We start from the raw sequence: 56363 nt of genomic DNA on the forward strand, positions 1-56363 counted from the left end.
GAAGCGGCCGAAGAGACGGCTTAAAACACCTCGAATCGCAGGGCGGTCCCGAATCTTTCATTACCCTGCACTACTCAGGCACATCCATGGAGGTTAACGGACAGTTAGCACTGACGGTACTCATGGGGGTCTTCCTCATTGCCGTCGCCGCGTGGCTCGCGCGGGTCGAAGACTGGCGGTCGTACACCCCGCTCGCGGGCGGTGGAACCGTCGGTGGTACTGCAGAGCAGTACGTCTCGGAAGAGAAACCATCCGGGGTCATCCGTTGGTTGACAACGGTTGACCACAAGGACATCGGGATACTCTACGGCGCGTACGCGCTCGTCGCATTCGCCGTGGGTGGACTCATGGTCGTCGTGATGCGTATCGAACTCGCTGACCCGGCGTCAACGGTCATCTCGAACACGTTCTACAACTCGTTGCTCACCAGCCACGGGATTACGATGCTTTTCTTGTTCGGGACGCCGATAATCGCCGCGTTCTCGAACTACTTCATCCCGCTTCTCATCGGTGCCGACGACATGGCGTTCCCGCGTATCAACGCCATCGCCTTTTGGCTCCTGCCGCCGGCGGCGCTTCTCATCTGGGCCGGGTTCTTCCCGATTCCGGATGTCATCCCGGCGCAGACGGCATGGACGATGTACACGCCACTTTCCGCTGGTGCCGGCTCTGGAAACCAGATGAACGCCGGTGTGGACCTGATGCTCCTCGGCCTGCACCTCTCCGGTGTCTCGGCGACGATGGGTTCGATCAACTTCATCGCGACCATCTTCACGGAGCGTGACGAGAAGGTCTCGTGGGCCAACCTCGACATCTTCTCGTGGACGGTTCTCACTCAGTCTGGCCTCATCCTGTTCGCGTTCCCGCTCCTCGGGAGCGCGATTCTCATGTTGCTCCTCGACCGGAACTTCGGGACGATGTTCTTCTCGGTCGATGGCGGTGCGATTCTCTGGCAACACCTGTTTTGGTTCTTCGGTCACCCCGAAGTGTACATTCTCGTGTTACCCCCGATGGGTATCGTGAGCCTCGTGCTCCCCCGCTTTGCGGGGCGTCGCCTCTTCGGGTTCAAGTTCGTCGTGTACTCCACGCTCGCCATCGGCGTCCTCTCGTTCGGTGTCTGGGCGCACCACATGTTCGCAACGGGCATCGACCCGCGCCTTCGGGCGTCGTTCATGGCGGTCTCACTCGCCATTGCGATTCCGAGTGCGGTGAAGACGTTCAACTGGATTACGACGATGTGGAACGGGAAGATTCGCCTCACGACGCCGATGCTCTTCTGTATCGGCTTCGTGTCGAACTTCATTCTCGGTGGCGTGACGGGCGTCTTCCTCGCGTCGATTCCGGTGGACCTCATCCTCCACGACACGTACTACGTCGTCGGTCACTTCCACTACATCGTCATGGGTGCCATCGCCTTCGCTGGCTTCGCTGGCATCTACTACTGGTTCCCCATCTACACCGGCCGGATGTACCAGGTCACGCTCGGTAAGTGGCACTTCTGGCTCTCGATGATTGGGACCAACGTGACGTTCTTCGCAATGATTCTGCTGGGCTACGGCGGCATGCCGCGTCGCTACGCGACGTACCTGCCCCAGTTCGCAACGCTCCACCAGATTGCGACGGTCGGCGCACTCATCCTGCTCGCCGGTCAGATCATCTTCGTCTGGAACTTCGTCCAGTCGTGGCTCGAAGGCCGCAAGGTCGAAGACGGCGACCCGTGGGGTCTCGCTGAGGAAAACCTCGTTACCGCCGAGTGGACCTGGTTCGAACGGAAACTCCAGACCGCTGTCACCGACGGCGGCGAAGAAGAGGAACTCGCAACCGACGGTGGAAACCCGGTTGCCGACGCGGACGCTGAATCTGCGGCCGACGACGAGTAAGCGACTGTCACTCGTCAACGTCGGTTTCGCGCACTTCTTTCGACACTCGGTTCGAGAGCCAACGCGTTCGACGTGTCGTCTATTGTTGGCTGGACACGGGACGAGTGTGAGTACGACGAGAGACAGCGAAGCGACCGATAGCCCGGTATCGACCGACGACGCTCGAATATCAGACAGCGCACCCGCTCGTCGTGGCTAACGACTGCACTGGAGAAACAGACGCGTTCAGACGACGAGGAGGATACCCGTCACAAACATCAGTATTGCGATGCCCCCGAGGATGATGCCGAGGATATCGGTATCCGACATACCGACCGCTTGCAACCGTGCGGCAAAAGGTGCATCGGTGCGCGGATGGGAACGGAAACCCCTAACAGCGTGGAAGTCGGACCTGCGCCCGTGAGTTCGAACGTTCGCGGCCACCGATTCGTCCTCGGATTATACGTCATCCTCGTCGCCGCCGCCGGGACCGCCGGCTTCCTCGCAGGGACATTCGTCCGAGACCTCACCGCGCCGAGATTTCTCTTCGTCATTCCGTTTCCGGCGACGCCAGTCGGCTTCGCCGCCTACGGTGCATTGACGATCGCACTCGTCTTGGGACTGCCACTCGTGCTCGTCGTCTACGTCTCGTCCGAGCTTGACGACGACGCGGTGTAATCGTCCGACCCGTCACAAATACTAAGCGTGGTCGATGGGACGTGGTAGTATGTACCAGGTAGTGATTGGCGTTGACGACGACGCGGAACACGCGCTCGCCTGCGTCGAGGCGGTTGCGGAACTCCCTGGAGATGCTTCCGACAAGACGGTCACGCTGGTTCACAGTTTCACAGACAACCCAAGCGGCGCATCAGCGACGCAGATTCACTCGGTCCGAAAAGCGGGAGAGTCCCTCGACGACCACGGAATCGACTACAACGTGACCGAGTCATCTGGCGACCCGGCTGAGGTTATCGTCGAGTTCGCCGAAGACGAGAACGCGGACCTCATCGTTACCGCCGGGCGCAAACGGTCGCCCGCCGGGAAGGCACTTTTCGGAAGCGTCACACAATCGGTGATTCTGAACACCGACTTGCCGGTGATGGTTTCGGGGACGACGAAACGGGCCAGCGAGTAACGACCAAACAGGGCAGTCGCAACCGCAACTACGTAGCACTCTATTCTGACAATACCGCTCACAATCTCCCGCTAGCGACTATATTACTACCCAAACTATACAAGAAAATAACTTATCTGCGGAGTTCGTACCGTCGGTATGGCCCTTTCGGATTACACCGGCCGGTCACCGACGGGTGGGGACGACACCATCGTCCGTGTCGTACCGCACAGACTGTGGCGGCCCGGTGACGAGCGAATCGAACCCTGCACGTACAGCGGCGAAGAGATTCGTCTCTCGGAGAAACACCTGCTCGTCGTCCTCGAACGCGACGGCGTCCGCGAGCGGTTATATTTCCGTAACGAACGGTCGCTGTCTGCGTGGTTAGAAGAACTCGAACGGTGACGGTGCGGGTCGCTACTCGCGTTCTGCTTCTCGCTGAATCGCGCTGACGATTTCCGGGTTGCGGAGCGTCGTCGTGTCACCGAGTTCTTCGCCGTTCGCAATCTCTTCGAGAAGCCGTCGCATAATCTTCCCCGAGCGGGTCTTCGGGAGTTCCGGGGTGAAGACGACCTGTTCGGGACGTGCAATCGGACCGATTGCGTCTTCGACGCCCGCGATGATACGCTCGCGCATCTCCTCGTCTTCGGTTTGGCCCTCTTCGGTGATGACGTACGCGTAGACGGCTTCGCCTTTCACTTCGTGATTGCCACCGACGACGGCCGCCTCGGCGACGCCTTCGACGCCGACGATTGCGGATTCGATTTCCATCGTCCCGAGACGGTGGCCGGAGACGTTGATCACGTCGTCAACGCGGCCGAGGATGGTGATGTACTCGTCTTGGTCGATTTTCGCGCCGTCTTCGGGGAAGTAGACCCAGTCGTCGGGGTCGTCGCTGTCGGTGTCGGAGTACTCCTGCCAGTACTCTTGGACGAACCGCTCGTCGTTCTCGTAGAGCGTCCGGAGCATCCCCGGCCACGGCTTGCCGACCGTGAGGTAGCCCGCTCTGCCAGCATCGACCTCCGTTCCGCTCGTATCGACGATTTTCGCGTCGATACCCGGAAGCGCCGGCCCCGCGGACCCCGGTTTCATCCCCTTGATTCCCGGGAGCGTCGTAATCATCATTCCGCCCGTCTCCGTCTGCCACCACGTGTCCACGACCGGGCACTCCTCGTTGCCGATGTGTTTGTAGTACCACTTCCACGCGCGCGGGTTAATCGGCTCACCCACCGTTCCAAGCAGGCGAAGACTCGACAGGTCGTGTTGCTCGGGGTACCTGCTTCCCCATTTCATGAAGGCTCGAATCGCCGTCGGCGCGGTGTAGAAGATATCGACCGAGTACTTTTCGACGAGTTCCCACAGACGGTCGCGGTTGGGGAAGTCGGGCGTCCCTTCGTACATCACGGTTGACGTGCCGAGCGCCAGTGGGCCGTAGACGATGTACGAATGACCCGTAATCCAGCCGATATCCGCAGAACACCAGTAGGTGTCTTGCTTTTCGATGTCCAAGACGGCGTGTGAGGTCCACGCCGCGTAGGCGAGATACCCACCGGTCGTGTGTTTGACACCTTTGGGTTGGCCCGTCGTTCCCGAGGTATACATCAAAAAGAGCATGTCCTCGGCGTCGCGCTGGACGGGGTCGATGCGCTCGCCAGCGTGCTCGGCCAACAAGTCGTCCCAGTCGTGTTGGTTGCCGCGCAGGTCGTGGCCGAAGCCGTCGTCTCCGAGTCGGTCGACGACGACGGTCGAATCGACGCCGTGGGCAACGCTGTCGAGACCTTCGTTCGCTTTGTCGAGGTGGTCGAGTGCGTCGCCGCGGCGGTAGTACCCATCACAGGTAACGAGATACTGAGAGTCGGCGGCGTTCATCCGTGTCGCAAGTGCCTCGGCGGAGAACCCGGCGAAAACGACCGAGTGCGGCGCGCCGATTCGGGCGCAAGCCAGCATCGCAATCGGCAACTCGGGAACCATCGGCATGTAGAGCGTAACGACGTCGTCTTCTTCGACGCCGAGGTCCGAGAGCGCGGCCGCGAACTCGTTTACCTCGCGGTAGAGGTCTTGGTACGTGTACGTTCGTGTGTCACCGTGTTCGCCTTCCCATTTGATGGCGACGCGGTTCTTATCGCCGTTTTCGACGTGTCTATCGACGCAGTTGTACGAAACGTTCAGTTTGCCGCCGGTAAACCACTTGTAGAACGGCGGGTTCGAATCGTCGAGGACCGTATCGTAATCAACGTCCCAATCGAGCATCTCCGCGGCCCGCTCCCAACACTCGGGCCAGTTTTCGTCGAATTCGTCGTAAATCGCCGGGTCAGAAACGTTCGCCTGTTCGACGAACTCCGCAGAGGGTTCGAACTCCTCTTGTTCCACTAACCGTGCCTCTAGTTCACTGTCACCGTCTGCCATAGTACATTCTAACTACATTAATCCTCCATGATAAATCTATGTAGTGACGCAGTATGGACGGGCGATTTTTGCCTCATCACGAACTGATGAATCGAAAGAATAGTCGGCTGGCTGAGTTTCACATCACCCCGATAGTTTCACGGTAGGTACCGTACTCTTCTGCGAACACGTCCATAATCTCGCCCATCGTCGCGTACTCTTTCACAGCGTCAACGAGGATGGGCATCACGTTCTCACCGCGTTGGACGGTCTCTCTGAGTTCGTCGAGTGCCGCTTCGACCGCCTCGTCGTCGCGTTCGTTCTTGACCGATTCGAGTCGTTCGAGCTGGCGGTCTTGGACTTCGTCTTCGACGTGCAGGAGGTCGGGGCGGCTGTCGTCGTCGCTCGCGTACTTGTTGACGCCGACGACTATTTCTTCTCCCTCTTCGACCCGCGATTGGTACTCGTAGGATGCCTCGCTAATCTCCTTGTGGTAGTAGCCCTCGTCGATACCGGCGAGCACGCCGTCGCGGACCGAGCCATCGCCCATCTCTCGAATCTCTTCGATGTAGGCCATCGCCTCGGTCTCGACTTCGTCGGTGAGTTTTTCGATGAAGAAACTGCCACCGAGCGGGTCGATAACGTCGGCCGCGCCGGACTCCTCGGCGATAATCTGCTGGGTCCGCAGGGCAACCGTCACGGCCTCTTCGGACGGAAGCGCAAGCGCCTCGTCGAAACTGTTGGTGTGGAGCGACTGGGTGCCGCCGAGGACGCCGGCGAGCGCCTGAATCGTCACGCGGACGATGTTGTTGAGCGGTTGCTGAGCAGTCAGCGACTGTCCCGCAGTCTGCGTGTGGAACTTCAGTTGCTTCGAGCGCTCGTCTTCGGCATCGTACCACTCGGACATGACGTGGTGGTAGATGCGGCGAGCGGCGCGGAACTTGGCAACCTCTTCGAAGATAGAGTTGTGCGAGTTGAAAAAGAATGACAGTTGCGGGGCGAACTCGTCGATGTCGAGACCGCGGTCCATCGCGTCTTCGACGTATGCGAAGCCGTCGGCGAGCGTGAACGCGAGTTCCTGAATCGCCGTCGAACCGGCTTCACGGATGTGGTAGCCCGAAACCGAAATCGGGCGGATTCGCGGAGTCTCGTCGGCCGCGAACTCGACCGTGTCGGTGACGAGTTTGAGCGACGGTTCGGGCGGGATGACCCACTCTTTCTGCGCGATGAACTCCTTGAGCATGTCGTTTTGGAAGGTGCCACCGATTTGGTCGCGGGGGACGCCGCGGTTGTCCGCGAGCGCGACGTACATGGCGAAGACGACCGGCGCGGACGGGTTGATAGTAAACGACGTGGTTACCTCGCCGATGTCGATGCCGTCGAAAAGCACCTCCATGTCGCGGAGCGTGTCCACGGCGACGCCTTCTTTTCCGACCTCCCCGTCAGAAAGCGGGTCGTCGGAATCTTTGCCCATCAGCGAAGGCATGTCGAACGCCGTCGAGAGACCGGTCTGGCCATTCTCGATGAGGTAGTGGAACCGCTCGTTGGTCTCCGTTGCGGTTCCGAAACCGGCGAACTGGCGCATCGTCCACGTCCGGCCGCGGTACATGGTCGGATAGACCCCGCGCGTGTACGGCGACTCACCGGGGAACCCGAGGTCCTCCTCGTAATCGAGGTCCGCGATATCGTCTGGCGTGTAGATGTCTTCGACTTCGTGGTTCGAGACGGTCGCAAACCGATTCTTTCGCTCGCCACCCTTTTCGAGGAACGGGTCGCGTGTCTCGGACTCCCACTCCTCGCGGGCCTCTCGAATCGACGCCAAGTCCTCGTCGTCGTACATGCTCGTGAATCAGTATGGACAATGATTAATTATTCGGGTGGTCTGCACACCGTGGCGCTTCGACGGACAGACCACCGTGCATATCACCCCTCGAAGACCTACCACCGGGCATGTACGACTTCGAGAACGACACGGGCCACCCGAGGGACGCGACTCAACCGGTCGAAGCGGCTGAGTTCGCCCCGTTCGGATTCTAAACTCGATGGCACTCGTCACACCCGCGACGACCCGGTGGGCCGCCGTCGCCGTCGCGCTCGTGTTCGTTCTCGCAAGCGTCTCGTTCGTCGTTCCCGCCGCAGGCACCGTCTCGCCGGTCCCGTTCGACGACACGGTGAAAACCGGCGGCACGTCGGTTGACGTTCGACTCTCCGAAGTCGAGGGCTTCGAAGTCCCCGTCGCGCAGGCGCACTTTTCGCGGTATCGCTACGTTATCGGCTACTACGACGTGGCGACCGCCGCCGCCGACGTTTCGACCAAAGAGAGCGCCCGGCAGTTCGGCGACCCGCTCGCGGTGTTCGTCACCGACTACGCGACGGTCGCACCCACAATCGACGAAGACGGCTATCTCCGCACGAAACACAATCGCCACCCCGGGTGGGTCAAAGCGACAGACGCCGCGTTCGTCGTCGATTCGGGCGCTCGCGTCCCGTCCGGACCCATCGCCGTTCCGTTTTCAGATGCCGACGCCGCACGGTCGTTCGCCGACGAACACGGCGGCGACGTCGTCGATTGGCGTCGTCTCAAGGACCGAACCGACAGTCCGCTCTCGTCTCGAATCGACGCGTTCGAATCGTCCGTCGCGTCCCACCACGACTGGGCCAACCAGACCGTCACTGCGAGTGATGCACTGTTCGACCGCCCGGTTTCGACCGTCGTCGGCGAAGATGTACCCACCGTCGAGGCGGCCGTCGAGGCGGCACCGAACGACACCGCCGTCTACGTCCCTGCGGGCACCTATGCGGTCGAGTCCGTCGATGTGAACCGCTCGATTACGCTCGTCGGCGACGGCAACGAGACGACACTCGTCGGCGACGGCAACGATACCGTCGTCCACGTCCGCGCCGACCACGCCGCCGTGGCAGACCTCTCGATTGCCGGCGTCGGCGATGTCGGAACCCGCAGGATTCGGGCGACGAACGAGTCAGTCGATTGGGACACCCGCGTCGAACTCGCATACGGCCGCGGTGACGCCGGTATCGTCCTCGACGGCGCGAACGAATCGGCGGTCCGAAACGTCCGCATCGACACGCCCGCAAGCGGCGTCATCGTCCGCGAGAGCGCGAACAGCGTCCTGAAGAACCTGACCGTTCAGGGCGCTTCGGAACCCTCCGACGGATTCATGGGCGTCGTGCTCATCGGTGAGCGCTCGGTCGTCGAAGACTCCACGTTTCTCGACGGCCGTGACGGCGTCTACACCCACCGCGCCGACGGGAGCGTCATCAGAGACAACCACATGGAAAGCGGCCGCTACGGCGTCCACGAGATGTACACCTCGAACGTCCTCATCGCCGACAACGTCGTCCGCGACAACCGTATCGGGGTTATCATCATGACTCGCCCCGTCGGCAATCTCGTGGTCGGAAACGACGTTCGGAACTCGAATTTCGGCTTCATTCCCGCCGGAAGCGACACCTACGTCGCCGACAACGTCTTCGCAGACGGCGAGTACGGCATGGACGTCAGCGGCGACAGGCAAGTGTACGTTCGGAACGTCGTCGTCGGAAACGACATCGGCGTCCGCGGAAGTTCGACGTTCCCGACGAACGTCGTCGTCCGCAACGATATCGTCGGAAACGACGTCCAGGTAGAATCCTCGCTCGGTCCCATGCGGACGTGGACCCGCGAGGGCGACGGCAACTACTGGGGCGACTTACCGCTCGAAGACGCCAACGACGACGGCGTGTACGACAGAGCATACCAGCCGACCGGCCCGGTCGATTCCGCGCTCGGTCGGGACCCCGCGGCGCTCGCTCTCTCTCGGTCGCCTGTGATGGGCGCGCTCCGGCGCGCCCGCGACGACGTGTCCGGCCTTCGTGGGTCCGGTGTCGTCGATGCCGCGGCCCGAACGAAACCGGTGCAACCGGACGTACTCGCAGACCGCAACGCGACGGAGACCGAAGATGTCTGAAGGAGATACCGCAGTTCGAGACGCGACAGAGGACGAATCGACGACCGAGAGCACCGGGGCCGCGCGGCCGGCTATCGAAGCGACCGACCTCTCGCACGCGTTTGGCGACATTCACGTGCTCGAAGGCGTCTCGCTCTCGGTCGAACCCGGTGAAATCGTCGCGCTCGTCGGGCCGAACGGCTCGGGTAAATCGACGCTCCTCCGATTTTTGGCGCGGGTGCGAACCCCCGACGAAGGAACCGTGTCTGTCGGCGCGAGCGGACAAGGAGAAGACGACAGACGCGAGGGCCAAGGCGGCCACAACCGCGTCGGCTATCTCCCCCAGCAACCCGGCTTCAGAGACGGCTTTTCGGCGGCCGACACGCTCCGATTCTACGCACAGTTCGCCGACGGCGACGTGGACGTCTCGGAGATACTGACCCACGTCGGTCTCGTCGAGGCGTCGGACCGCCGCGTCGATGCGCTCTCCGGGGGGATGACGCGCCTGCTTGGACTCGGCCGTGCGCTCATCGGCGACCCGGCGGTCCTCGTCCTCGACGAACCCGCGAGCGGACTCGACCCCGGAATGGTCGAACGACTGTTCGATATCGTCTCGGAACTCGCCGATTCGGGCGTCGCGGTCGTCCTCTCGTCGCATAACCTCGGTCCCGTCGAGCGTACCGCAGACCGCGTCGCCGTCCTCGACGGCGGCCGGTTCGTCGCCGACGGTCCACCAGGTGAGTTGGTCGAAGCAGTCAGTGCGGCCGACCTCCAGACGGCATTCGGCGAGTTCGTCTCGACCGAGGAGGTCGAAGGGAGATGAGCGACGTCGAAGACCTGTTCGCCATCGCGGCGCGCGAACTCCGGACGGTCGTCCGAACGCCCGCCGTCGTCGCGCTCGCGGTCGTCTTTGGTCTCACCGTCGTCGCCGTCGCGGCCGCGGGAACCGGCGCTCGCGGCGGGTATGTCCCGCTCGTTCTCGACCTCGTGCCGTTTGTCGAGGCGCTCGTGCCGCTTCTCGCGTTCGCGCTCTGTTATCGGGCCGTCCTTTCGGACCGACAAACCGGCGAGTTGGACGTGCTCCGGACGTTCGACGTGTCTCGTCTCTCGTACGTCGGCGGCGTCTACCTCGGGCGGAGCATCGCGCTCGTCGTGGTCGTCTTCGGTTCGCTTCTCGTCGCGGCCGCGACCGTGCCGGTGTTGTCACCGGCGAAACCGACGTTTCTCGCGCTGAACGCGGCCGCCGATTCGCCCGTCGCGTTCGTCCGCTTTGCCGTGCTCGCGGTGGTGTTCGCGCTCGCGGTTGCCGCCGTCGCGCTCGCCGTCTCTGCCGCGGCGCGGACCGCCCGGCAGGCTATCGCGCTCGCCGTCGGCTTACTCGTCGCCTTCGTCGTCGGGGTCGATGCCACGGCAGTTGCCGGTCTCGCTTCGGGTACGTTCGGCATCGACGCGGTGCCGCTGGTGCTCGCGCTCAGCCCGAACGGGGCGTTTCGCTCGCTCGTCTTCGGCGTCGCCGTCGAGACTGGGAGCCAAAGGCCGCCGCTTGCGGCGCTCGTCGGACTCGTCGGGTGGGTCGCCGCGGCGCTCGTCGTCGCGGTACTGACTGCGTGGAAACCGGTCGAATAGACTGCGACGAAACGCAGGGTCGGGTCAGCCGAAGTTCTCGACTTTCGCCGCGTCAGCGTCGCCGTCGGCGGTCTCGATGGCGTCGGTGGCGGCTTCGACGAATCCCGCGAAGCCGTAGACGAACACCTGCTCTCCCTCGACACCAGTCAGTGCATCGGCGACTGCATCTGCGAGGGCCGCGTCGTCGTCGGTGACGACCACACTCGCGCCACCGTCGCGGAGCGCGTCGAGTCGGTCTTCGTGCGCGGGCGCGTCGTCGAGATAGACGACCGCGGCGTCGTTGTCGTCGGCGACGGCCGCTTCTGCGATGCCGACCGCCGGGCCGATTCCGGGACCGCCAGCGAGGACGACCACGCGGGCGTCGCCATCGTAGTAGCTGTCTCCGAACGGGCCGGAGAGGTCGATGGTGTCACCGTCGGCCAACGATTCGAGATGCTGGCTGAACGGGCCGGCCTCGTCGGGGTCGATGCCGACGGTTACCTCGAAGGTGTCGCCGACGCCGGGCGACGACAGCGTGTAGAAGCGAGCGTACGATTCGCCGTCCACTTCGGCGGCGAGTTTTACGAACTGTCCCGGCTCGGCTTCGAAGCCAGTCGGCGTCTCGAACTCGATAGCGACCGTTCCGGGGCCGACACTGCGGGCCGCAGAGACGGTGACGGTTGCGTCCATGTGTGGCGGTTCGTCGTAGGCTCACAAGGGCCTTGCCTTCCCGGATGCCGTGGCCGGTGCGACCGCGACTCGAAACCGGATGTGATTGCCGCGAGCGGCCGAATTCGGAAACAATTGGACATTTGTCCACCACATTCGAAAACAGTGACTAATCGAATCGAATGAGTCGGTGAAAAATACACTCTCGCGGCTTGTATGCCGAGGTTTCGTTTATGACCGACAGCGGAGTTTTACACAAATTTTCAGAAGGCTTTTGACCCGCCTATGGGTAGATTTCACTCAGCATGCCTGCGGACTTCAACTGGGCCATCGGCGGCGAGGCTGGCGATGGCATCGACTCCACGGGGAAGATTTTCGCTCAGGCGCTCTCCCGGGCTGGACGGCACGTGTTCACTTCCAAGGATTTCGCTTCGCGGATCCGCGGTGGCTACACTGCTTACAAAGTTCGGACGGCAATCGACCCCGTACAGAGCGTCGTCGATAGACTCGACGTCCTCATCGCACTCACACCACGAACCATCGAGGAGAATCTCGACGAACTCCACGACGGTTCCGTCATCATCTACGACGGCGACCGCTCGACGATGGCAGACGTGGAGATTCCCGACGGGATGGTCGGGCTTGACGTTCCGCTTCAGGCGCTCGCCGAGGAAGCCGGTGGCGCAATCATGCGCAACGTCGTCGCACTCGGCGCGGCGTGTGCCGTCACCGACTTCCCCATCGAGAGCCTCGACAGCGCGCTCCAGAAGCGCTTCGGCGGGAAGGGCGAGGCAATCGTCGAGAACAACAAGGAAGCCGCCCGCGCGGGACGCGACTACGTTCACGAAGAGTACGACCACGAGTTCGAGTACGAACTCGAAACGACCGACGAAGATTACGTGCTTCTCAACGGCGACGAGGCCATCGGCATGGGCGCAATCGCCGCCGGTTGTCGGTTCTACGCCGGCTATCCAATCACGCCGGCCACGAACGTCATGGAGTACCTTACCGGGCGAATCGAACGCTACGGTGGACACGTCGTGCAGGCAGAAGACGAACTCGCCGCCATCAACCTCGCACTCGGTGCCGCACGCGCCGGCGCGCGCTCGATGACGGCGACCTCCGGTCCGGGTATCGACCTCATGGCGGAGACGTTCGGTCTCGTCGCCACCTCCGAGACGCCGCTCGTCATCGTTGACGTGATGCGCTCGGGTCCCTCGACAGGGATGCCGACAAAACAAGAACAGGGTGACCTGAACATGATGCTTCAGGGCGGCCACGGCGAGATTCCGCGCTTCGTCGTCGCGCCGACGACCATCTCCGAGTGCTTCTGGAAGACGGTGGAGGCGTTCAACCTCGCCGAGAAATACCAGCTTCCGGTCTACGTCGCCGCCGACCTCGCAATGGCGGTCACAGAACAGACCTTCTCGCCCGACGCGTTCGACATGGACGCCGTCGAAATCGACCGCGGCAAGGTCGTTGACGACGACACCATCGACGAATGGCTCGACGAGAAGGATCGCTTCCAGCCCCACGCGCTCACCGACGACGGAATCAGTCCGCGGGCGTTCCCCGGCACGGAACGGGGCGCACACATGTCTACCGGTCTCGAACACGACGAACTCGGTCGCCGGACCGAAGACACCTCGATGCGTGTCGAACAGGTCGAAAAGCGTGACCGGAAGGTCGAGACGGCGGAGGAAACCGAAGACTTCGAGCCGCGCGAGTTCGGCAACTCCGACTCCGATGTACTTGTCGTCTCGTGGGGGTCCAACGAGGGTGCCCTCGTCGAAGCGATGGACTTCCTCGAAGCGGACGGCATCGACATCCGCTTCCTCTCGGTCCCGTATATGTTCCCGCGCCCGGACCTCACCGAGGATATCGAGGCGGCGGACGAAGTTATCGTGGTCGAGTGTAACGCCACCGGACAGTTCGCAAACGTCGTCGAGCACGACACATTGACCCGTGTCAAGCGCATCAACAAATACGACGGCGTCCGCTTCAAGGCGGACGAACTCGCAGACGAAATCAAAGCCACCCTCGACACAGAGGAGGTTTCAGCATGAGCTCAGACGTCCGCTTCACCGACTTCAAATCAGACAAGCAACCGACCTGGTGTCCCGGCTGTGGGGACTTCGGGACGATGAACGGTATTATGAAAGCACTCGCCAACTCCGGCAACGACCCGGACAACACGTTCCTCGTCGCCGGTATCGGCTGTTCCGGCAAAATCGGGACGTACATGCACTCGTACGCCATCCACGGCGTCCACGGGCGCTCGCTCCCCGTCGCCGCCGGTGCCAAACTGGCGAACCCCAACCTGACCGTCGTCGCCGCTGGTGGCGACGGTGACGGGTACTCCATCGGTGCGGGTCACTTCATCCACGCCGTTCGCCGCAACGTCGATATGGCCTACGTCGTCATGGACAACCGCATCTACGGGCTGACGAAGGGACAGGCGTCCCCGACCTCGCGCGAGGACTTCGAGACCTCGACGACGCCAGAAGGGCCGAAACAGCCCCCGGTCAACCCGCTCGCGCTCTCGCTGGCCGCCGGTGGGACGTTCATCGCGCAGTCCTTTGCGACCGACCACAAGCGCCACGCCGAAATCGTTCAAGAAGCTATCGAGCACGACGGCTTCGGCTTCGTGAACGTGTTCAGCCCGTGTGTGACGTTCAACGACGTGGACACCTACGACTACTTCCGCGACAACCTCGTTGACCTCGCAGACACGGACCACGACCCGACCGACTACGACGACGCCAAAGACAAGATTCTCGACTCCTCGAAGGAGTACGAGGGCGTCATCTACAAAGACGAGGATTCGGTCTCCTACGAGCAGAAGTTCGGCGTCACGGAGAACATGTCCGACATCCCGTCGGGCGCGCCCGACGACGCGATGGACCTCGTCCGCGAGTTCTACTGAACCGCGTTCGACTCGTTCGCACCGACCGTTTTTTCGACCGTTCCCGGATGTTCGACAGCCGCCGCGAGCGCCGCGACCGCGTCTGTTTCGTCCATCCCGGCCCCGTGAACCGCGATGACGACGACGATATCGCTCTCGTGTTCGACGGTTGCGACGTGGATTCGAACGTCAGCGGTGCCGCCGTCGGAGGCGAGAGGCTCACCATCGACAGTCATCTCACCTGGTTCGACTTCGACCGTTCCGGCGTAGGTGACGAGTTCCGTCTCCGCGCCGAGCATCGTCACGTTTCGAGCGCCGACCTCGCGGACACCGTTGACCTCCGAGACGTTACCGAGAGCTTGTGCGTCCGCGAGAAGGTCGAGCCCGGTTCTGACGAGTTCGCGGTTCCCCACGTTCGAAAGCGGGTTCACCGACTGTCCCGCGACGGTTGCGTCAGGCGACGAAACAACGGCGAGCGCCGAGATGTCGCCGTCTGCGGTCGTCTTCGAGTACCCCGACACCCACGTTTCGACGCCGACCGTCCGGGTGGCAGGGCCGACGCCGACCTCGTAGGAAAGCGGGATGACGGTGCTGTTGCCGTAGACGTAGCCGTGTGACTCGTAGGCTGTCGGCGGGATAGTAGCCGGGTCGGCGGAGAACGTCGTTCCCCCGCCGAGACAGCCAGCGAAGACGACGACGAGTACGACCGCGAGAGTCGGTGAGAGCGTCGAACGAACAGAGCGCATGACGTCTCTAGAGGCGCGCTACGAACATGTAGTCTCGCTAGTCGCGGTAGTCGTGGACAGTCCGGCTTGGAAGAGTTGTGGACCTTGGAATCGGAGTCCGAAACGATAACAGACGTTACTCGACCGTCTCGATGTGGAGTCGGTACCGAGTCCCGCAGTCGAGACACCGGGCATCGTCGGACTCGATGAGTTCGGTGACAAGTACCTCTCCGAACTCGCAGTGTGGACACTCGTAGACGAGCGAGTCACCCGCGATGCGGTGTGCGAATGCGTTCGTGTTCTCTTCTGTCAACGGCTCCGAGGCAGACGACATTCATGACCACCAATATAGATATGCTACCACATGTCATATAAATATGTACCCCTGACCGGCGCGTCAAAGCCGGAAAATCCCTACCCTTCCGGAACGGCTTTTCAACTCGCGGCCGTCGCATTCCCTATGACAGAGCACCTACCCTCGGCAGACGACGTGCCAGTGACGAACGGGATGCCGATGCTCGGCCTCGGAACGTGGGAGAACACGGACCCCGACGAGTGTACGAACGCCGTGAAGACGGCGCTGGAGATGGGATACCGACACATCGACACCGCCCAAATCTACGGGAACGAAGCCGAGGTCGGTGAGGGAATCGCCGCCGCCGACGTTGACCGCGACGATATCTTCCTCGCCACCAAGGTCTGGATCGACGAACTCTCTCACGACGACGTTATCGAGAGCACACGGGAGAGTCTCGACAAACTCGGCGTCGAGTACGTAGACCTGCTGTACGTCCACTGGCCGGCCGGCGAGTACGACGCCGAAGCGACGCTCAGCGCCTTCGACGAACTCGTCGAAGACGGCCTGACGAAGCGCGTCGGCGTCTCGAACTTCGAGCCCGAACAACTCCGCGAAGCGGTCGAACTGTCCGAATCGGGGATTTTTGCCAACCAAGTCGAGCTTCACCCGCTCCTCCAGCAGGACGAACTGCGCGACGTCTGTGCCGACGAAGGCGTCGAAATCGTCGCGTACTCGCCGCTCGCCCGGGGAACGGTGTTCGATGTGGACGTGCTCTCCGACATCGCCGAGAAACACGACGTGAGCGAGGCGCAAGTCTCCCTCGCGTGGCTTCGTGAAAACGGTGTGACGGCGATTCCGAAGGCGACGAGCGAGGGCCACATCCGGGACAACTGGGAGTCGCTCGAACTGACACTCGACGACGAAGACATCGCGGCCATCGACGCTATCGAAACGACCGACCGGCGTGTTGACCCCGGCTTCGCGCCATGGTAACGACGCAGTAGCAACCGAGCACCTCGAAGAGACGATTCAACGCGCCTCTTTTATTCGCTTTTTGCGCGTTCTTGTGCGGCATCCGTCGTTCCGTCCGCCGTATCCTGGTTTGAAGTCGCAACCGATTTGTCGATTCGGTCCCGACAGAAGAACATGGAGTTCGACCTGACCAAGACAGTCGCGTTGCTCGTCGCGCTCGTCGCCCTCGGAACCGCGGGACTCATCGGCGGCAGGATGATGAGAACGAATATCGTCTTGATGATGGTGACGCCGTCGATGCTCGTCTTCGGAGCCATCTGTCTCGCACTCGGCGTCAAACACGGTGAATACCGAGCCGCAAACTAAGCGTCTCGCGCTCTCACGGCGTCTCGGAAACGTCCAGCGACCTAACTCTCGTTTTGCCGCCGGCTCTCGACGACATCTTCGAGCGTCTCGTCCGAAACGGTCGCCGAGATGCGCGCCCCGACGAGGCTGATAACGATGCCCGCGAAGATGAACATCGCCAGCCGTTGTGTCGGGGAGAGCCGAACCCAGCCGAGGAGTTCGAGTTGCGACAGTTCGCCCTGCCGTTCGAGCAGGAACCCGGCGACCCCGCGGACGACAAGCCCGATAGCGATGACGCCGAACGGGAGATTCATGTACGACGTCGAGATGCGTTCGCTACCGATGAGTTCGTCGAGGAGGCGACCCGCGCTAGCGGTGAGCGCCGAAAGCGCCAGCCACGGAACGCTGTGATAGACGAACAGAAGCGACGGGACGAACAACTCGTCGCCGCCGATGCTCGGTGTCTGCACTTCGAGCGCACCGATAAACAGGCCGACGATGGCGAGACCCGCCGCCACCGCGTACGTGACGACGGAGACCTGCCCGGAGTAAAGCGAGTCGCGGACCTGTTCGGGAACGTCTGAGAGGAACTCGTCGATGGCCAGTCCTTTGTAGAGGAGGACCGCTCCGAGAAGGGCCGCAACTCCCGCCATCGCCACCGCGGGTTCGAACTGAACAAGCAACAGCGGGACGAGAAGCAAGCCAACGCCGACGGGAACGAGCACCGTCGAGCGGAGTTCCTCGTCGGCGAGAAACTGCTTGAGGAGGTAGTACGTCGATTCGATGTCGTGGGCCTGCCGGACGACCACGCGGTCAACCGCGTCCACGCGCAGTCGGCTCTCGATGACGGGCACGAGTCGCTCGTCTTCCGCACTGTCGGTGACGACGACCGCGGACTCGACATCGTATAACTCGACCAGCTCGTCCAGTTGCCGCGCGACGGCTCTGTCCGCGCCGACGGTGGTTTCGCTCGCTCCCGAGATAACGGCGACTTCGGCGTCCTCGCGCTCGTCTCGGAGTTCGCGGGTGACGCGCAAGGCTTCGAGCAGGCAGTTGACGCTCGAATCCTCCGGGTCAGCGAGTCCAACGTCGGTGACGAGCGACCGAACCGCCTCCCAGCCGACCACGGGCGTCGAGAGTCCCGACTTGCGGCCGATGTCGTTCGCTCGATCGACACAGAGGACGAGCGTGGTCACGTGGAAGACGAATGCGGCCGCGGGCTAAAAAGCCTCCCAGTCATCAGAACCGAAACGTGAAGCCGTCGTCCACATCGACCGCCGACGCGAGTCCCGCACCGAACGAGTACGCGGCGGTTTCGACGCCGCCGCGGAGCCGGTCAGCGAGTCCGACCTCGGGCGTGAACTCCTCGACGGACACTTCGTCGCGGTCGAGGAGGTCGGCGAGCCTGGATTCGACGTCGTCGCGGGTGCCGAGCGAATCGACCAAGCCGAGTTCGTGGGCCTCGTCGCCGAGATAGATGCGGGCTTCTGTGTCGCGTATCGCCCCCGGGTCCATGTCTCGGCCCTCGGCAACGCGTTCGACGAAGTCGTCGTAGTAGTCGTCGATGAGTCCCTGAAGGTACTCGCGTTCGTCTTCTGTCGGCTCTTTGAGGGCGTTTCCGGCGTCCTTGTACTTCCCCGCGGCGAACCGCTCGTACGACACGCCGAGTTTGTCCGCGAGTTCGGATGCGTTGACGGACGACCCGATGACGCCGATAGAGCCGACGACGCTTGCGTCGTGAGACCACAGTTCGTCGCATCCGCTGGCAATCCAGTATCCGCCGGAGGCGCACACGTCAGTCGCGTAGGCGACGGTCGGCCCGTCGAACGCCGCGGCCGCTCTCCGAATGTCGTCGCTCGGAAGCACCTCGCCACCCGGCGTGTTGAGTTTGAGCAAGAGCGCCTCGGCGTGTTCGTCGTCCGCCGCGCTATCTATCTGCTCGACGATATCGTCCGCTGGCATGCCGCTTCCGCGACCCGGAAGCGGTCCTCTGCCCCCGTCGCGCGAAATCGGCCCTTCGACGGCGACTTCGGCCACGTCGTAGCTCGGGAACGCAGACGAGGCGATTTGCCCCCCGATACGGAGTCCGACGAGGACGGTCCCGATGACGAGAAGGATACCGAGGAGTTCGACGAGCGACCGCGGCGTGGCATAAAAAAGCGCCCAGCCGACGAGCGCGGCCACGACGGCGGCCACGAGAACGATAGCGAGTTGTAAGAGACGCGTCAGTCGGTCGTTCACAGTGAATCACCCATGGCAGTCGCTCAGGGCGCAACCAGTATAAAAATGGGACGTCGCGTGACGCGACTGAAAGAGAGAAAGAAAGGTGCCGGGCTTAGAGCAGGCCGGACTTCTGGAGCTTCATGAGGTCCTCGGTCTCGAGGGTCTCGCCTTCCTTGAACTTCTGGTAGATTTCCTCGGCCTCGGCCTTGGCGGCTTCGCGCTCTTCGGCGCGGGAGTCCTTGCGCTGGCGCTCTTCTTTCTTGTCCAGTTCGCGGAGGCGCTTCTGGACGCGAACGAAGTCTTCGTGGTGACGGTCGGCCGCTTCCTGAGCTTCGACGAAGAGTTCGTGCATCTCGTCGGCCTTGTCACGGATGTCGTCGGCCTCACGGTAGGCCTCGATCATCTGGTTGTGGTGTTCTTGGGCGTCGTCTGCCAGCTCGGTCACCTTCTGGTGGTGCTGGGACGCCTCGGAGCGGACCTCTTCTGCCTCTTCGATGAGTTCTTCGAGGTCACCGCTCTCTTCGACCTTGTCCTTTTTTTGACGGAGTTCTTCGCGCTTGTTCTCGATCTTCTCGATAAGCTCGCGCTCGTCTTCCGTCGAGAGAACTTCGGTCTGCTGGCGGAACTCGAGTTGCTCGATCTCCTCTTTGAGCTCGTCGATATCTTTGCCGTCGTCGAGCTCGAGGTCGCTTTTCATTTCATCGACCTCGTCGAACAGCTCGTTAGCTTTCGCGTTGAGCTCGTTGCGCTTGTTCTTGTGCTCCTGGACCTGCGAGTTCATCTCGTCGCGCTGCTCGCGGTGGTTCTGCGCCTCGTCAACCTTCTCGCGTGTCATCGCGTTGAGGTCGTCACGCTTGGAGGCGCGCTCAGAAGCCATTTGGTTCAGTTCGTTACGGCGGTCTCGGAGTTGACCGGCGAGCTTGATGAGTTCGCCTTTCGAGCCGTTTTCGAGCTTTTCGTCTGGGAGATCGATGTTTCGTGCCTCGTCGAGTTCCTGCACGTCGAACTCGCTAAGTACTTCCTGCTTCGTTACCATGCGTAATCAATCCTCGATACCATCACCACTCCGTGCGTGGCGGCTGCTCTTTGGAGTGCGACCGACCGTGGATAAGAATTCCCGATCATTCTGCGTGCTATGCCGCCGGAACGCCGGAGGCGCTCAGGTACATGTTCATACAGGCGTCCAACTAATAAATACTTCGGTGGTGAAACGGGTGAAAACAGTTACCACACCGCTCGTATCGCCGATTTCTACCATGTTAGTCAACTGCATAGATATATAAATGCCATCGAAATCGAGGGGGCTAAACCGGACCGAGACCGAGGGCGTTCTATGCGAGAAGTCATTCGCGCCCGTGGCCACGAACACGTGAGCGCCGAGCACGCGAGCACGTTCGAAGTGACGAGTGACGACTGGCTCACTCCCGCCGGCGACTGTATCCTCGCAATCGAGGCGGACCGAACACCGGCGGATTTCGACCCGGCGTTCGTCGAAGCCTGCCAATCTCACGATGCGACGATTATTATCTCCGTGCGCGTGGAGACGGACGAGACCACCCACGAACAGACTGTCAGTGGACGCGGCCATCCCGACCTCAGCTTCGAGGGCGACCGGAGCATCGTCTTTCGGACGAGCGACTACGTAGACGACAGAACGGGTGCTGTCGGCACCCAGCACGCCGCCGCCGGGTTCGACCGCGACCTCGTGTCGGCACTCGCCGCTGGCGCGGACCTCACCGCGACCATCGAAGTCGAATAACGCCGAGAGGCGAGAGACAGAAAACGAGAGCCAAAAGACGAGAACCGAAAACGAAACACGAGAGCGGTCGGTGGCGATTCGACGCGACCGCGACGGGATGCGCTTTTTGCGGCGCGGTCGTAACGTCAGCGTATGCCCGAAGAGCCGTCCGAAAACATCAGCGGCGGACCCGGTGGCGGCGGTCAAGACGCGATATTCGAGCCTGCCGACCCGGAGACCGCGACGCGCGCCGAAGTGGTCGTTGACCGACTCGGGGAACGCTACTGGCGGAAGGCCTACGGCGGGCAAGGCGGCTTCGAGTGTCTCGTTCGAACCATCCTCAGCCAGAACACGAGCGACAAGGCCAGCCAGCCAGCCCACGACACGTTGTTAGAGCGGTACGGCCGCGGCGACCTCGCGGAGTCACTCGCCGCGGCCGACCGAGAAGGCATTATCGACGCCATCCGGTCGGGCGGTCTCTACAATCGAAAGTCGAAGCTCATCCAAGGCGTCGCCGAAGACGTGCTCACCAACTTCGGGAGCGAAGCCGATTTCGACCGCTACGTCCGCGAGGAAGACCCCTCGACGGTCCGCGACCGCCTCTTGGAGATGAACGGAGTCGGGCCGAAGACCGCAGACTGCGTGCTTCTCTTCGCGGGCGGGCGCGGCGGTGTCTTTCCGGTTGACACGCACGTCCACCGAATCGCCCGCAGACTCGGTATCGCCTCCGTCGACGCCGACCACGAAGCCGTCCGCGCGACGCTCGAACGCGAGGTCCCCGCCGAGAAGTGCGGCTTCGGCCATACGGCGATGATTCAGTTCGGCCGTGAGTTCTGCACGGCGAGAAGCCCGGTCTGTCTCGACGATGACGACGAGTGCCCGATGGCGGACGTGTGCGAGCAGGTCGGTATCGACACCGAGCGTCAATCAGTCGTAGACCCCGCCGCCGCGGACGACTAACAGTGCTTCGTCCGAAGGCCGCTCACCGGTGAGCCGTCCGCCTCGTACGACGAATCGACGCCAGTGTCTGCGAACATCGGAAGCGACATCGAGTAGTCGTAGACGACGCTAAAACGCGAAAACGGGTTCGAGACGAATTCGGTCGCGGGACCGACGCCGTCGAAGGCGACGCCCGCGCGGAGCTGGATAATCGACTGGTTCCCGATAGCGCCGTTTGCTTCGATTCCGAACCCACCCGCACCACCGAGATTCTCGAACATCGAGAGGAAGACCACGAGGTCGATACCCGCCCCTTGGTCGCCGATATCGAACTGGTGGCCCTCGCCGGGGAAACACGGCGATGTCGGGCCGGTCGCGGCCGCGACGGGCGCGGTTGCGACGACGAGAATCAAAAACAATGTCGAGCAGACACGTTTCGCGGCGTCCATACGTTTGCTACTGCGTTCTGCTAATTAAGCCTAGGTAGAAATTCTCACGGATGATACGAACGTCGCCTACGCGTCACCGTCTAACTGCTCGACGAGTTCGTCGAGCACGGCGTCGGCGCTAGCGAGGTTGGTCGCAAGCGGCGTCTGGTGAACGTCGCAGATACGCAGTAGTGCGGAGATGTCTGGTTCGTGGGGCTGTGCGGTCAGCGGGTCGCGGAGGAAGATGACGCCGTCGCAGGTTTCACCGGCGATTTCCGCGCCGATTTGCATGTCGCCGCCGAGTGGTCCCGACTGCTTGCGCTCGATGTCGAGACCGGTGGCGTCGATGAGTCGCTGCCCGGTCGTGCCCGTCGCGATGAGTTCGAAACGTTCGAGGTCGGCCTTCCGCTCTTCGGCGAACGAGATGAGGTCCGGCTTCTTCTCGTCGTGAGCAATAAGTGCGAGACGCATACCGGAGACTCGTTCGAGCGTCGTCATGAATCTTCGGCCTTCGAAAGCGGGCCGAAACCGCAACCAGATAGCAAACAGCCAATCCCGGAGGGACCAGTCCGCCGGAAGCGTACGAAAACGTTGCAGTTGAGAGCTGGTCTACAGACGACCGCCGGGAACGCTACTTGAAGCGGAACGTTTCGAGGTTCTTCGGGGCGAACGTTCGCATGTTGTAGTTGTGATAGAGCGCGGACGAGAGGTCCTGTACGGAGCGTTCGTCACCGTGAACGCAGAGTACTTTCTCTGGGCGCGGGTTCATCGTCTTGACGAAGTTTTCGAGTCCTTCGCGGTCGGCGTGGCCGGAGAAGCCATCCACCGTCTCGACGTCCATCTCGAGCTTGAGCGTGTTAGACCGACCGCGGCCGTTATCATCGTTGACGGGTATCTCGTCCCACCCGCTCTGGATGCGACGACCGAGCGTCCCCTGTGCCTGGTAGCCGACGAAGACGAGACGGGAGTCCGGGTCGGGACCGATGTGGCGGAGCCACGACATGATGGGGCCGCCAGTGACCATCCCTGACGTGGAGAGGATGATTGCCTGGTCGTCGTCGGCGACCTCCTGTCGCTCTTCTTCGCCGCCGTCGATGTGGTTGAACTCCTCTGCGAGGAACGGGTTTTCGTCCTCGTGGAAGATGCGGTCGCGGAGGTCGTCGCGGAGATATTCGGGGTAGGTCGTGTGAATGGCCGTCGCCTCCCAAATCATCCCGTCGAGGTGGACCGGCATCTTCGGAATCTTGCCGGAGCGCATCGCCTCTTCGAGGACGAGCATAATCTCTTGGGAGCGACCGACTGCGAACGCTGGGATGACGACCTTGCCGCCGCGCTCGTAGGTCTCGTTGATGACCTCGATGAGTCGCTCTTCGGAGTGTTGCTGGTCGGTCTGGTAGTCGTTGCGACCGCCGTAGGTCGATTCGAGGACGAGCGTCTCCACGCGCGGGAAGTCGTTGACCGCGCCGTTGAACAGGCGGGTGTCCTCGTAGTGAATGTCGCCGGAGAACGCGACGTTGTAGAGACCGTCACCGATGTGGAAATGTGTGACTGCGGAGCCGAGAATGTGGCCCGCGTTGTGGAACGTGAGCTTCACGTCGGGGGCGATGTCGGTCACGTCGCCGTATTCGAGCGGGATGGTGTGCTTGATGGCTTCGCGGACCATCTCGGACTCGTACGGCGGCGCACGACCTTCCTTCGACGCCACGTCGAGGTAGTCGAGCGTCAGCAGACCCATGAGGTCGCGGGTCGGCTCGGTCGTATAAATCGGGCCGTCGTAACCGTATTTGAACAACAGCGGGATAAGCGCCGAGTGGTCGAGGTGAGCGTGCGTCAAAACGACCGCATCGAGCGAGTTCGCGCCCGACCCGAGCGCTTCGGGGACTTGGAGATACGGCACGTCGTCGGACCCCGGTTTGTCGCCGCAATCGACGAGGATGCGCGTTTCGGGCGTCGAGACGATAAAGGAAGCACGCCCGACCTCTCGACAGCATCCGAGCGTCGTGATGCGGACCCACTCGTCGTCGGAGAGCTGTTCGCGGTGAATCTGCCGCCCGGTTCGTTCGAGGATGCGGCGGCGGTCGTCACGTTCCTGTTTCAGGAAGTTGCGGACGTTCGAGACCGTGGACGACTGAATCGGAGGAGTGCGGACGACCTCGGGAGTCCATCCGACCTGTTGTGTGATTTCGCGGAGCGTCGAGCCGTGTCGGCCGATGACCATCCCGGGCTTTTCGGCTTCGATGACAACCTCACCCGTGTCGATGTGGAAATCGAGGTCGGTGACACCGGCTTCTTCGGGGATAACGTCCAGAATAGCGGGTTCCGCTTCGCGCGGGTCGGACAATACGTCGGGGTCCGGCCGGACCGTGATTCGTTTTCGGAGCTTGCTCGCAAGTTTCCGAATGAGGTCGCCGTTCTTGGCGAACTTCTTGGGGTCACGCGTGTAAACGACGAGTTCGGGCCCCTCGTATTTGACGTCGGAAACCGAGATGTCGCGCGGGAGTTCGTTCGTAATCTCTGCCTTCAAATTCTCGAGTTGTTTATCTACGGAGCTCATAGTTACGAGCGACCCGTCCGGTCCTGCGCCGGCAGGTCTCGGGAACCCCTACCTCAGGAGTGGTAACGCGAGACGGTTCACATTGCGGAGTGCCAGTCTCGGCCAACTGCAGAGAGAGCATAGTGAACTGAATACGGTGGTATCTCAACTGCGGGAAGAGGCAGGGAAAACCCGCTTACCCGACAGTACCATGTCGTCAGTATAAAACCCTTCGCAAAGTCGAAGCGTCTGCCGTCCAACCAACGGACATGGAACTCACGCCGACGGCTGTTTCCGAAGAGCGACGATGGGTCCGCGACCGGGCCGATGTCGTGGTCCCGCTCATCAACGAGACCCGAGCGCGACTCGGCGAACTGTTCGAAACGGAGGTCGCCGAGGTAGACGAGCCAGCCTACTGCGACGCCGTAGACGAGGTGTTCGCGCGCGGCGACGTCGCCGTCAACATCGCGGCGTACATCCGAATCCTCCGGGAGTTGGACGTCGAAGGCGACTACCCGGGCTTCATCGTTGACGAGGTGCTCGGCCGCGAACTGGCGGCGACGATCGCGGGCGGCGAACCTCTCCGACTCCTCGCGCAGGCGACGTTTCACTTCGCAGATGTCGCGGTGCACACCGACGGACCCGCCGGACTCGACGACCTCGACGCCGCGCTCGCGGCCGGCTTTCAGACGCGGCTTCCGGGATGGTCGTGGCGCGAGCGCGATTCCCCGTTCGACACCGTCCCTGAGTAGGCCACCCTCGGCTACGACGGCGCGAAACGTCGCTCGTGGCGTCGAAAAACAGTAAAAATCGGACGCCGAGAGGCTACCACTTGAGACGAAGCGGCTCAGACGACGACGCTGGTTCGACGGCCGAATCGAGCGCGTGGAGTCGAGAGCGAAGCGCGCCAACGCACTCCTCGCACGCGGTTACGTGCGTGAGAATGCCGTCTTCGTACTCCGCCATAACCGCTCGCGGAGTGCGCCGTGTCACACGCTCGGGACCCATCCGACCAACGCCTCTCACCACGGGGTCGCCCAACCCCGAAAGCTCCTCGCCGTGGGTCGCCGCCCACCGCGCGTACGACGAGAGTCGCTCACGAATACGTGACTCTCTGGGCGTCAACTCCCCCGAGAGGTCGATGAATCGGTTCCACGTCTCGACATCGTACGTCTCGACGGTGCCGCGTTCGGCGACCTCGTCCAACCGCTGGATAACGGGTTCGAACTCGTCGTGCTTCCCGTTGGGAATCCAAAGCTCTACCCTGACCGGGTCCCGCTGCGGCGTTGCTCGCTCACCGCTCACAGTAGTGTCCATTGCTAACATACCAACCACCATTTCGGAACTACGCCAGCCGAGGATATGTAACTATGCGTCCGCCGGAACCCCCGAACGTCGGGGGCGATTGGAGATGCGGACGACAGGTCGGGTCGCCCGCCCCCTTCGGGGCGTTTAAGGGTTCGCTACGGCTATCGATGGACAATGAGCGACGAGCAGGAACTCGGTATTACCGAGTCGAAGGAGTACAACACCGGCGAGTGGTACGCCGAGGTCGTCCAGAAGGCGGGCCTTGCGAACTACGGTCCGGAGGGGATGAGCGGCTTTATCGTGACGCGGCCGCGCGGATACGCTCTCTGGGAAGCCGTCCAGAACTATCTCGACGGCGAGTTCAAGAAGACGGGCGTCCAGAACGCGTATTTCCCGCTTTTCATCCCCGAGAGCTATCTCGAACGTGAAAAGGACATCGTCGAAGGCTTCGACCCCGAAGTCGCGTGGGTCACCCACGGCGGCCACGAGGAACTCGAAGAACGATTGGCCGTCCGTCCGACCTCCGAGTCTATCATCGCGCCGTACATGGCCCAGTGGGTCCGAAGCCACCGCGACCTGCCGCTTCGCGTGAACCAGTGGGCGTCCGTCGTTCGATGGGAGGCCACCGAAACGAAGCCGTTCTTCCGCACGAAGGAGTTCCTCTGGCAGGAAGGCCACACGGCCCACCAGACCCGCGATGGCGCGTGGGACGAGACGATGACCCGTCTCTCGCAGTACCAGTCGCTCTACGAGGACGTGCTTGCTATCCCCGTGCTCCGCGGCGCGAAACCCGAACACGACAAGTTCCCCGGCGCTGATACAACCACGACGGTCGAGGCGCTCATGCCCGACGGCAAGTCCGTCCAGGCCGGAACGTCTCACTATCTCGGCACCTCGTTCGCCGACGCGTTCGACCTTACCTACACGACCGAAGCTGAAGAGGAAGAACCCGCACACACGACCTCGTGGGGTCTCTCCTGGCGCTCGCTCGGCGCGCTCATCATGACGCACTCTGACGACCAGGGGCTCATCTTGCCGCCGACGGTCGCACCCGAACAGGTCGTCATCGTCCCCATCTGGCAGGCAGACACACAAGAGAAGGTCCTCGACTACGCCGAAGGAATCGCCGACGAACTCGAAGACGCCGGCGTCCGAGTCGAACTCGACGACCGCGACGAGCGCAATCCCGGCTTCAAGTTCAACGAGTGGGAACTCAAGGGCGTCCCGGTTCGCTTCGAAATCGGACCGAACGAGGTCGATGACGAAGTCGTCACGGCTGTCCACCGACCCGACGGCGAATCGGTCGAACTCGACCGCGAGAACATCGCCGAAGCCGTCCAAGAGCAGTTCGACGAGGTGTACGCGAAACTCTACGCCGCCGCCGAAGCGAACCTCGAATCGAACGTCCGCGAAGCGTCCGCTCGAAACGAGATTCTCGGCACCATCGGCCAACACGGCGGCTACGTGAAAGCACCGTGGTGCGGCGACGAGTCCTGCGAGGAAGAAATAAAAGACCAAATCGCCGCGGAAATCGTGATGGTTCCCTTGAACGACGAGGACGCAGAGATTCACGACGGCGAAGACTGCGCTATCTGTGGTGAGAGCGCAACCGAGACCGCGTACTTCGCTAAATCGTACTAACGCACCGAGAGCAGTTTTTTCACACGGTCGTTCGACGTGTTCGTCGTCTGTCGAATCATATCTAGTCTCTATACCAACACTGGATATGTCCTTATATGATATTGTAACACCCTTATGGTTTCAGGAAAAGTTGCTTATGGTGGTAGTGAATCTACCGGGGTATGACCAAGCCACACATAGACGCACCCTCCGCTCAGGCCGGGTTAGCCGACCCGACCGACGAGCGGTCGAACTGCGGCGTTGGGGCCGTCGTTGACCTCGAAAACGGCGCTTCGCACCAAGTCGTCGCCGACAGCCTCGAACTCCTCGAAAACCTCGAACACCGCGGCACCACCGGAGCCGAAGAAAACACCGGTGACGGCGCTGGCATCCTGTTTCAGCGACCAGACGCGTTCTTCGACGCGGTCGTCGAAGGCGACCTTCCCGACTGCTACGCGGTTGGGTCGGTCTTCATGCCGACCGACGACGAGGTCCGCGAACGCGTTTCGGCGGTTGTCGAGGATGCGCTCGCCGCTCACGACCTCTCTGTGTTCCACTGGCGCGACGTCCCGACAGATAACTCAGAACTTGGTGCGACCGCGCTCGAATCGGAACCCGACGTTTGGCAGATGTTTGTCGAACCGGCGGCGAACGCCGAGATGGACGCCGACGCGTTCGACCGCGCGCTCTACGTCGCGCGCCGCGCCGCCGAGAAAGCGGTCGAGGCGCTCGCCGTTCCGGGCGCGCGGCGATTTTACGTCTGTTCGCTCGACCGCAAGACCATCGTCTACAAGGGACTTCTTACGGCCGAACAACTCCCGGCCTACTACCCCGACCTCGGCGACGAGCGCATCGAGACCGAACTGGCGCTCGTCCACGCGCGCTTTTCGACCAACACGCTCGGCGCGTGGCACCTCGCTCACCCATACCGGAAGGTCATCCACAACGGCGAGATAAACACCATCCGCGGCAACGTGAACTGGATGCGCGCCCGCGAGACGGACCTCCAACACGAGGCGTTCGGCGACGACATCGAGACGCTCACGCCCATCACGAAGGCCGACCAGTCCGACACCGCGAGCGTCGATAACGTGGTCGAACTCCTCCTGAAGACGGACCGCGAACTCCCGCACGTCCTTCGGATGCTCATCCCCGAGGCGTACCGCAACGACGACGCGATGGACCAATCGCGCCGCAACTGGTACGACTTCCACGCCTCGCTCGTCGAGCCGTGGGACGGTCCCGCACTCGTCGCGGCCACTGACGGCGACCGCATCGCCGCCGTCCTCGACCGCAACGGGCTTCGCCCGTGTCGCTACGAGGTGACGACCGACGGCCGCCTCGTCGTCGCCAGCGAAGTCGGCGCGCTCGACAACGACCCCGCCGAAATCGAGTCGCGCGGGCGTCTCCGACCGGGTGAAATCTTCATGGCCGACCCCGAGGAAGGTCGCGTCATCCCCGACGCCGAAGTGTTCGAATCGCTCACCGACGACAAGTACGGCGAGTGGGTCCACGACCAACAGCGCGACCTCGACGACCTCGTCGGCGACGCGGATTCGACGTCCCGCGGCGAGGTCGAATCGCTCCGCGCGACGCAAGCGGCCTTCGGCTACACCCACGACCAACTCAATCACATGATAGAGCCGATGGCCAGAGACGGCAAAGACCCCGTCGGCTCGATGGGTGACGACACGCCGCTGTCGGTGCTATCAGACCTCAACCGCCCGCTTTTCACGTACTTCAAACAGCTGTTCGCACAGGTGTCGAACCCGCCTATCGACTACATCCGCGAAAAGCTGGTGACGAGCCTCGAAGCGCGCCTTGGCTACCAGCGTAACCTGCTCGACGAGTCCCCCGACCACGCGCGGCAACTCGTCCTCGACTCACCGGTCCTCACCGACGTCGAGACGGCCGCAATCAAGGACCTCGACGACGACATGCGGAGCGCCGTCGTCGATACCACGTACGAAAAAGAAACCGACCTCCGTGACGCCATCGAAGCCGTCCGCGACGAGGCCAAGGCGGTCATCGAAGACGGTGCGGACATCGTCGTCCTCTCCGACCGCAACGTCGGACCCGACCGCGTTGCAATTCCGAGTCTCCTTGCGACGGGCGCGGTCCACCACAGCCTCGTCCGCAACGGCCTGCGCAACCACGCCGGACTCGTCGTCGAGTCCGGCGACCCCCGCGAGGTCCACCACCTTGCGACGCTCGTCGGCTACGGCGCGGGGGCGGTGAACCCCTACCTCGCCTACCAGACCATCGAGGACGTTGTCGCCGGTCCCGACGGAGCCGACGAGACGGCCGCAATCGACGCCTACGTCACCGCGCTCGAAGACGGGCTTCTCAAAACGATGGCCAAGATGGGCATCTCGACGGTCGAGAGCTACCGCGGCGCACAAATCTTCGAGGCGGTCGGCCTCGGCTCCGACTTCGTCGCCGAGTACTTCGAGGGCACGGAGATTCGCACCGAGGGTATCGGACTCGACGTCATCGAGTCCGACCTGCTCACGCGCCACACCGCCGCGTTCGGCGCGGACCCGAAGCTCGACCGCCACGGCGAGTTCGAAAACCGCTCTGCGGGCCTGCACCACGGCTGGAATCCCCAGACCGTCGGCACGCTCCAGCAGTCGGTTCGTGCCGGCGACTACGAGAAGTACAAGGAGTTCGCCGAACTCGTCAACGACCAGTCCGAGCAGTTGCAGGCGCTCCGCGGCCTCCTCGAATTCGACTCCGACCGCGAGTCCGTGGACATCGACGCGGTCGAGTCCGTCGAATCAATCGTCGAGCGGTTCTCGACGGCCGCGATGTCGCTCGGCAGTCTCTCGCCAGAAGCACACGAGAACAACTCGATTGCCATGAACCGCATCGGCGGTAAGTCGAACTCCGGCGAGGGCGGCGAGCCGCCGGAGCGCTTCGGCACCGAAAAAGAATGCAACGTCAAGCAGGTCGCCTCGGGGCGGTTCGGCGTCACCTCGCACTACCTCTCGTCGGCAGACGAGATTCAGATCAAGATGGCGCAGGGTTCGAAGCCCGGCGAGGGCGGCCACCTCCCCGGCAAGAAGGTAAACGAGATGATTGCCCACGTCCGCTATGCGACGCCGGGCGTCGGTCTCATCTCGCCGCCACCGCTACACGACATCTACTCCATCGAGGACCTGAAACAGCTCATCTTCGACCTGAAGTCCGCGAACCCCGACGCCGACATCAACGTAAAGCTCGTCTCCGAGGCGGGTATCGGAACCATCGCCGCCGGTGTCTCGAAGGCGAAAGCGGACGTCGTCCACATCTCCGGTCACGACGGCGGCACCGGCGCGTCTCCCAAAACGTCAATCAAGAACGCCGGTCTCCCGTGGGAACTCGGCCTCGCCGAAGCGAACCAGATGCTCCGCGCGACCGGCCTTCGTTCCCGCATCCGCGTCTCCGTTGACGGCGGCATGAAGACCGGACGGGACGTGGCTATCGCCGCGCTCCTCGGCGGAGAAGAGTACGTCTTCGGGACGGCGTCGCTCGTCACGTCCGGCTGTGTGATGGCCCGCCAGTGCCACGAAAACACCTGCCCGGTCGGCGTCGCCACCCAAGACGAGAACCTGCGCCGCCGCTTCCCCGGCGAACCCGACCACGTCATCAACTACATGACGTTTATCGCGCAGGAACTCCGCGAGATTATGGCCGAACTCGGCTTCACCTCGCTCGACGAGATGATCGGCCGTCCCTCGCTTCTCCGCCAGCGCGAGACGGACCACGAGAAGGCCAAACACCTCGACCTCTCGGCCGTGCTCGCCGAACCTGAGTCGGGCGCGCGCCGCAAGACCGAATCCCAAGTTCACACCGACGTAGCCACGCATATCGACCACAAACTCATCGAGGAGGCGGGCGACGCAATCGAGAACCACGAGCCGGTCGTCATCCACCGCGACCTCTCGAACGTTGACCGCGCGGTCGGCGCGATGCTCTCGAACCGCATCTCCACCGTCCACGGCGGCGACGGACTCTCCGACGACACCATCCGCTGTGAGTTCACGGGAATCGCGGGCCAGACCTTCGGTGGCTTCCTCGCTCGCGGCGTCACCATGCGCCTGTCGGGTGCCGCAAACGACTACGTCGGCAAGGGCCTCTCGGGTGGCCGCGTCGTCGTCCAGACGCCCGCAGAGGCGAACTACGAGGCCGCAGAGAACATCCTCATCGGCAACGTCGCGCTCTACGGTGCGACCCAAGGCGAGTGTTACGTCAACGGTCTCGCGGGCGAGCGCTTTGCCGTCCGCAACTCGGGCGTCAAAGCCGTCGTCGAAGGCGTCGGCGACCATGGCTGTGAGTACATGACCGGCGGCGTGGTCGCCGTCCTCGGCGAGACCGGCCGCAACTTCGCCGCGGGCATGTCCGGCGGTGTCGCGTACGTCTACGACCCAGACGACGAACTCGCGGCGAAAGCGAACACCGAGATGGTGACGCTCGAATCCGCGCTCGCCGATACCGACGAGGCGATGCTCACTCGACTCGTCGAAAACCACCTCGCGTACACCGACTCCGACCGCGCCGCGGAACTCCTCGCGGACTGGGAGTCCGTCGTCAACGACTTCGTGAAGGTCATGCCCGACGCCTACGCCGACGTCATCGCCGACGACGGCCGCGAGGACGTTCGCACTGAACTCCCCGCGAAAGCGGGCAGTGTCGTCGATGTCGGAGCGGACCGCATCGGCGCGGCGACGACGAGCGACGACTGAGCGACACTGCAGACTGCGACCAGTTTTCACCGACGCGAAGCCTTTCGTTGTCGATGCGCGCTATGGCGAACCGACCGGTAGACAGCTACGTGTCTACGAAGAGGCACGGCAGATAAAACTAGTCAGCTAGTCTATAAGTATGTAGGAGCCATACAGCAGTGTATGAGTGACGCCGAAGCGCCCGAAACGCGTATCGACGAAACGACCACTTGGCCAGACCTCGCAATTAGCCTCTACGACCGACTCACTGGACGTAACGCCGAGATTACCTACGCATTCGAAGACATGGCTGTTGACGTTCCGAGTGGCACTGGCGATGACGCCGAACACGCCCACTGGCGACTCGACGGAACGGTCCGAGTCACCACCCGTGAGCGAGAGTAATCTGGTCGCTCCGCTGTCAGTTGACACGGACGACTTCACCCTGACCGTCGCAGGCGTGTCCATGCCGGTCTCCTCGACCGGAGACCGGTTGTTCGTAGAAGTGCCGACCTTGTGGAGTGCGATACAGGTCGCTCGTGCTGTCAACTTCGACGTGGGTGGACTCGCCCGCATGTTGACAACGACTGACTTGACGACTGAACTCAGGGTTCGAGGACGAACTGTCGCGGTCGTCGGTACCGGTGCCCGGCCAGGGTTCGTCTCGCGCGAACTTGGTATCACCCCAGCGGAGTTCCGGGCCGGTGGCGCGCTCACAGCACTTGGCAATGGCGTGAGTGCCGCTGTCGGGCGTCTCGTTTCGGTGCTGCGCTGAGACCATAGCAGGTCCGTCGGGTGGCGACCGACCGACACCGACAACCTCGACTCCTTTTAACATACCTCGCCGAGAGCATCCGGTATGCCCCACAGATACGACAAGTTGGTCCGCGACGGCATCCCCGAGATAATCCATGACACCGGCGAGACGCCCGTCACTCACGTCGCCGACGGCGACGAGTTCGACCGCAGACTCCGCGAGAAGTTGGTCGAAGAGGCGACCGAGTTCGCCGAAGACGGTACACTCGACGAACTCGCAGACGTGTTTGCCGTCGTCGATGCCGTTCTCGACCGTCGCGGAGACGACTGGGAGACGCTCCGCGAACTCGCCGACGAAAAGGCCGCCGAGCGCGGTGGGTTCGAAGACGGAATCGTTCTCGAACGAGTCGAGTAGTCGGGTGTCCGCTCCGGACCGCTCCGGAACCCGCCGCCGGTTCTCCCACGTTTTTCACCGCGCGCGCCTTCGAGCGAGATATGGACAACGCACTCGTCATCGGCGGCACCCGGTTTATCGGCCGCCACCTCGTTTCCGACCTCCTCGACAACGGCTACGCGGTGACGCTCTTCAATCGCGGCACTCACGACAATCCCTTCGAGGACGACCCGCGCGTCCAGCACGTACAGGGCGACCGAACCGACGACAACGCCCTGCGGACGGCCAAACTGACGGTCGAACCCGACGCCGTCTTCGACTGTGTGGCGTACAAGCCGGGCGACGTCGCTTCCGCGGTCGATATCTTCGCCGACGTTGACGCCTACGTCTATATCTCCAGTGGGGCCGCCTACGGAACCGAAACGATTCCGAAACGTGAGGGCGTCACCGACCTCTGTGACTGCACCGACGAGCAAGCGACCGACGACTCTCCCGAGAGCTACGGGCCCAGAAAGGCCGAAGGCGACCGCGTCGTCTTCGAGGCGGCGTCGCGCGGAATCAATGCGATGTCGGTCCGGCCGTGTATCGTCTACGGCCCCCACGACTACACCGAGCGTCTCGACTACTGGATCGACCGCGTGCTGAACTACGACCGTCTCGTCGTCCCCGGTGACGGGACGAACGTTTGGCACCGCGCCTACGTCGAAGACGTTGCCAGCGCGATGCGTCTCGTCGCCGAGGAAGGCGAACCCGGTGAGGCGTACAACGTCGGCGACCGCCGCCTCGTGACGCTCGAAGAGATGGTCGAGGTCATCGCCGACGCCGCCGGAACCGATGTCGAGGTCGTCCACGCGGGCGAGCGCGAACTCGCGGCCGCCGGCCTCGATACGACCGACTTCGTCCTCTACCGCGAGTACCCACACGTCCTCTCGACCGACAAACTCGCCCGTCTCGGATGGGACTCGACGCCGGTCGAAGAAGCCATGCGGCGCTCTGTCGCCGCGCACCGCGACAGCGACCGCGACGGTTCGGAACACGACCCCGGACGCGACGCGGAAACGCGAGTCCTCTCGATTCTGGATACGCTCTGACGGGACTCGCAGGTGCTCGACGACAGGTGGTGAAAAAATCGAGTGCAGGCGTCGAAGCCGGTGTCAGCGACTCAGACTGCCGCCGTGGTCCATCTCCGGAACCTCGTCTTCGAGCCACTCGCGGAACCACTTGACGCGCTTGAGACGCTGGTGTGCGAGGCTCTGTGCCGTGTCTGACACGAGTCTGCTCGACGCGTCGCGGCCGCGTTCGAAGACGCGTTCGACCATCTCCGCGGCGTCCATGTGCGTCCGCGCCTCGTAGCCCATCCGTAGGAGCATCAACGCGGTGCCGTTGGCACCGATTTTGTCGAGGATATCGGCCTCGATGAGACACCGCGTCTCCAACGACACGTCAGTGAGCGGTCCCTGATAGGAGTGGTCGGCGACGACCTGACACACCTGTTCGATGAACGATTCGGGGTAGTCGCCGTGGGTGCCGAGGAATTCGCGGGCGACGCGTGCGCCCTCTTCGGCGTGAACCTCCTGTTCGGCTTCGAGTTTGGAGATGTCGTGGAAGAGCGCGGCGACCCGAACGACGTTCACGTCGGCACCCTCTTTCCGGGCGATGCGAGTCGCAATATCGACGACGTTGAGGATATGGTTGAACCGGTACTCCGCGGAGTGCCACGGATACCAGCGCATCCGGCCGCCGTCGTCTTCGTTCTCGACGCTCGCGGCGAGGTAATCCGAGACGAACCGCTTCATGTCCTCGAATTCGGCGTCAGAGACCGCCGACTCTTTGATTTCAACGCCCACGGTGCCGCCTCCATGGGTGTTGGCAAGTACGTATTCTCATTACACGGAATGAGGGTCGTTCCACTCTTAGGCGTTACGACACCCTGAGTCACGCACGCAGGGCCATTACTCGGCCTCGCGGCAGTTCGTGGAGAATACCCCCGAGTGGTACACCCTCAATAACCGCGGTCGGTGAGTCGGTTAGGCCGATTGCGGCGGCTCTTTTTTCGCGGGCGGTTCACAAACCCAGCCCTCTCGAACCGGAACGAGGTTGTACCCCGCGTCGCGGAGGAGCGACTTCGCCGCCGCCTCGTCGTGGCTTCCGCGGGCGTCGTGCAGTTCGAAATACACTCTCGGGCGGTGCTCTCGGAGGACAGTCTCGGCTCCGCGGAGCACGTTCAAGCCGAAGCCTTCGACGTCGATTTTGACGTGGTCCGGCGGCGGCACCGTTCCCTCATCGACCAGCGAGTCGAGACTTCGCACGGAGACGGTGGTGGTATCGACGACGCGCGCTTCCCACGCGCTCGCATGCGCCAAGGAAAACGACCCGAGTTCGTCGTAACTCGACAGGTGAAACTCCCGGGTCTCGTCGGACTGGCCGAGTCCGCAGTCGAGGAGTTCGACGCGAGAGCCGAAGTCGTTGACTTCGACGTTCGCCCGCAACTGCGAGACGACATCGGGGTTCGGTTCGACAGCGACGATGGTGGCGGTCGGTTCGGTCGCCGCGGCGGCGAGCGTGTACGTCCCCGTGTTGGCACCGACATCGACAACGACGTCTTCGTCGCCGAGTCCGATGAGTAACGCTTCGAGGAGCGCGTCGTTGCCGTGGCGGTTGTATAGTTCGTAGCTTTTGAACGCCGCTCGTCCGACGTGTTTCTTCCGCGCGATGAGGTGTCGGTTGTAGTTCGCTCGGACGAGCGCGTAGTGAAGGGAGTACGCGGCGTGCCGAACGGCCGATACTGGATGTAGCAGGGACACGTTACGTAATTGTCAACCTGAGAGAGTAAAAATCACTCGGCAGGTTACGTTCTTCGTTAGACCCTATCTCCCGAGACCACAGATGTGTATCTGACGTGTATGAGAATCTACCTGCGAGAAATAGAGGTCCGAAGTTTGAGACGGTTACTGACAGTGGGTACAGTAGTGTGAAAAATGAGTTCAGAACCAGCTACTGATAGTTACTTCCTCGGGAAATATTGTAGAATAGAGTCCCAGGCGGATTCGAACCTCGGTCACTCCGCTTCGGGTCGTTCCCTGCTTCGAACCCGCGTCGTGACTACTTACTCACTGTCTTCGCAAAATAGTCCCAGGCGGATTCGAACCGCCGTCAGCGGCTCCAAAGGCCGCTATGATTGGCCACTACACCATGGGACTTCGTTCACGTCGGTCACGTATCCCGGGTTCCCGCAATCTCTCCGAGATTACTCGCTACCGTGGGACTGTGCTCGACTTCGCACTCACCGCTTATCCGCAAGTAAATGAAAACGCTTCGATTCGGCTCGGCCGGGGACGGTCAGTCCGCGGCTTCCGTCTCAGTCTCCGCTTCCGACCCGCACACGTCGAGGTACTTACATGCGTCCGTCTCGGGGTCGAAACAGTCGGGACAGTCGGCGTTCCGGTCGATGATGGTGTCCAGTCGGTCCGCAATCATCCCATCGATGACGGGTTCGAGTTCGCGGGCCTCCGCGCGGAACTCCTCAACGTCGAGGACGTTCGAGAGGAATCGCTCGATGATGCAGTAGGTCTGGAGTGCGTCGCGGGCGCGGACGATACCGTCGTCGGTGAGCGTGACGCCTTTGTACTTTTCGTGCTCTGCGAGGCCGCGAGACTCCAGTTTGCCGATCATCTCGTTGGCGCTCGCCGGGCTTACTTCCATCATGTCCGCGAGTGCGCCGGTGGAAGCCGGGCCGTTTTCCATCTGCTGCAGCAGGTAAATCGCTTTGACGTATTGGTCTGCCGTGTTCATCGTGTCACTCGCGTTCTTCCATGATCCGGGTCACTTCTTCGACGCCATCGGCTTCCTCTTCGCGGATCTCGGCGAGGGTTTCGACGAGTTCCTCGCGGTCGATGGTGAACTGTGCATCACTCGCCTCGATAGCCGTAATAACGTCGTCGTAGAACTTGTAGGCGGTCTCTTCGTTACAGAGTTGGTCGTAGAGAACGCCATCGAAGTCCTCCGGCTTCGTCTGTCCGTACTGGGCTTCGACGAGCGCCTCGATTTCCTCGAACGGGACGCTATCGACATCCAGCCGGTCGATGATGGCTTCGAGACGTTCCCGGTGGTCGGCGGACTCCTCGGCGGCGTGCGAGAGGAGGTCTCGAATCTCCTCGTCGAGTGTGTCTTCGTCGAGTTCTTCGTGGTGGTGGTAGGCGCGTGCCTCCACGACTTCTTCGAGGACGATACCGATCTGTAGGAGGCGGGCCAACTGATGGTCAGACGTGACCTGATACCCGACGCTCATGGATTCGTCCTCCACACTACTCGAAGACACGATACCACGACGTACATACACAACTGTCCGGGAGAGACTGACTTAAGCGGTTCCCTCGCGGGTCGTCAAATCGGTAAAAACGAGGTATCGAAGATGACGTTAGTGCAGGCGGGCGGCGATGAGTTCTTCGAGGTCGTCGCGGAACTCGTCAACTTCGATCTCTTCGAGGACGGGAACGAAGAAGCCCTCGACGAGCATGTTCCGTGCCTGCTGTTCCGGGATGGACCGTGAGACCATGTAGAAGAGGTCTTCTTTGTCCACCTGACCGACCGTCGCGGCGTGTGACGCTTCGGTGTCGTGGTTGTTGATGATGAGCTTCGGCGACGCGTCGGCCTCGGACTCGTCCGAGAGCATCAGCGTGTTCTCGCGCTGGTAGGAGTTCGTACTCCACGCGTCGCGGCCGACGTCTTGGACACCCTCGTAGACCGAGCGGGCCGCGTCGTCGAGGACGCCGCGGGTCACGAGGTCCGCGGTTGTGTTCTCCGCTTGGTGCCAGACGCGGGCGTTGACGTCGATATGCTGGTCGTCGTGGCCGAAGAACGCGCCGACGATCTTCGTCTCGGACGCCTCGCCGTTGAGTTCGGTCTCGACGTCACTGCGCGTGAGCCGTGAGCCGAGGTTGCCTTCGATCCAGTTGATGGTGGCGTAGGTGTCGGCGTCACCGCGCTTGAGCGAGTACGTGTACGTCTCTTCGTCGAGGTTCTGGAGCGACCCGTACTGGACGTACGAGTTCTCGCCTGCGGCGATTTCGACGAGGTTCGAGAAGTACCGTTCTTCGTCGCTTTTGTCGCCGGACTCGATGGCTTCGAGGATGGTGACAGACGAAGACTTCTCGGTGACGACGAGCGTGTGACTGAAGAGGGACCGAGAGTTCATCTCGGCACGAATCTTCACGTCCTCGGCGTTGACCTCCTCGGGGACGTAGACGAACGTCCCCGTCGTGAACAGCGCCGCAGAAAGCGCGGTGAGGTAGTTCGTTTCGAGGTCAACGACGGAGCCGAAGTGCTCTTCGATGAGGTCGCTGTACTCGTCGAGCGCCTCCGTGAAGGGGAGCACGACGACGTCCTCGGGAGCCTCGCGGGAGGTCTCGTCGGACTGATTCAGCGGATCGACGAGCGTCTCGAAGTCGAGCGCTTCGAGGTTCGTCCACCGGCGACCGGGCGTCTGAATGACGTCCGGCAGTTCGAGCTCGTCGAGTGCTTCGAGGGCCGCTAAGCGGGCCTCAAGGAGCCACTCCGGCTCGTCCCGTGCGTCCGAAATCTCACGTACTGTCTCTGCGGACAGGTTTGCGGGAAGTTGCGCACTCATTGGTTATCCGAGGCTACCCTCCATTTCGAGTTCGACGAGTCGGTTGAGTTCGACTGCGTACTCGATGGGCAGTTCCTCCGTGATGGGTTCGATGAACCCCGAAACGATCATCTGCTTCGCGTCGTCGTCGTCGAGACCGCGCGACTGGAGGTAGAAGACGTCCTCGTCGCCGATCTTCCCGACGGTCGCCTCGTGGGCGACGTCCACCGTGGACTCGTTGATTTCCATGTAGGGCATGGTGTCCGAGGTGGACTCGTTGTCGAACATCAGCGCGTCACACTCGACCGACGTCGAGGAGTTCTTCGCGCCGTTGGCGATGTGGACGAGACCGCGGTAGTTCGTGCGGCCGCCGTCTTTCGAGATGGACTTCGACTCGATAGTCGATTTCGTCTCGGGGGCGTTGTGGTAGACCTTCGCACCGGTGTCGATGTTCTGGCCTTCGCCCGCGAAGGCGATGGTGATGTGGTTGTCGGAGGCGCCGCGGCCCTTCAGGATGGACGCGGGGTACAGCATGGTGGCCTTCGAGCCCATCGACCCCGAAATCCACTCCATGCGACCGCCTTTCTCGACGATTGCGCGCTTGGTGTTGAGGTTGTAGGTGTTTTTCGACCAGTTCTGGACGGTCGAGTACTGCACGTGTGCGTCCTCGCCGACGAACACTTCGACGCCGCCGGAGTGGAGGTTGAACGCGGAGTACTTGGGTGCGGAACAGCCCTCAATGTAGTGGACTTCGGAGCCCTTCTCCGCGACGATGAGCGTGTGTTCGAACTGGCCCATCCCCTCGGAGTTCATGCGGAAGTACGCCTGAACCGGCATGTCGACTGTCGTGTCCTCGGGGACGTAGACGAACGATCCGCCGGACCAGATTGCGCCGTGAAGCGCGGCGAATTTGTTGTCGCTCGGGGGAACGCACTTCGTCATGAAGTACTCCTTGACGATGTCTTCGTGCTCTTGGACCGCTTGGTCCATGTTCATGAAGACGACGCCCTTCTCCTCCCAGCGCTCTTGCATGTTCTGGTAGACGACTTCGGACTCGTACTGGGCACCGACGCCCGAGAGGGCGTTCTTCTCGGCTTCCGGGATTCCCAGTTTGTCGAAGGTGTCCTTGATGTCGTCCGGCAGGTCACGCCAGTCGTCGACGCCGCCGCGGACTTCTACGTCGGGGCGGATGTATGGGACGATTTCGTCCACGTCAACTTCGGAGAGGTCGGGCTGGCCGGGCCAATCGGTCGGCATCGGCATCTTCTGGAACTGCTTGAGCGCGCGCAGGCGACGCTCCAGCATCCATTCCGGCTCGTCTTTGTCCTCCGAGATGACGCGGATGGTCTCTTCGTTGAGACCCTTTTCGGCCGCGAACGCGGCCTTCTGCTCCTTCTTGAACTCGAAGCGAGCTTCCGTGTCTGTCTCTTTTAGGTGGTCTTGGTCGGAACTCATGATGTTGTGGGGTTACGCGGCTTCGTAGACTTCCTCACGGACCCAGTCGTAGCCCTTGTCCTCAAGCTCGGACGCGAGGGACGCGTCGCCGCTCTTGACGACTTTCCCGTCGAGCATGATGTGAACGTGGTCTGGCTCGACGTATTCGAGGATACGCTGGTAGTGAGTAATCTGGAGGATACCGGTGCCCTGCTCGTCGCGCAGTGCGTTGATACCCTTCGAGACGTCCTGCAGGCGGTCGATGTCGAGACCGGAGTCGATCTCGTCGAGCACCGCAATCGACGGTTCGAGGATTGCGGCCTGCAGAACCTCGTTTTGTTTCTTCTCGCCGCCGGAGAAGCCGGCGTTGAGGTAGCGCTGCATGAACTTCTCGTCCATGTCGAGGAGTTCCATCTTCCCTTTGAGGAGCTTCTGGAACTCGGCGACACCGATTTCGCCGTCGTCAACGTTGCCCTCCATCGGGGAGGTGTCGTAGCCGACGTCTTCGTCGTCGTCTTCCTCGTCCTCGCCGAAGAGGAGTTCCTCGCGCTCGTCGATTTTCGCGTTGAGCGCGGTGCGGAGGAAGTTCGTCATCGTGACGCCCTCGATTTCCGCGGGGTACTGGAAGCCGAGGAAGATACCGAGCGCGGCGCGCTCGTTCGGTTCCAGGTCGAGGAGGTCCCATGAACGGGCGTCGGACGGAATGTCGAGACCGCCGAAGTCACCGTCCTCAAGGTGAAGGAGAATTTCTCCTTCGGTTACTTCGTAGGCGGGGTGGCCGGCGATAACTTTAGAAGTCGTAGATTTGCCGGACCCGTTCGGACCCATCAGTGCGTGGATCTCGCCGGATTTGACTTCCAGGTCGACACCTCGCAGAATCTGCTCACCATCGTCCTCCGCGACACGTGCGTGGAGGTTCTTGATCTCGAGAGTTGCCATCGTTGGTTCGTTGCCTCGTACTCGAAGGGTGGGGAGTATCACCCATAATGCTTGCGCATTCACCCCTGGCACCTTTTGTAGAAAGAAAATTTGTTTTCAAAAGCACAAAGAACTGCAGTCTGTTCGTGACATATGACTGAGTTTCAGTCAGCCAAACGCAGTTACACACGAGAGGGCTACGTAACCGAATATAGTTTCAATAGCGGTGGACGGACTGTCGAGTTACATGAAGCTCCCGAGACCGGTCTGTTCTTGACCGCTTTTCACCTCGTCCCAGGACATGCCGAGCGCTTCGATAACACGGGCAATCGGGCCTTTCAGCGTCTTGTCGAGCATCGTATCCCAATCGACTTCGAACGCTTCGGGAATCTGGTCTGCGTACTCGAAGCTGATGACGTCCGGGTCGCGCTTGAATTCGCGGTAGAGGTCGTCAACCTGCGGGTCGAAGTCCCCCGTTTCCATCTCCCTGAACCACGACGGATGGACTTTTTCGAGGTAGACGCGCTTCGGCTTCGACCCGCGACCGAAGTTCGTTCCGAGAAAGGCGTTGGCGTACTGCGCCCCGCGAACGTGTGCGGTCGGCGTCTCGTAGGCAGTCAGGCGTTTCCCGATGCCGCCGGGGATACCGACTTCCTCAAGCGGTAGGTTCCCCGCTTGGAAGTCGGTGATGATGTCGTGGAGATACTCTTTGATATCCTCGGTGTCCTGCCCGTGGACGATCATGTCGATGACGTTCTTTTGGACTTCCTTCGTAATCTGGGCGATGTCGGAGCGTTTGTACTCGAAGCCCGTGATGTCGATGTCGTCAACGTCTTTCCCTTCTTTCCAAACGATGTGGCCGGCGTAGCGCTTCTTTTTTCCCGCTTGGAAGAACCGTCGGTAGAGTTTCTCGAACTCGATTTGGAAGCGGTGTTCGTCGGCACCGAGCGCCTCCTGTGCGAACTCGTCGTAGGCGGCGTTGATGTGCTCCTCGATGTCGAAAGACTGCTCGATTGCTTCCTCCGTGGACACGTCGGGACCGAGTTCGAGCATGACCGAGTCGGTGTCGCCATAGGCCACGTCGTATCCGATTTCGTTCGCCGCTTGCTCGGTGAACTCGATGACTTTGCGGCCGGTCGCCGTCACTGCCGCGCCCATCTCTTTGTCGTAGAGGCGGAAGCGGTCCCAACCTAGGACGCCGTACAGCGAGTTCATGATGACTTTGACGGCTTGCTGTTGGCGGTCAAACTGGTCGTATTCTGACGACCCCGGTTCGTGTTCGTTTCGGAGCCCCTTTTTCTCCTCGCGCTCGGTGAGGAGTTCATCGACCATCTCCCGAATCATGCCATCCGGCTCCTGTCGGAAGTGGGTCCCGTTGGGTGCGCGGAAGATATCGCCGTCGTAGGTCTCGGGGTCAACTTTCGTCTCCGGCGACGCGTTTATCGTCACCATACACATCGGGTACAGCGACTTCAGGTCGAGCACCGTGACGTTCTCTTTGACGCCCGTGATGGGGTCGAACACGGCACCGCCCTCGTAGTCTTCCGACTCCTGTTTCCCTTTCGAGGGGAGTGCGAACTCGCCGTGGACCTTGTGCAGAACGTAGATGTCAACGGTGTCGCCCGGCGTCGGCGCGTCTTCGAGCTTACAGCCGACGAACGTCCGCACCTCGTCCCAGAAGGCGACGATATCCTGCTTGCGGTCGATTTCGACACACAACTCCACGTCGCGGAGATTGTATTCGAGGAGTCGTTCGGGGTCCTGTTCCCACAGGTCGCCGATGTCTCCCGAGTAGCGTTCTTTGCCGACATCGAGTTCGAGTTCGCCCACCGCGTCCAGTCGGTAGGATTCGAGTTCCGTGAACTGGGTGCGCTTGTACGCATAGAGCAAGTCGAAGACGACCCGACCTTTGATGTCCGGGCCGCCCCAACCGCCGCGCCAGACTTCACCGAGCCGGGACATGCGATTGTAATCGAGGTCGTAGTCGCTCGTCGGATTCAGTACGTCGAGTCTGTCGAGGAAGTACGGCGCGTCGAAGTCCTCGAAGTTCCAGCCCGTGAGCACGTCGGGGTCCGTCTTTTCGATGTACGTGACGAACGCGTCGAGCATCGCATCCTCGTCGTCGAACGTTCGGACTTCGACGTCGGCACCCTCTCGGAGGAAGTCGTAGTTCGGAAGCGCCTCGGGTCGCTTCCCGAGACCGTCTTCAGCGACCGCGTGCCAGACGATATATTCGTCTTCGTACGAATCGTGGCTGGTGAGACAGATAATCGGCTCCTCGCCGTCTTCGGGGAAGCCGTTGCGGTCGTTCACCTCGATGTCGAAGGTGTTCACCCGGAGGTCCGCATCGACCGCGGTCGGTTCGATTTCCTGATGCGGGATTTGAATCGTGCCGTCGTCGAGGCGACGTGCGGGGACGCGAACGCCGCCGTTGATGTCCTTGTCGATGAGCAGACGGTTCGGGAAGAGGATGTCCGCTTCGTAGTGGTCGAACTCGTCACGAATCTGCCCGACGTCGCGGGGTGTTCGAGCGAATATCTTGGTCAGTTCCTCGCCGCGGATACTTTCGTACCCGGCGTCGGTGCCGGTGATAACGTCCTTGTCGAGTAGGTCGTCGTCGAGGCTGTCAGTGGGAGCGTAGAAGTACGGTCTGAACCCGAGGACGCGGACGTGTTCGGCCTCATTGTCCGCCGTCCGGCCGAAGAGGTGGACGACCGGGTACTCGTTTCGTCCCGCACCTTCGATGGTGTAATCGACCTGGGTGACGGCGAGGTCTACCGTCCCGTCGGGGTCGGGAAAGCGTACCTCGTCCGTGTCGATGACGTCGGAGACGTGTTGTCCGGCGTCGCCGGCGACGATGGCGGCTTCCTCGTCGGGCCGCGTGTCGCCTGCTCCAGACCCGTTCTCGTCGAACTGGGCGAACGTAGATTGGTCCTCCCGGGTAGGCATAGGCGGGATTTCGGCACCACCCGGTAAAAGCAACCCCCTTCGGTGTTAGCGAACTCGTCGGCGAACCACGAAAAGACATATATTTGTGCATGACATTCGTTGCCACACGATATGACCGACCACGCATCACCAGGACGGTGGGACGGCACGATCGACGGCACCGGACCGACGGGTCCGACAGGAGCCGAGACGATCGAATCCTACGATATCGACGGTGGTGTGGTGTTCTACGATGCGGAGAACCCACTTGCATGGGTCGAGGCGACGCGGTCGATGCGCCTCGACGATTGCGCCTAACTCGTAAAACGGGCTTTTTTTCTCGGTACAGCGTCTCGACGCGAGCGTGACGGACGACGAGCGACGCGAGGACGGTCGGAAGACGACGGAGCCGTCTTCTCCCAGCCATCAGGACCCAGCGCGTTCTGGTGACGACATTGCCTCCCGAATCGACCCCAAAAAGCGGTGGGGCGATCCGGAGGCTCGGTGGGGAGACCCCGAAACAGAACTTCCGAACATCCCGCGCGTTCGTATTCCGGGCGAAGACGACCCGGCGACCGAACCAGACGAAGACGACGAGGACCAATCGTTCTCCGCCGACATCGACCCCGAAGCGGCGCGACTCTTCTGGGCGAGCGTCGTCCTCGCAAACATTGGTGTGGGCGGCGTCGCCGTCGGCGCGATGCTTCTTTATTTCCGCGACGACCTGCTCGTCGGCGGCGGTCTCGTCCTCTTAGGTATCGGGTCGCTCGTCCGCGTCTACTTCACCTATAGGGAGTTCGAACGCGGCGAGTGGTCGGACGACGAAGTCGCGGACGCTGACGACGACACGACGACCATAGACGATACCGCCAACGCCGGTGACCCCGACCGAATCGAATCCGGTGAGCCTGGCGGTTCCGACGGTTCTGACGGTTCCAGCGACCCCAGCGAATCCGGCGACCCCGACGACTCCGACAAACCCAACGAACGCAACCGATAACAGTCGCCGACGCGTTCGACCCGCCATGCGAACCGTTCGCGCTCCCGACGGCCGACGCTACCTGCTCGTCAAGCGCTCCAGCGACACGAGTCGCGTCCGCGACCCGGGGACTGGTGCGGAGCGACACATTCCGAACGACGAACTCGAATACCTACACGGCGAGTCGCCGCTCGAAACCGCCGCACGCGCCGTCCCCGAGTCGGTTCGTCGAATTCTCGTTGCGGTTCCGACAGAGCGCGGTCTCGGACTGCTCGTTGACCTCGCCGACCGTGGACCGCTCCCCGTCGTCGAACTCCTCGACGCGTACGACCTCTGCGAGAGCGACCTCCACGGTCTCTTGACCGAATTCAAAATCGCAGGCCTCATCGAGGAAACGACGGTCTACGGCGAGCGAGGCTACGAGGTGACCGACACCGCTAAAGATGGCGTCGAGCGATTACGCGCCGAAAGATAGCCCCGGTCCGTCGTTCTCGGCTGGGGTCGCCGTTGCCGGTTGGTTCGCCGCGCTCTGTTCAGTCGTCTGCGAGCGCGTTTTCGAGCGTCGGCGCGTCGGTCCGCTCGACGGTCGAACGGTTCGTCGTCGGGTTCTTTTCGACGCGAACGAGGTCGTCGGCCGCGCCGACCAGTTCGTCGTCGTGGCTGACGATGAGAATCTGCTTGACGCCGCGGTTCTGCATGTCTTCGACGAGGTCAACCAGCCGTGATACGTGTCCGGTGTCGAGGAACACGGTCGGTTCGTCGAGAATGAGCGGCGGAAGCGGGGCCGCGCCGTCGATACCCTCCGCGAGCAGTCGGTAGATGGCGCACCGCAGACTGAGGTTGAAGAGAGCGCGTTCGCCGCCGGACAGTTGCTCCGGTTCGAGCGCCGTCCCGTCTTTTTGGAACACCGTCAGGCCGTACTCGCCGTCGAGTCGGATACGTGAGTAGGCGTCGTTGCCGTAGACGAGGTCGAACGTCTCGTTGAGCATCCGTTCGAGGACTTCGACGTTGCGCTGGCGGAGTTCCGCCCGGAGGTCGCCGTAGGTCGATTCGAGCGTCGAAACCTCGTCGTGGAGCGATTCGAGTGCGTCCACGCGCTCGGCGAGTCCCGCGCGGCGTTCGCGGAGTTCGTCGAGGCGTTCGAGGTCGGCGTTGACGCCGCCAATTTGACTCTGCAGGTCGTCGCGTTGCTCCCGCAAGTCCGGGAGGACCTCGGACTCGACTCGCTGGAGATACGTTTCGGCCTTTTCCTTGCTCGATTTGGCTTGTTCGACCGCCGCTTCATCGACCGTCTCGCGGAGTTCATCGCGCCGGTTTTGACGCTCTTTGAGATGTTCGCGTCGTTCGCGGTTCACGTCCGCCAGCGTCTCGCGTTTCTCGCGCAGTCGCTCGCGGGCATCGACGGCGTCGGACCGCTCGTCGAGGAGCGATTCGACACGACGCAGTTGCTCCCGTCGCGCATCGAGCGCGTCGAGGTCCGCTTCGAGCGTTTCGACCGTCTCACGCACCTCCGCCGCGCGCTCGGCCTGCGTGGTCGCGGCTTCGCGTTTCTCTGCCGCCTCGGTTTCGAGGGCTTCGGCCTCGTTGCGTTTCGTTTCGGCCGCCTCGCGCCGCGTTTCGACCGTTTCCTCGTGGTCGGCGATTCGCTCGTCGGCGAGTTCGAGTCTGTCTGCGTGGGAGTCGGCGCGGCTCTCGGCGTCCACCAGTGCTTCCGCTTTCTCGACGGCCGATTCCAGTGCTTCGAGGTCCGATTCGAGCGTGTCCCGCTCGGCTTCGAGAGATGCGATCGCGTCTTCGTGTTCGCTGATCGCGTCCACGTGCGGGGAGCCATCGACCGGCTGGCCGCACTCGGGACATTTCCCCGCGTCGCGGAGTTCCTCGGCTTCGGCGAGTCGCTCGCGGGCGTTTTTCAGTTCGGTCTCTGTCTCGGCGAGTCGCTCGCGGACCGCCGAACGGTCACCCCGACGTTCGTCGAGCAGGGCGGCCGCATCGCCGAGTTCGACGGGCGCGTCGGCGAACGACACCTCGATAGTTTCGAGCGAGGATTCGATATCCGCTCGGGTTTCGCGGACGGATTCGAGTTCACTCGCCGCTTTCTCCGCGGTCTGTTCGTCCGCGTCGGCCGCCTCGCGTTTCTCCGCGGCGCGCGCTTCGAGTTCGTCAGCGCGCTCTTCGAGCCGTTCAGCCTGCGCCGAAAGCCCTTGTGCTCGCGTTCGAGCCTCGGAGAGTTCGTCTCGAATCGCCGCCTCTCGGTCGTCGAGTGCCTCACGACGGGAGGCGATTGCATCCACGTTGGCGTCGGCGAGGTCCATCTCTTCGACCGCATCCTCGATTGTTCGGTCGAGGTCGTCGATGTCGTCGCCGAGTTCGCGGATGCGCGTCGTGAGTTTGTCGCGCTCGGATTCGTCCGCCGCGACTTTCGATTTGAGGTCGTCGATGGCGGACTCGACTTCGGCGAGTCGCTCGCGTTTTTCGGCGTGTTCATCCAGCGTCGATTGCGCGGCGTCGCGGGCCTGCTTGGCTTTGTCTCGTTGGGCCTCATAGTTCTCGATTTTCTCGTCTACGTCGGCGAGTTCGGATTCGAGCGCGTTGAGGCGAGCGTGGAGGTCCTCGTCTTCTTTCGCCGTGATTTGTGACTCGATATCTTCGAGGACGCTCCGCTTGCTCGTCAACACGTCTTCGACGCCGAGGCGAGCGTTTCCGGCCCGCTCTCGGTACTGTTCGAGTTTCCCGAGTTGCAGGAGGTCGTCTATCATGTCCTGCCGCTGGGTCGGCGTCGCGTTGATGAGTTTGTTCACCTCACCTTGCTGGACGTACGCGCAGTTGACGAACGCCTCGGCGTCCATCCGCAGCAGCGACCCGACGTGCCGCCGAACGTCCCGTGCGCCTTCGACGGAGCCGTCCGGCCCTTCGAGAACGCACTTTGCAGTGGTCGCGCGGTCGCCCGAAATTCGGATTCGACGGTCGATGCGGTACTGACCGCCGTCGTGAACGAATTCGAGCGAGATTTCGGCGTCGTCAGCGCCCGCCGTCACCACGTCGTCGAGCGTTCCTGCCAGCGCTTTCGACCCGTAGAGAGCGAAGAAACACGCTTCGAGGAGCGACGATTTTCCGCTGCCGTTGACGCCGTGAATCACCGTAACGCCGTCTCGGAGGTCGAGTTCGGCATCCTCGTACGGCTTGAAGTTCTGAATACTGATGTGCGTGAATCTCATGCGAAATCACCCAGTGAACTGTCGCGGTCGACGTCCGGTTCTGAATCGGCGGTCGATTCGGTCGTCTCAGTGGTCGTGTCGGCCTTGTCGGTACCGTCGGTATCGTCGGCCGGAACCGACTCGCCGTTGGTCGCGGCTTCGCCGTCAGCGCCGACTGAAGCCATCGGTTCGCCGGGGTCGCTCGCGTCGTCGCGCCCACCGGTTTCGGACGCGTCCGTCGCATCCATGGCGTCCGAGTCAGCGGTTTCGAACGCGCTTCCACGTTCGTCTTCGGACAGAATCGACGTGACGCGCTCTCGAACCTCGTCGCGGACGTTCGAGTCGGCGACCTTGCTCGCGCGAACCGTCTCGTCAACGTCGAGTGCGGCGCTCGACAGACCCATCTCGCGGACCCGTTTTCGGACCGCGTCGTCGGGGTCGGCGAACGACACCTCCGCCGAGAGCGCTTCCTCGTCGTCGAGTTCGCGCCGGTCGTTGACGCGGGCGATGAGCGCGCCCTGTTCGGCGGCGAACGACTCGACCGCCGCGGGAGTGACCGAATCGCCCTCGCCGATCAGGTCAACGATACTCACGGCGTCTTCGAGGTCGAACTCGCGGACGCGCTGGCGCACGCGTTCGATTCCTTCGTCGCCGGAGAGTTCGACTTCGATGAACTCGAAGGGGCGCGTTTCGAGCGTTCGACGGCGGATATCGACCGTCGAGTCGGCGAACTCGACGAGATTGTATCCGCGCGGGTCGCGTTCGCTCGCGCTCGCACGCTCGGTCGAACCACAATAGGTCACCCACGTCCCGTCGAGGGTCGCCGTATCGGGGACGTGATTGTCACCGAGGAGGACCGCGTCGAACTCGACGTTCGAGTCGGCGAGGACCGTCTCCGTCTCCCAATCGGCGTGGGCGAACGGCGTGAAGAGACCGTGGCCGACGAGTGCCGCTTGCGATTGGTCGTGTGGTTCGAACTGGTAGTCGAGTTCGTCCCGTCGGGACCGCGGCACGTGGTCGAGTCCGTAGAACGCCACGTCGCCGACGACGTGCGGCTCGCTTCCGAGTCGCGTCGCCAGTCCGAGTCGTTCAAAGAGGTCGAGCCACTGACCGCCGCGCGTCGATTCGTGGTTCCCGACGATGGCCAAGAAGGGGATTCCGGCGTCGTCGAGACGGCGGAGGGCGGCGAGCGTCCCGAGCAGGTCGGGGAGTTCGGGACGGCGGTCGTGGTAGAGGTCCCCCGCGTGGACGACCGCGTCTACGTCCTCCGAGCGAGCGTCTGCGACGACCTGTTCGAAGGCGTCGAGAAAGTCCTGGCGGCGCTCCGGCGAGTGGTACTGCTGGTACCCGATGTGGGTGTCGCCGGTGTGTATCACCCGTGTCATCTACGTTCGGGTTCGCCGCCACCGCTCAAAACGGTTGTGCGACGGCGCTGTTCGGAACTGTCTCTGTCGCCGGGCGTCGATTCGACGGTATCGAGCGCCTCACGGAGACGAGAGAGGTCCGAAAGGAGTTCGCTTCCCTCGCGGGCACAGTCGTCGTGGCCTTCTCGGGCCGCGGCACCGACGGCGCGCCGCAATGTTACTTCGCCGCCGTCGTCGAGAAAGCGGGCCGCTTCGGAGACGTCGGAAAAAGCGTCGCGTGCGACGGCGATACTCTCGGTCGGCGGTCGTGGCTCGTGGGAAGAGTCCGGGTCGGCGAGTGCTTTGAGCGCGTGGCCGACGGCGACGGGGTCAGTCATACGCCGCCGTGGTGCCGTGTTCGCACTTAAAGTTTCAGCGTGTAGAGTCGCTTCCGCGCGTCCGAAAAGGAAAACCGCGAGTCAACTGCGCCTTCGTCTTCGAGACGCGAGAGGGCGTACCGGACGGTCCGCGGCGGAAGAAGCGACTCCTCGGCGATCTGGCTCTGCGTGAGCGTGTCCTCGTAATCGAGTATTTTTGCGACTAGCTTCGCGCTCGGTGGCATGTCTCGAACCGTTTCCCACCGGTCGTCAGACTGTGGTTCGGACTCGTGTTCGACTGCTTCCGTGGTGCTCATCGTATCAGAACCCAAGGAATGCTATTAGATAATATTTGCTATCCTGTTTTATTACCATGGTGAATATATGTGACGCGCGTCAGACTCGTCATATCCCCTGAAGACGCGCCATAGGCGGTGAATCCCTCACACACCCGAAGCCTCTTATGAACCTGCACCCTATCCCGGATGATGACCGACACTGTGGACGACGTCGATCTACCCTACGACAAGGATTCGGCGTCGCAGCAGGAGAAGATCACCGCCCTTCAAGAGCGGCTCGAAGTTCTCGAAACGCAAAACGAGGAGATGCGCGACAAACTCCTCGACACGAACGCCGAGAACAACAAGTATCAGCAGAAACTGGAGCGTCTTACCCACGAGAACAAGAAGCTCAAGCAGTCACCGCTCTTCGTTGCGACGGTACAGGAAATCACCGACGAGGGGGTCATCATCAAGCAACACGGTAACAACCAAGAGGCCCTCACCGAGGTGACAGACGAGATGCGCGAGGAGTTAGAACCCGACGCGCGTGTCGCCGTGAACAACTCGCTTTCTATCGTCAAGCGACTCGACAAGGAGACCGACGTCCGGGCGCGTGTCATGCAGGTCGAACACAGCCCCGGGGTCACCTACGAGGACATCGGCGGACTCGAAGAACAGATGCAGGAAGTCCGGGAAACCGTCGAGATGCCGCTCGACCGCCCCGAGATGTTCGAGAAGGTTGGTATCGACCCGCCGTCCGGCGTGCTTCTCTACGGCCCGCCGGGGACCGGCAAGACCATGCTCGCCAAGGCCGTCGCCAATCAGACGAACGCTTCGTTCATCAAGATGGCCGGCTCGGAACTCGTACACAAGTTCATCGGCGAGGGTGCCAAACTCGTCCGCGACCTGTTCGAGGTCGCCCGCGAGAACGAACCCGCCGTCATCTTCATCGACGAGATCGACGCCATCGCGTCGAAGCGGACGGATTCGAAGACCTCCGGCGACGCCGAGGTCCAGCGGACCATGATGCAACTCCTCGCCGAGATGGACGGCTTCGACGAGCGCGGAAACATCCGCATCATCGCGGCCACGAACCGCTTCGACATGCTCGACCCCGCCATCCTTCGCCCCGGCCGGTTCGACCGCCTCATCGAGGTTCCCAAGCCGAACGAGGACGGCCGCGAAATCATCTTCAAGATTCACACGCGGAAGATGAACGTCTCCGACGACGTGGACTTCGTGGAACTCGCCGAGATGGCCGAGAACGCCTCGGGTGCAGACATCAAGGCGATCTGTACGGAAGCCGGGATGTTCGCCATCCGCGACGACCGCACGGAGATTTACATGCAGGACTTCCTCGACGCGTGGGAGAAGATTCAGCAGGAAGCGGCGGACGAACCAGACATCTCACGCGCGTTCGCGTAACGCGAAGCGGCCCGCGGGACCGTTTCGATTTCGCCGTCGGTTCGAGGTTCGGTTCCGTCGTCGATTCGAGGCTCGAATTCGTTTTTCGGCCGCTGACTCCGTGAGTGACGACCGTACGAAGACGACGGTGACAGACGGTGATGAATGACGACGGGCGGTGACGGCGAATGGCAGTAAAACAGGGCGAACGCTACCGGGACAACGACGACAACTCAGAGAGATACGATAGCGTGGACAGCGTTCTGTCTACGAAATCACGAGGTACGGGAGAACGAACAGCACGACGAACATTCCGGTGAGGATGATTCCGTAGCCGACGAGCGTCGCCGCCGCGGTCAGCCACGCTTCACGACGACCGGGGAGTTCAATCGCAGACATGGTTTGGGTGTCGCGGTCGTCCATGATAAATCGTTGGTCTTCGTCGTCCGAGAGACTGCAAGCGGCGTTACGCCGCGTCCCACTCGAGAGCAGGCAGAGGAGCAGGAGCCATCAGATAGCCACCGAATCCGAGCGTCCAGAGGAGAATCGGATACGCAACGTACCGCTCGACGCCCCCATCCCGAGGAACGCCAGTGGGTGTGGAATGCCGAGCACACCCAACCCGATGAGACTCCCGAGGAACAAGAGGACGAATCCACCGACTGCGGCAGAGAGGTACTTGAACGGCGTCTCGATGACGCGGGACGCGACGACCGCCGACACCGCACCGAAAAGAACGTCAGCAGTGCGAATATCTCGTCCATCGGGGCTTCGCTACCGTCGAAGATGCCGACGCCGAGAACACCGAGACCGAGCAATCCGAGGGCGAGGGTAATCACGCGGTCACGAAACGTCTGGTGTATGAAGTACGTCGCTCCGAGGTCACTAATCTCCTGTACACCGGCGTTGTATCCGGGGTAGAACGCCTCGGCGGTGATGATTCCCATGAGTGCGACGAGTCCAAAGAGAAACAACAGCGCGCCAGCGACGAACCGCTGGCGAGCAACACCGTAGACGACTCGTTGGCTCCGATGCGTGCTGTGTCGCCTGTGTGTGAGACCGAGTCGGGTTTGTCATGGAAATCCCCTCACTCAGACAGACGCGCGGCAGGGAGAGCTTCGGACACGATGGCTCTCAGTCGATGAGAGCCGAAGTGGGACCGTCGGCCGCCCATCGGAACCCGAACGACTGAAATCGAATCGGTCGTACCCACTGGTATGGGCACGCCACTCGACTCCCGCGAGGCGCAAGCCGAAGAAGTCCTCGACAGATTGTACGAGGAGTACCCGGACACCACCATCTCGCTTTCCTACTCGAACCGACTCGAACTCCTCATCGCCGTCATGCTCTCCGCGCAGTGTACCGACGAGCGCGTCAACAAGGTCACGGCGACGTTGTTCGAGAAGTACGACGACGCCGAAGACTACGCGACCGCCGACCAAGACGAGTTGGCCGAGGATATCAACTCCATCACCTACTACAACAACAAGGCGAAGTACATCCGAAGCGCGTGTTCCGATATCATCGAGAAACACGGCGGCGAGGTCCCTGACACGATGTCCGACCTCACCGACCTCGCCGGTGTCGGCCGAAAGACCGCGAACGTCGTTCTCCAGCACGGTCACGATATCGTCGAGGGAATCGTCGTCGATACGCACGTTCAGCGCCTCTCCCGTCGGCTCGGTCTCACAGACGAATCGTACCCAGAACGCATCGAAGAAGACCTCATGCCCGTCGTTCCCGAACGGGACTGGCAACAGTTCACACACTTATTTATCAGTCACGGCCGCGCCGTCTGCGACGCGCGCAACCCCGACTGCGACGCGTGCGTGCTCGAAGACATCTGTCCTTCTTCGAAACTACAACACGACGTAGACCTCGCCAGCGGCGAGGCTTGGTAGCACTCCCGCGTCTCCGGTCCAGAACCACGGATACTCACGTCTCGCGTGCGGTCGTTCGAATCAAATCAGGTAGCCGGTGACGTAGCGGTAGATGCCGAGGAACCACGCGAGAATCCAGAAGATAACGTAGCCGAACACGCCGACCCGAAGTCGCCCGCGCCACGCACCCATATTCTCGTGGAGGTCGTCGAGCGACACCTCTTGGTCGGGGTCCTGATAGAGATTCGCCTCCCATTTGGCTTGGAAGATACGGACGATTCCCGTGAGCGCGAACACGAGCATCGCGTACGCCTGCAAGCCGAGAATCGCGTGGAGTGCGCTGACGCCGTTTAGTTGCTGTAGCAGACGCGGCATCATCCACGTGACGACCGGGACCGTGTTCAACACGAGTCCGGGGAAGATGATTTTGAGGTGGTAGACGAGCACGCCCCACGACACCGTCTCGGCGTCGATCATTATCCACGCGCCGTAGATGTAAAACGGGAAACTCGCCGTGACGGTAATCGCGGCGAGCGTGGCCAGGGTTGTCTCGTCTGCCATCGCACGGCGTTAGCACGCGGGCGGCCTAAAGGGACCGATGCATCCCGAACGATTCGAGCGCTAGACTACTCACGGGTCCGTTCGAGCGCCGGACCACTCGGATGGGTCGAACACCGGGTGGAAGTCCGAGTTCCGTTCGAGCGCTAGACCAACGCCGCCGCACGGTTCGGGGTCGGAACACGTTTACCGGCGTGGTCCCTATTTCGTGGCGATGCCAGATTCGTCTTCCGCCCCGGCCGACGACTCGCCGTCTCCGGACGCGGATACCGACGCCTCGGTGTCCGAGGACGAGCTTGCGGCCCTCCGCCAAGCGGTCGAGTCGAAGTACGACTTCGACAACTTCGGGCCGGCGGACATGGCGAAGATGACCGCCGAAGAGTGGGAAGCGGCGTTCGACCCGGATTCGTGGATTGTCGGCGAAGCACTGCTCGACCGCGTCGAACAGGAACTTCGCTACCGGATTGCGATTCGGGAAGTGTTCGCCGTCCTCGAACGCGTAACCGAAAACGGAGACCCGCGCATTCTCGCGTACTCTGACGAGGGGTACGCGGTCGTCTACCCGGACGGAAGCGTCGAGGGTGAGGGAACCGTTCTGCGGGACGTGAAACCGACCGTCGCGCTCTGTTCGATGGACGACTTCGACGTGAACGACGCCCCTGAAACGGTCCGTCTTCCCGAACCTGAAGAGGTCGCTCAGGGGACCGGCGACTTCGGGAACCGAATGCTCCAAATCGTCGCGTTTGGGCAACTACTCGGTGGTGTCGCACTCATCGGGGCGTGGATTTACCTCGGTGATTACAAGGAAATTATTGCCCCCGTCGTCGGAATCGGCTTCATTCTGGTCGGTATCTTCCTCTTCGTTGTCGTAGCGAATGCGCGACTCTCCGACCGGTTCCGGGCCGAAGAGTACCGCAACCGACTCCGCGCGATGGGCGTCGAAGACGGGAGCCGGCCCGAATTCGTCCCGACGTTCGACGGCGACGAAACTGTCCAGCCCCTCGTCGAGGGACCGAACAGCGAACCCCTTAGTTCTGAGGGGCAGTAACGGTCGTTTTTACTCCGCGGAAAACACCCTCCACGGCGGCATAGTCGGTGGGTTTAAGCGCGTCCCATCCTGACGAACGACCGTATGAAAAGGCGGGAGTTTCTCCGAACGGCTGGCGGTGCGACAGCCGCCGCGACCGCTGCCGCCGGGACCGCTGCTGCGCAGGAAGGCGGCGGTGGAGCGCAGGTACAACCCGACTTCGGTGGCTATCTCGATGGCGTCGATGGAGGTTTCCAAGACCTCCGCGGCGAAAGCGAGGTCACCATCGAAGTTGGTGCCGCCGGCAACGGCGGGGACCTGGCGTTCGCACCGGCAGGCATCTGGATCGACCCCGGTACGACCGTGACGTGGGAGTGGACCGGCAACGGTGGTGGCCACAACATCAAGATGGAAGAAGGGCCCGCGAGCCTCGACTCCGGCCCGGCAGTCGCCGAAGCCGGCACCACCTACGAGTACACGTTCGAGGAGGCCGACGCTGGCATCTCGAAATACTACTGTTCGCCGCACCAGTCGCTCGGCATGCTCGGCGCAGTCGCTGTCGGCGGCGACGTTGCGACCGTCGAAGTCGGCGGTGGTGGTGGAGAGAAGGAACTCCACGAACTCGGTGTTCCGATTCAGGCTCACTGGGTCGGTTCGGCGACTATTCTCGGGATTCTCGTCACCATCATCTACACGTTCTTCATCCTGAAGTACGGCGAATCACCCAACACGGGTAACACTGGAGGTGGCGAATAATGTCTTCAACCGGAAGCACATACGGCGACATTCACCGATACGAACCGGCACGAGAGAGTACCGCGGCGGCCATCGCAATCGTCCTTCTGACGATTATCGAGGTCGTGTTCGTGTTCCTCTTCACCCTCGGATTCGTTTCCGGGTGGGCGCTGACGGACACGGGTAACATGTTCCTCGGCGCTGTCCTCGCCGTCATCTTCGTGGACCTCGCGT

56 protein-coding genes and 1 tRNA gene (2 of these 57 cut by a window edge) are annotated in these 56363 nt (G+C 62.2%); 29 read left to right on the forward strand and 28 right to left on the reverse strand.

Translation table 11 applies throughout. From position 1 onward, the window contains the following. From C440_RS14960 to C440_RS14980, 5 genes are all read left to right on the forward strand, one after another. A protein-coding gene (locus tag C440_RS14960) for a DUF6684 family protein (protein WP_049915905.1) crosses the window boundary here: on the forward strand, positions 1-24 show its 3' portion. Its footprint begins 336 nt before the window's first position; the window shows 24 of its 360 coding nt (coding positions 337-360); its start codon lies beyond the left edge, outside the window; its stop codon occupies positions 22-24. 98 nt (positions 25-122) lie between these two features. After that, the gene (locus C440_RS14965; protein WP_008321447.1) at positions 123-1880 is read left to right on the forward strand and encodes a cbb3-type cytochrome c oxidase subunit I; all 1758 of its coding nucleotides are present in this window, start codon (positions 123-125) and stop codon (positions 1878-1880) included. Between the two features lie 399 nt (positions 1881-2279). After that, a complete protein-coding gene (locus C440_RS14970; RefSeq protein WP_193788410.1) occupies positions 2280-2537 on the forward strand; it encodes a DUF7520 family protein in 258 nt (85 codons plus the stop codon). 49 nt (positions 2538-2586) lie between these two features. Continuing rightward, positions 2587-2994 carry a universal stress protein gene (locus C440_RS14975; protein ID WP_008321453.1) on the forward strand — a complete coding sequence of 136 codons (408 nt, stop codon included), beginning with the start codon at positions 2587-2589 and terminating at the stop codon, positions 2992-2994. A 138-nt stretch (positions 2995-3132) separates the two neighbouring features. Beyond that, positions 3133-3378: a hypothetical protein gene (locus C440_RS14980; RefSeq protein ID WP_008321454.1), complete on the forward strand. Its 246-nt coding sequence runs from the start codon at positions 3133-3135 to the stop codon at positions 3376-3378. Between the two features lie 12 nt (positions 3379-3390). Here the strand turns inward: C440_RS14980 and acs are convergent, their stop codons facing one another. Continuing rightward, positions 3391-5379, reverse strand: coding sequence for an acetate--CoA ligase (gene acs, locus C440_RS14985; RefSeq protein ID WP_008321455.1), 1989 nt, complete (start codon positions 5377-5379; stop codon positions 3391-3393). A 118-nt stretch (positions 5380-5497) separates the two neighbouring features. Beyond that, positions 5498-7198, reverse strand: a complete 1701-nt coding sequence (locus tag C440_RS14990) for a methylmalonyl-CoA mutase family protein (protein ID WP_008321456.1) — start codon at positions 7196-7198, stop codon at positions 5498-5500. 202 nt (positions 7199-7400) lie between these two features. On the opposite strand from C440_RS14990, the gene C440_RS14995 reads away from it, so the two are divergent. The 3 genes from C440_RS14995 to C440_RS15005 are packed head-to-tail and all read left to right on the forward strand — an operon-like array spanning position 7401 to position 10931. After that, positions 7401-9326: a NosD domain-containing protein gene (locus tag C440_RS14995; protein ID WP_008321457.1), complete on the forward strand. Its 1926-nt coding sequence runs from the start codon at positions 7401-7403 to the stop codon at positions 9324-9326. Continuing rightward, on the forward strand, positions 9319-10128 hold the full coding sequence (locus C440_RS15000) for an ABC transporter ATP-binding protein (protein ID WP_008321458.1): 810 nt from the start codon (positions 9319-9321) through the stop codon (positions 10126-10128). The genes C440_RS14995 and C440_RS15000 overlap by 8 nt, the downstream gene beginning before the upstream one ends. After that, on the forward strand, positions 10125-10931 hold the full coding sequence (locus tag C440_RS15005; protein WP_008321459.1) for an ABC transporter permease: 807 nt from the start codon (positions 10125-10127) through the stop codon (positions 10929-10931). The genes C440_RS15000 and C440_RS15005 overlap by 4 nt, the downstream gene beginning before the upstream one ends. Positions 10932-10955: 24 nt before the next feature. Here the strand turns inward: C440_RS15005 and C440_RS15010 are convergent, their stop codons facing one another. Continuing rightward, on the reverse strand, positions 10956-11600 hold the full coding sequence (locus C440_RS15010) for an FAD-dependent oxidoreductase (RefSeq protein ID WP_008321460.1): 645 nt from the start codon (positions 11598-11600) through the stop codon (positions 10956-10958). 284 nt (positions 11601-11884) lie between these two features. Between C440_RS15010 and C440_RS15015 the strand changes: the two genes are divergently transcribed. Beyond that, positions 11885-13645 carry a 2-oxoacid:acceptor oxidoreductase subunit alpha gene (locus C440_RS15015; protein WP_008321461.1) on the forward strand — a complete coding sequence of 587 codons (1761 nt, stop codon included), beginning with the start codon at positions 11885-11887 and terminating at the stop codon, positions 13643-13645. Further along, the gene (locus C440_RS15020) at positions 13642-14505 is read left to right on the forward strand and encodes a 2-oxoacid:ferredoxin oxidoreductase subunit beta (protein ID WP_008321462.1); all 864 of its coding nucleotides are present in this window, start codon (positions 13642-13644) and stop codon (positions 14503-14505) included. Before C440_RS15015 ends, C440_RS15020 begins: the two co-directional genes overlap by 4 nt. Here C440_RS15020 and C440_RS15025 read toward each other — a convergent pair. Together C440_RS15025 and C440_RS15030 are read right to left on the reverse strand one after the other, a co-directional pair. Further along, positions 14499-15230 carry a DUF6517 family protein gene (locus tag C440_RS15025; RefSeq protein WP_008321463.1) on the reverse strand — a complete coding sequence of 244 codons (732 nt, stop codon included), beginning with the start codon at positions 15228-15230 and terminating at the stop codon, positions 14499-14501. The genes C440_RS15020 and C440_RS15025 overlap by 7 nt on opposite strands. A gap of 115 nt (positions 15231-15345) precedes the next feature. Beyond that, on the reverse strand, positions 15346-15543 hold the full coding sequence (locus tag C440_RS15030) for a hypothetical protein (RefSeq protein WP_008321464.1): 198 nt from the start codon (positions 15541-15543) through the stop codon (positions 15346-15348). Positions 15544-15717: 174 nt separating this feature from the next. On the opposite strand from C440_RS15030, the gene C440_RS15035 reads away from it, so the two are divergent. Both C440_RS15035 and C440_RS15040 read left to right on the forward strand, forming a co-directional pair. After that, entirely contained in the window at positions 15718-16500 is a 783-nt protein-coding gene (locus C440_RS15035) for an aldo/keto reductase (RefSeq protein ID WP_008321465.1), read from the forward strand. Between the two features lie 153 nt (positions 16501-16653). Beyond that, positions 16654-16845, forward strand: coding sequence for a DUF7333 family protein (locus C440_RS15040; RefSeq protein WP_008321466.1), 192 nt, complete (start codon positions 16654-16656; stop codon positions 16843-16845). A gap of 41 nt (positions 16846-16886) precedes the next feature. On the opposite strand, the gene C440_RS15045 is transcribed toward C440_RS15040, so the two are convergent. The 3 genes from C440_RS15045 to C440_RS15055 all read right to left on the reverse strand — a co-directional run bounded on the left by C440_RS15045 (position 16887) and on the right by C440_RS15055 (position 20083). After that, complete coding sequence (locus C440_RS15045; RefSeq protein WP_008321472.1) at positions 16887-18020, reverse strand: DUF373 family protein; 1134 nt, start codon at positions 18018-18020, stop codon at positions 16887-16889. A gap of 43 nt (positions 18021-18063) precedes the next feature. Continuing rightward, entirely contained in the window at positions 18064-19065 is a 1002-nt protein-coding gene (gene sppA / locus C440_RS15050; RefSeq protein WP_008321475.1) for a signal peptide peptidase SppA, read from the reverse strand. A 94-nt stretch (positions 19066-19159) separates the two neighbouring features. Further along, positions 19160-20083, reverse strand: coding sequence for a coiled-coil protein (locus C440_RS15055; protein ID WP_008321476.1), 924 nt, complete (start codon positions 20081-20083; stop codon positions 19160-19162). Between the two features lie 297 nt (positions 20084-20380). On the opposite strand from C440_RS15055, the gene C440_RS15060 reads away from it, so the two are divergent. Together C440_RS15060 and C440_RS15065 are read left to right on the forward strand one after the other, a co-directional pair. After that, a complete protein-coding gene (locus tag C440_RS15060; protein ID WP_008321477.1) occupies positions 20381-20806 on the forward strand; it encodes a DUF371 domain-containing protein in 426 nt (141 codons plus the stop codon). Positions 20807-20938: 132 nt separating this feature from the next. Beyond that, entirely contained in the window at positions 20939-21745 is an 807-nt protein-coding gene (locus C440_RS15065) for an endonuclease III domain-containing protein (RefSeq protein WP_008321478.1), read from the forward strand. Here the strand turns inward: C440_RS15065 and C440_RS15070 are convergent. The 3 genes from C440_RS15070 to C440_RS15080 all read right to left on the reverse strand — a co-directional run bounded on the left by C440_RS15070 (position 21742) and on the right by C440_RS15080 (position 24706). Beyond that, positions 21742-22173 carry a DUF7332 family protein gene (locus C440_RS15070; protein ID WP_008321479.1) on the reverse strand — a complete coding sequence of 144 codons (432 nt, stop codon included), beginning with the start codon at positions 22171-22173 and terminating at the stop codon, positions 21742-21744. The genes C440_RS15065 and C440_RS15070 overlap by 4 nt on opposite strands. Positions 22174-22239: 66 nt before the next feature. Then, on the reverse strand, positions 22240-22623 hold the full coding sequence (locus C440_RS15075; protein ID WP_049915966.1) for a methylglyoxal synthase: 384 nt from the start codon (positions 22621-22623) through the stop codon (positions 22240-22242). A gap of 160 nt (positions 22624-22783) precedes the next feature. Further along, positions 22784-24706 carry a beta-CASP ribonuclease aCPSF1 gene (locus tag C440_RS15080; protein WP_008321482.1) on the reverse strand — a complete coding sequence of 641 codons (1923 nt, stop codon included), beginning with the start codon at positions 24704-24706 and terminating at the stop codon, positions 22784-22786. Between the two features lie 248 nt (positions 24707-24954). On the opposite strand from C440_RS15080, the gene C440_RS15085 reads away from it, so the two are divergent. Then, on the forward strand, positions 24955-25437 hold the full coding sequence (locus C440_RS15085) for a hypothetical protein (protein WP_008321483.1): 483 nt from the start codon (positions 24955-24957) through the stop codon (positions 25435-25437). A 73-nt stretch (positions 25438-25510) separates the two neighbouring features. Here C440_RS15085 and C440_RS15090 read toward each other — a convergent pair whose 3' ends face one another. Further along, positions 25511-26002: an HTH domain-containing protein gene (locus C440_RS15090; protein WP_008321486.1), complete on the reverse strand. Its 492-nt coding sequence runs from the start codon at positions 26000-26002 to the stop codon at positions 25511-25513. 165 nt (positions 26003-26167) lie between these two features. Here C440_RS15090 and proS point away from each other — a divergent pair, with 165 nt between their 5' ends. From proS to C440_RS15120, 6 genes are all read left to right on the forward strand, one after another. Next, positions 26168-27634: a proline--tRNA ligase gene (gene proS / locus C440_RS15095; protein ID WP_008321491.1), complete on the forward strand. Its 1467-nt coding sequence runs from the start codon at positions 26168-26170 to the stop codon at positions 27632-27634. 161 nt (positions 27635-27795) lie between these two features. Continuing rightward, positions 27796-32337, forward strand: coding sequence for a glutamate synthase large subunit (gene gltB / locus C440_RS15100; RefSeq protein ID WP_008321493.1), 4542 nt, complete (start codon positions 27796-27798; stop codon positions 32335-32337). Positions 32338-32499: 162 nt separating this feature from the next. Further along, a complete protein-coding gene (locus C440_RS15105) occupies positions 32500-32721 on the forward strand; it encodes a hypothetical protein (RefSeq protein WP_008321494.1) in 222 nt (73 codons plus the stop codon). Continuing rightward, complete coding sequence (locus C440_RS15110) at positions 32708-33091, forward strand: hypothetical protein (RefSeq protein ID WP_008321495.1); 384 nt, start codon at positions 32708-32710, stop codon at positions 33089-33091. Before C440_RS15105 ends, C440_RS15110 begins: the two co-directional genes overlap by 14 nt. Positions 33092-33175: 84 nt before the next feature. Continuing rightward, positions 33176-33487, forward strand: a complete 312-nt coding sequence (locus C440_RS15115) for a nucleoside triphosphate pyrophosphohydrolase (protein ID WP_008321496.1) — start codon at positions 33176-33178, stop codon at positions 33485-33487. Positions 33488-33567: 80 nt separating this feature from the next. Beyond that, positions 33568-34557 carry an NAD-dependent epimerase/dehydratase family protein gene (locus tag C440_RS15120; RefSeq protein ID WP_008321497.1) on the forward strand — a complete coding sequence of 330 codons (990 nt, stop codon included), beginning with the start codon at positions 33568-33570 and terminating at the stop codon, positions 34555-34557. 63 nt (positions 34558-34620) lie between these two features. Here the strand turns inward: C440_RS15120 and C440_RS15125 are convergent, their stop codons facing one another. From C440_RS15125 to C440_RS15165, 9 genes are all read right to left on the reverse strand, one after another. Next, entirely contained in the window at positions 34621-35313 is a 693-nt protein-coding gene (locus tag C440_RS15125) for an HD domain-containing protein (protein ID WP_008321498.1), read from the reverse strand. Between the two features lie 180 nt (positions 35314-35493). After that, entirely contained in the window at positions 35494-36270 is a 777-nt protein-coding gene (locus tag C440_RS15130) for an FkbM family methyltransferase (RefSeq protein ID WP_008321499.1), read from the reverse strand. Positions 36271-36593: 323 nt separating this feature from the next. Then, a tRNA-Gln gene (locus C440_RS15135) sits at positions 36594-36666 on the reverse strand. A 139-nt stretch (positions 36667-36805) separates the two neighbouring features. Continuing rightward, a complete protein-coding gene (locus C440_RS15140) occupies positions 36806-37258 on the reverse strand; it encodes a metal-dependent transcriptional regulator (protein WP_008321500.1) in 453 nt (150 codons plus the stop codon). Positions 37259-37262: 4 nt separating this feature from the next. Next, the gene (locus C440_RS15145; protein ID WP_008321501.1) at positions 37263-37754 is read right to left on the reverse strand and encodes a hypothetical protein; all 492 of its coding nucleotides are present in this window, start codon (positions 37752-37754) and stop codon (positions 37263-37265) included. A 129-nt stretch (positions 37755-37883) separates the two neighbouring features. Continuing rightward, positions 37884-39092: a Fe-S cluster assembly protein SufD gene (gene sufD, locus C440_RS15150; protein ID WP_008321502.1), complete on the reverse strand. Its 1209-nt coding sequence runs from the start codon at positions 39090-39092 to the stop codon at positions 37884-37886. Positions 39093-39095: 3 nt separating this feature from the next. Next, the gene (gene sufB / locus C440_RS15155; protein ID WP_008321503.1) at positions 39096-40526 is read right to left on the reverse strand and encodes a Fe-S cluster assembly protein SufB; all 1431 of its coding nucleotides are present in this window, start codon (positions 40524-40526) and stop codon (positions 39096-39098) included. 12 nt (positions 40527-40538) lie between these two features. Continuing rightward, entirely contained in the window at positions 40539-41444 is a 906-nt protein-coding gene (locus tag C440_RS15160; RefSeq protein ID WP_008321504.1) for an ABC transporter ATP-binding protein, read from the reverse strand. Between the two features lie 222 nt (positions 41445-41666). Next, positions 41667-44372 (reverse strand): DNA-directed DNA polymerase, encoded by a 2706-nt coding sequence (locus tag C440_RS15165; RefSeq protein WP_008321505.1) that lies wholly within the window; start codon positions 44370-44372, stop codon positions 41667-41669. A gap of 111 nt (positions 44373-44483) precedes the next feature. Here C440_RS15165 and C440_RS15170 point away from each other — a divergent pair, with 111 nt between their 5' ends. From C440_RS15170 to C440_RS15180, 3 genes are read left to right on the forward strand one after another with little or no spacing between them, the layout of a single operon-like run. Beyond that, positions 44484-44669: a DUF7331 family protein gene (locus C440_RS15170; RefSeq protein ID WP_008321506.1), complete on the forward strand. Its 186-nt coding sequence runs from the start codon at positions 44484-44486 to the stop codon at positions 44667-44669. A gap of 46 nt (positions 44670-44715) precedes the next feature. Further along, positions 44716-45351 (forward strand): DUF7322 domain-containing protein, encoded by a 636-nt coding sequence (locus tag C440_RS15175; RefSeq protein ID WP_008321507.1) that lies wholly within the window; start codon positions 44716-44718, stop codon positions 45349-45351. A gap of 25 nt (positions 45352-45376) precedes the next feature. Continuing rightward, entirely contained in the window at positions 45377-45805 is a 429-nt protein-coding gene (locus C440_RS15180; protein ID WP_008321516.1) for a DUF7346 family protein, read from the forward strand. A 58-nt stretch (positions 45806-45863) separates the two neighbouring features. On the opposite strand, the gene rad50 is transcribed toward C440_RS15180, so the two are convergent. Genes rad50 through C440_RS15200 form a run of 4 tightly spaced genes read right to left on the reverse strand, consistent with a single transcriptional unit; the run spans position 45864 to position 50561 of the window. After that, entirely contained in the window at positions 45864-48545 is a 2682-nt protein-coding gene (gene rad50 / locus C440_RS15185) for a DNA double-strand break repair ATPase Rad50 (protein WP_008321522.1), read from the reverse strand. Beyond that, a complete protein-coding gene (gene mre11 / locus C440_RS15190; protein WP_008321523.1) occupies positions 48542-49909 on the reverse strand; it encodes a DNA double-strand break repair protein Mre11 in 1368 nt (455 codons plus the stop codon). The genes rad50 and mre11 overlap by 4 nt, the downstream gene beginning before the upstream one ends. Then, positions 49906-50265: a hypothetical protein gene (locus C440_RS15195; protein ID WP_008321524.1), complete on the reverse strand. Its 360-nt coding sequence runs from the start codon at positions 50263-50265 to the stop codon at positions 49906-49908. Before C440_RS15195 ends, mre11 begins: the two co-directional genes overlap by 4 nt. A gap of 26 nt (positions 50266-50291) precedes the next feature. Further along, the gene (locus tag C440_RS15200; protein ID WP_008321525.1) at positions 50292-50561 is read right to left on the reverse strand and encodes a MarR family transcriptional regulator; all 270 of its coding nucleotides are present in this window, start codon (positions 50559-50561) and stop codon (positions 50292-50294) included. Between the two features lie 171 nt (positions 50562-50732). On the opposite strand from C440_RS15200, the gene pan1 reads away from it, so the two are divergent. Continuing rightward, positions 50733-51950 carry a proteasome-activating nucleotidase Pan1 gene (pan1, locus tag C440_RS15205; RefSeq protein WP_008321526.1) on the forward strand — a complete coding sequence of 406 codons (1218 nt, stop codon included), beginning with the start codon at positions 50733-50735 and terminating at the stop codon, positions 51948-51950. A gap of 246 nt (positions 51951-52196) precedes the next feature. On the opposite strand, the gene C440_RS18160 is transcribed toward pan1, so the two are convergent. Continuing rightward, positions 52197-52328, reverse strand: coding sequence for a hypothetical protein (locus C440_RS18160; protein ID WP_275040248.1), 132 nt, complete (start codon positions 52326-52328; stop codon positions 52197-52199). A gap of 111 nt (positions 52329-52439) precedes the next feature. Next, positions 52440-52652: a hypothetical protein gene (locus C440_RS18100; RefSeq protein WP_008321528.1), complete on the reverse strand. Its 213-nt coding sequence runs from the start codon at positions 52650-52652 to the stop codon at positions 52440-52442. 494 nt (positions 52653-53146) lie between these two features. Between C440_RS18100 and nth the strand changes: the two genes are divergently transcribed. Next, positions 53147-53830: an endonuclease III gene (nth, locus tag C440_RS15215; protein ID WP_008321529.1), complete on the forward strand. Its 684-nt coding sequence runs from the start codon at positions 53147-53149 to the stop codon at positions 53828-53830. Between the two features lie 60 nt (positions 53831-53890). Here nth and C440_RS15220 read toward each other — a convergent pair whose 3' ends face one another. After that, positions 53891-54370, reverse strand: a complete 480-nt coding sequence (locus C440_RS15220; RefSeq protein ID WP_008321530.1) for a DUF7321 family protein — start codon at positions 54368-54370, stop codon at positions 53891-53893. A gap of 211 nt (positions 54371-54581) precedes the next feature. Here C440_RS15220 and C440_RS15225 point away from each other — a divergent pair, with 211 nt between their 5' ends. From C440_RS15225 to C440_RS15235, 3 genes are all read left to right on the forward strand, one after another. Beyond that, a complete protein-coding gene (locus C440_RS15225) occupies positions 54582-55415 on the forward strand; it encodes a DUF7319 domain-containing protein (RefSeq protein ID WP_008321531.1) in 834 nt (277 codons plus the stop codon). 84 nt (positions 55416-55499) lie between these two features. Then, positions 55500-56150, forward strand: a complete 651-nt coding sequence (locus C440_RS15230) for a halocyanin domain-containing protein (protein ID WP_008321532.1) — start codon at positions 55500-55502, stop codon at positions 56148-56150. After that, a protein-coding gene (locus C440_RS15235) for a DUF7318 family protein (protein ID WP_008321533.1) crosses the window boundary here: on the forward strand, positions 56150-56363 show its 5' portion. 176 nt of this gene lie beyond the right edge of the window; the window shows 214 of its 390 coding nt (coding positions 1-214); it begins with the start codon at positions 56150-56152; its stop codon lies beyond the right edge, outside the window. Before C440_RS15230 ends, C440_RS15235 begins: the two co-directional genes overlap by 1 nt.

Origin of the sequence: Haloferax mucosum ATCC BAA-1512, from assembly GCF_000337815.1 — an archaeon.
GTDB lineage: Archaea > Halobacteriota > Halobacteria > Halobacteriales > Haloferacaceae > Haloferax > Haloferax mucosum.

What these genes read in the sequence shown, in the direction of transcription:
- C440_RS15055 (WP_008321476.1), bottom strand. Translation starts at nt 20,083, where the DNA reads ATGGTAACGAAGCAGGAAGTACTTAGCGAGTTCGACGTGCAGGAACTC.
- C440_RS15070 (WP_008321479.1), bottom strand. Translation starts at nt 22,173, where the DNA reads ATGGACGCCGCGAAACGTGTCTGCTCGACATTGTTTTTGATTCTCGTC.
- C440_RS15115 (WP_008321496.1), top strand. Translation starts at nt 33,176, where the DNA reads ATGCCCCACAGATACGACAAGTTGGTCCGCGACGGCATCCCCGAGATA.
- rad50 (WP_008321522.1), bottom strand. Translation starts at nt 48,545, where the DNA reads ATGAGATTCACGCACATCAGTATTCAGAACTTCAAGCCGTACGAGGAT.
- sufD (WP_008321502.1), bottom strand. Translation starts at nt 39,092, where the DNA reads ATGAGTGCGCAACTTCCCGCAAACCTGTCCGCAGAGACAGTACGTGAG.
- C440_RS15090 (WP_008321486.1), bottom strand. Translation starts at nt 26,002, where the DNA reads ATGGACACTACTGTGAGCGGTGAGCGAGCAACGCCGCAGCGGGACCCG.
- gltB (WP_008321493.1), top strand. Translation starts at nt 27,796, where the DNA reads ATGACCAAGCCACACATAGACGCACCCTCCGCTCAGGCCGGGTTAGCC.
- mre11 (WP_008321523.1), bottom strand. Translation starts at nt 49,909, where the DNA reads ATGACACGGGTGATACACACCGGCGACACCCACATCGGGTACCAGCAG.
- C440_RS15040 (WP_008321466.1), top strand. Translation starts at nt 16,654, where the DNA reads ATGGAGTTCGACCTGACCAAGACAGTCGCGTTGCTCGTCGCGCTCGTC.
- C440_RS15020 (WP_008321462.1), top strand. Translation starts at nt 13,642, where the DNA reads ATGAGCTCAGACGTCCGCTTCACCGACTTCAAATCAGACAAGCAACCG.
- C440_RS15015 (WP_008321461.1), top strand. Translation starts at nt 11,885, where the DNA reads ATGCCTGCGGACTTCAACTGGGCCATCGGCGGCGAGGCTGGCGATGGC.
- C440_RS15220 (WP_008321530.1), bottom strand. Translation starts at nt 54,370, where the DNA reads ATGGCAGACGAGACAACCCTGGCCACGCTCGCCGCGATTACCGTCACG.
- proS (WP_008321491.1), top strand. Translation starts at nt 26,168, where the DNA reads ATGAGCGACGAGCAGGAACTCGGTATTACCGAGTCGAAGGAGTACAAC.
- C440_RS15005 (WP_008321459.1), top strand. Translation starts at nt 10,125, where the DNA reads ATGAGCGACGTCGAAGACCTGTTCGCCATCGCGGCGCGCGAACTCCGG.
- C440_RS15060 (WP_008321477.1), top strand. Translation starts at nt 20,381, where the DNA reads ATGCGAGAAGTCATTCGCGCCCGTGGCCACGAACACGTGAGCGCCGAG.
- C440_RS15160 (WP_008321504.1), bottom strand. Translation starts at nt 41,444, where the DNA reads ATGGCAACTCTCGAGATCAAGAACCTCCACGCACGTGTCGCGGAGGAC.
- C440_RS15105 (WP_008321494.1), top strand. Translation starts at nt 32,500, where the DNA reads ATGAGTGACGCCGAAGCGCCCGAAACGCGTATCGACGAAACGACCACT.
- C440_RS15180 (WP_008321516.1), top strand. Translation starts at nt 45,377, where the DNA reads ATGCGAACCGTTCGCGCTCCCGACGGCCGACGCTACCTGCTCGTCAAG.
- sufB (WP_008321503.1), bottom strand. Translation starts at nt 40,526, where the DNA reads ATGAGTTCCGACCAAGACCACCTAAAAGAGACAGACACGGAAGCTCGC.
- C440_RS15025 (WP_008321463.1), bottom strand. Translation starts at nt 15,230, where the DNA reads ATGCGCTCTGTTCGTTCGACGCTCTCACCGACTCTCGCGGTCGTACTC.
- C440_RS15230 (WP_008321532.1), top strand. Translation starts at nt 55,500, where the DNA reads ATGAAAAGGCGGGAGTTTCTCCGAACGGCTGGCGGTGCGACAGCCGCC.
- C440_RS15010 (WP_008321460.1), bottom strand. Translation starts at nt 11,600, where the DNA reads ATGGACGCAACCGTCACCGTCTCTGCGGCCCGCAGTGTCGGCCCCGGA.
- C440_RS15225 (WP_008321531.1), top strand. Translation starts at nt 54,582, where the DNA reads ATGCCAGATTCGTCTTCCGCCCCGGCCGACGACTCGCCGTCTCCGGAC.
- C440_RS15065 (WP_008321478.1), top strand. Translation starts at nt 20,939, where the DNA reads ATGCCCGAAGAGCCGTCCGAAAACATCAGCGGCGGACCCGGTGGCGGC.
- C440_RS14975 (WP_008321453.1), top strand. Translation starts at nt 2,587, where the DNA reads ATGTACCAGGTAGTGATTGGCGTTGACGACGACGCGGAACACGCGCTC.
- C440_RS15085 (WP_008321483.1), top strand. Translation starts at nt 24,955, where the DNA reads ATGGAACTCACGCCGACGGCTGTTTCCGAAGAGCGACGATGGGTCCGC.
- C440_RS15035 (WP_008321465.1), top strand. Translation starts at nt 15,718, where the DNA reads ATGCCGATGCTCGGCCTCGGAACGTGGGAGAACACGGACCCCGACGAG.
- C440_RS15145 (WP_008321501.1), bottom strand. Translation starts at nt 37,754, where the DNA reads ATGAGCGTCGGGTATCAGGTCACGTCTGACCATCAGTTGGCCCGCCTC.
- C440_RS18160 (WP_275040248.1), bottom strand. Translation starts at nt 52,328, where the DNA reads ATGTCTGCGATTGAACTCCCCGGTCGTCGTGAAGCGTGGCTGACCGCG.
- C440_RS15165 (WP_008321505.1), bottom strand. Translation starts at nt 44,372, where the DNA reads ATGCCTACCCGGGAGGACCAATCTACGTTCGCCCAGTTCGACGAGAAC.
- C440_RS15170 (WP_008321506.1), top strand. Translation starts at nt 44,484, where the DNA reads ATGACCGACCACGCATCACCAGGACGGTGGGACGGCACGATCGACGGC.
- C440_RS14965 (WP_008321447.1), top strand. Translation starts at nt 123, where the DNA reads ATGGGGGTCTTCCTCATTGCCGTCGCCGCGTGGCTCGCGCGGGTCGAA.
- acs (WP_008321455.1), bottom strand. Translation starts at nt 5,379, where the DNA reads ATGGCAGACGGTGACAGTGAACTAGAGGCACGGTTAGTGGAACAAGAG.
- C440_RS15140 (WP_008321500.1), bottom strand. Translation starts at nt 37,258, where the DNA reads ATGAACACGGCAGACCAATACGTCAAAGCGATTTACCTGCTGCAGCAG.
- C440_RS15000 (WP_008321458.1), top strand. Translation starts at nt 9,319, where the DNA reads ATGTCTGAAGGAGATACCGCAGTTCGAGACGCGACAGAGGACGAATCG.
- nth (WP_008321529.1), top strand. Translation starts at nt 53,147, where the DNA reads ATGGGCACGCCACTCGACTCCCGCGAGGCGCAAGCCGAAGAAGTCCTC.
- C440_RS14990 (WP_008321456.1), bottom strand. Translation starts at nt 7,198, where the DNA reads ATGTACGACGACGAGGACTTGGCGTCGATTCGAGAGGCCCGCGAGGAG.
- C440_RS15195 (WP_008321524.1), bottom strand. Translation starts at nt 50,265, where the DNA reads ATGACTGACCCCGTCGCCGTCGGCCACGCGCTCAAAGCACTCGCCGAC.
- C440_RS15030 (WP_008321464.1), bottom strand. Translation starts at nt 15,543, where the DNA reads ATGTCGTCTGCCTCGGAGCCGTTGACAGAAGAGAACACGAACGCATTC.
- C440_RS14980 (WP_008321454.1), top strand. Translation starts at nt 3,133, where the DNA reads ATGGCCCTTTCGGATTACACCGGCCGGTCACCGACGGGTGGGGACGAC.
- pan1 (WP_008321526.1), top strand. Translation starts at nt 50,733, where the DNA reads ATGACCGACACTGTGGACGACGTCGATCTACCCTACGACAAGGATTCG.
- C440_RS15080 (WP_008321482.1), bottom strand. Translation starts at nt 24,706, where the DNA reads ATGAGCTCCGTAGATAAACAACTCGAGAATTTGAAGGCAGAGATTACG.
- C440_RS15120 (WP_008321497.1), top strand. Translation starts at nt 33,568, where the DNA reads ATGGACAACGCACTCGTCATCGGCGGCACCCGGTTTATCGGCCGCCAC.
- C440_RS14995 (WP_008321457.1), top strand. Translation starts at nt 7,401, where the DNA reads ATGGCACTCGTCACACCCGCGACGACCCGGTGGGCCGCCGTCGCCGTC.
- C440_RS15200 (WP_008321525.1), bottom strand. Translation starts at nt 50,561, where the DNA reads ATGAGCACCACGGAAGCAGTCGAACACGAGTCCGAACCACAGTCTGAC.
- C440_RS15075 (WP_049915966.1), bottom strand. Translation starts at nt 22,623, where the DNA reads ATGCGTCTCGCACTTATTGCTCACGACGAGAAGAAGCCGGACCTCATC.